This is a genomic window from Neobacillus sp. BF23-41, assembly GCF_041106275.1.
Window position 1 is genome coordinate 213,410 of sequence record NZ_JBGBPR010000005.1, and the last position, 57,671, is coordinate 271,080.

Consider the following 57,671-nt stretch of genomic DNA (forward strand, 5'->3'; position numbering starts at 1 on the left):
TCTGGTCATCACTTTTAAACCCTATTTCTTCAAATCCAGTTCGCTTTTTAACAAGGCTTTTTTGAATCTTATCTTTCCTCACTCCTACCCAAGCAAGACAAATAAAATCGGGCTTGCGACTTATTACATCTTCCCACTCCGTTTGAACACTGGCCAATTCAATATCCTGAAAGATGTTTATTGCCCCAGCAGCTTCGGATATCTCCGTGAGCCAATTTATTTTTCCTGGTGTAAAAATCGGCTTTGGCCACCATTCCCAGTACAAACGTGGTCGGTAACTTTGATTTACGCTCTGCTGTTTTACTTTTTCAAGTCGGGAACGAAATTGCCGAGCCGTCTCCACTCCCCGTTCTTGTTCGCCAAGAACTCCAGCGGTTGTGATTAAATCGTTTTCAATATCTGTTAATGATTGTGGATTTAAAACAAGATGGGGGATATCTCGTTTCTTTAGAGCCTCAATATTTTTTTCCATCCCTGGAACACTTAAAGAAGCAAGGACCATATCAGGCTGCAATTGTTCAACTAGATCCATGTTAATCGATAAATCAGGACCTAACTTTGGTAGATTTTTGATTGAGGCTGGCCAATCGGAAAAGTCATCAACTCCTACTAATAAGTGTGTTAAACCCAGATATTCCATAACTTCGGTATTACTAGGGCACAATGAAATGACTCGCATGTTCTACCATCTCTCCTCTCGATATAGTTAAAGCAAAGGAATCATAAAACGCATGGATGGAAAATCATCCATGCGTTTTTGGGTATTTTTATTTCCTTTCCCCTTCTACGGCCGCAACCAACTGAAATAAAAAGCGATAAATAAGCTGGAACGCCTCACCTATGGATATCTCTTCGGTAAAACCTTCCACATAGTTTAGGGCAAAATTTAAATTCCATAATCCATCTTCCAAGCTGAACATTAAGTCAAATTTTGCTTCATCCCCGTGTAATTGGGTATTTAAATTTTCCTTTAACGCTTTTTCAAATTTCTTTTGCAGTTTTAATCCCAACATTACATCGTATGTCCCAAATACATCATCCGCTTCTATTGAAACAGCCTCGACACCAATTAAATCAAACCAAATAGACTCCAAATAAATAAATTCATTTTTATGCATTTTTAAGTAATCGAGAGGCTGAGCCAAGAATGAAGTCGATTCATTCTTTAGCATATTTTCTGTTTCTTTATCACAACGTTCAATGTAGGCGTCTGCAAAGCGGACACTAACATCCTTCTCCGAAAATTGGATATTATCACCCAGCTGATTTTTTTCGAGATACTCTTTTTCTTCTTTAAAAATGGTAATACTATTGCCGTTTGAGTTATTTTGCTGTTCAGATATGTACTGTTTGATTTGGTCTTTTAACATAAGGAATGTCCTCCTATGATTCACTTTTCATCTTTAATTTTGAGTGTTTATGTGTAAAAAAGCAAATATGATAATGTATTTTTGCAAAAAAAAGAGGTGACTATATATAAGCCCCCCTCTAATTGCTATTTAATTTTCCGCTAATTTCGTTTTTACCTTATGAGCGGACGGTTTTATCTCACCTGGATCTTCTGCTTGTTTTGCCCGTTTAATAAATAAGGCAAGAACTAAAGCTAGGCCAGCGATAAATACACTTACAAAGAAAGCATCATTAATTCCTTCCAAAAGAGCTTGCATCTCAATTTGATGTTGCATTTTTAGTTTCATGGCTTCTGTAATCTTTATTGAAGGGTTAGGTACAACCTTCTTTGCAGCCTCAACGATTTCAGTTGCATGTGTTTTGGCACGAGTTGTCATAACCGTAACCAACAACGCTGTCCCAATGGCACCAGATACCTGCGACATCGTATTATTCATCGCCGTGCCATGAGGATAAAACCGTGCCGGTAACTGGTTTAAGCCATTGGTCGTAATTGGCATATTTACCATCGAAAAACCAAACATACGGATCGTGTATAAAATAATTAAATGAGTATAGGTGGTTTCCAGTGTTAATTTACTAAATAAATAACTTGTTATCACTGTTATAGCTAAACCAATAATAGCTAAAGCACGACCACCGAATTTATCAAAAAGTTTACCTGTAATCGGCATCATAATGGCCATTAGAATTGCCCCTGGCAACAACATTAAACCCGCATCTATCGGGGAAATCCCGCGAATATTTTGGACATAAATTGGTAGAAGAAGCATACCGGAAAACATCGCCATTGTAACTACCATGGATATAGCAGAAGATAATGCAAACATTGGATATTTATAAATCCGGAAGTTAAGAAGTGGCCGTTCTTGTCTTAATTGACGCAAAATAAATGTTACCAATGAAATGAGCCCAACTGCAAGCGTCCCATAAACTTGCGGACTATCCCATCCTTCTTTACCAGCGGAACTGAATCCATAAAGTATTCCGCCGAAACCTACGCTTGATAACACCACAGATAAGAAATCAAGACGAATATCAACCTTACCTTTTTTATCTTTAAGTAAGAAAAAGCCAAGCAATACGACGAGAATCGCGATTGGTGTGACAAAATGGAAGAGCATTCTCCAGTCATAGTGTTCAATAATCCAACCCGATAAAGTCGGTCCAATTGCCGGAGCAAACATTAATACTAACCCGAAAACACCCATTGCTAATCCACGTTTTTCAACAGGAAAACTTGTTAACATTACATTCATTAACAAAGGCATCATAATCGCTGACCCAGAAGCCTGAATCATCCGACCAGATAATAAAAGTGGAAAGGCATGAGCAAAGCCAGCTAAAACAGTTCCAAAAGTAAATAAAAGCATGGCTGCTAGGAATAATTGCCGGACCGAAAATTTTTGAATTAAAAATGCTGATAATGGAATCAGAATTCCATTTACTAACATAAAACCGGTTATCAACCACTGACCAGTTGATGGGTCTATTTTTAAGTCAGCCATGATTGAAGGCAGTGCGATATTTAATAATGTGTTATTTAAGAATGCAATAAAAGCTCCGACAATCAGTACGGCAAGAACGCCATACGGTGGGCCAGCAGTCTTTTTTATGGTTTGATTCATTCAATTTCCCCCTATAATATATGTTCATTTTTTTATACACCTGTTTCACACTTACATAATAATATACGCAGAGTTCAATTTTTGCAATTAAAAAAACCTGCAAAATTATGGATTTGTAATAATGCTTTAAATAATGTACTATATTTTTATACTAATAGTACAAATGGAAATAAAGGTGATTTTATGAATGACCGAAAGCAGCATGTAGTAAATATGGCTCATCAATTATTCATCGAAAAAGGATTCCAAGCAACATCTATTCAAGATATTTTAGACTATAGCGGGATTTCTAAAGGAACGTTTTATAATTATTTTTCATCGAAAAGCGAATTATTAATCGCGATTTATAAAACAATTTTTAAGAGGCTCGAAAAGGATCGAAACGATTTATTAATTGGTCAAAACCCTTCCAGTATAGAAATTTTCATTAAGCAAGTGGAACTGCAAATGATTTCTAATAGGAAAAATAAATTAATTGCCCTTTACGAGGAAGTATTGTCCTCTAATGATGCCGACCTCAAACAATTTATCCAACGACTTCGTTTAAATTCACTTCGGTGGTATTACAATCGGTTTATTGACATCTTCGGCGAAGAGAAAAAACCATTTCTATTAGATTGTGCGATTATGTTTCAAGGGATATTACAATATAATGTTCAATACAATAGAATGGCCCATGAATCTGGAGAAAAAGTAAGCAGTGTTGTCCGCTACAGCGTGGCGCGATTGGTTAAAATAGTTGATGAGGTTTCTGAATCAGGGGATCAATTAATAGAACCAAATACTTTAGAAAAATGGGTCCCTGGCTGCCAAAAAAACAATCTCGAGATTATCACCCAGTTGATGAAAATAGCGGTAACGTTAAGGGCATCGATAACGAAAAGCATTCAAGATGTAGAAGAACAAAGCAAATACAATGAACTTCTGGATTTTATTCAAGAAGAAATCATCCATACAAAATCACCAAGAAAGTTTCTTATTCAAAGTGCCCTATTATCATTAAAGCAAAACCCCGAATCACTTTGGAAAAAAGAACTAGGGCAGCTTAATGAATTGATCGAGTCTTTTTATAGTGTGACAGAGTCGGAAGAAACAAACCCCTAATCCAAGGATTAGGGGTTTGTTTTGTGTAGGTAAGGCTTTTATTATTTGAAAAGCGTTGCTGAATTTCCCAAATAAAGTAATTCCTTGAATATTGTTTTACCACCACGATTGCATCTTCACCATTTTTTGTAAATATTAACCCTAAACCCATTTGTTCTTGAAACCTCCATCCTTTTGATTTCATATATTTTTTTACTACATTATAGCTGCTATCTTGACTACTTTCGGATAAGTATCTGCTTCGTTTATCTGTTTTTGAGAACAGCTCAAATTCTGAATCGCATAAGTGAAGCTTCATTGCAGAAACAATTAATGGTATTGGATTTCCCTCCTGAAAAAGCGCAGAACCAAATCTGCTGACAACTAGACCAAATCCTATGACCAAAACAATCACTAGGGTAACGGCCATTTTTCTAATACCCTCCACCCGTTCGCCTCCTTATTTATCTGCTTCTATTAAATTTGACGACGGATGGGTATTTTTGGTTTCAGATAGAATTATTTCATTTTCATTAAAATTGTTTTAAGATGTCGGTAATGAATTTATAAATTAGTATTAAGAGTAGTTTATTAAAGGGAAAGCAGCAATAATAGGGGTATCAAAATAGACATGATCAATGCGGAGGTAATCATCGCTATGCTCCCCATGACCCCTTCAATTTCTCCCCATTCAAATGCACGGTTGGCACCAATTGCCTGGGCTGAGGTTCCTAACGCTAATCCCTTAGCAATTCTGCTTCTAATCCGAGTAATATTTAAAAGAAATGGCCCAACCATTAAAGAAAAAACCGCAGAAATACAAACAAACAAAATCGTTAGTGACGGTATCCCCCCTAATGACTGGGATACTGATAAGGCAATGGGAGCAGTGACCGATTTTGGAATTAGCGACAACATAATTTCCTTATTCATGTGCAAATACTTCGTCAACAAGACAATTGAAATTACCCCAGTTAATGTGCCTGGCATAACCGCCCAGAAAATAATTACGAAATTTTTTCTAATAATTCTTACATGTCTATATAAGGGAACAGCAAGGGACACAGTAGCAGTTCCTAATAAAAGTGAAAATATACCTGTTCCAGAAGAATATTGGGCAACATGTATATGAGAAAGCGTCAATAAACCAATGATGAACACTGTTACAGTATATAACGGATTTAACCATGACTTGTTATAAGTTTTAAACACCTTATTTCCTACTGCATAACTCATAACAGTAATGCTGGTACATAACAATATATTAGAAATCATTGTTCCCATTTTGTTTACTCCTTTTTCTTTTAGTTTCTAAATACTCAGCAATAAAAGCTGTAACAAGTAGGACAACCAGGCTGCTTGCTGCTAGGATGATTGCTAATTTTATTCCTTCTACTCTAAAAATCCCTGCAAAATGCCAAACACCTACGATAAATGGAATAAATAGAAGAGTTATATGTTTGATATGCAGCTGGGCGGCTGCTTCGACCCATTTGAGCTTACAAGCACCTGACATTAATGCAATGAATAAGAGCGCCATACCAATAATACTTCCAGGGACAGGAAGATCAAGCCAAGTAACGAGTCTTGTTCCAATCAAATATATAACTAAGATTGTGAGAAACTGAGCAATAGTACGAACCATTCGGCTCCAACCCCCTGCATTAAGATTAATGCCCCATTATTCTTTAACAAATGGGGTCACAATTTATTTCTCTAAAGTCAGTATCGCATACCTTTTTGAGTTTTTCTGTAAATGTGGAATGGTATCTAACATAGATTTATTAAATTTGATTTAATACATGGTAGAATAACTTACTTTTATTTCGAGTTACCTTCATAAAGCAAAAAAAGCCGATTCCCAATAGTAGGACCGGCTAAAACTGAATAATTAATGCCTATTTAAGAAAGGATTTAGGCATGACAACAGCGACGACCTCTCCACGAGCACAGAGAATATCATTCGCATAAACTTCTGTCTCAACCTTAAACTTTTTAGGGTGTATTTCATTGACAGTTCCGATTGCTGTTAATGGTATACCATGTGGAGTGGGCTTGAGAAAGTTCACATTTAAGGAAGCCGTTACGAATCTTGGGGGCTCCTCTCCATCACCAGCTTCATGTCCATTTTTTCGATGAAGCGCCAATGCAGCAGACCCTGTTCCATGACAATCTATTAAAGAGGCAACAATTCCACCATAAACAAAACCTGGAAGTGCTAGATGCTCTGCTTCTGGTGTGAATATAGTTACTGTTTGTTCACCATGCCAGCCAGTTCGAAAATGATGTCCCCCTTCGTTCAATCGACCACAGCCATAACACCAGGCGAAATCATCCGGATAATCATCCTGAATTGCTTTTAAAACTTTATCTTCCATTAATTTCTCCCCCTTCACCGAAAACGCTTTCATAGACATGATAACATTGTTAAAATTCCCTGGTCAATCAATAGACAAAATATTAGAAAATCCAAACATTTCACATAATTCAGAAAAGGAAAACCCTTGTGATGCAAGGGTTTTCTTCTGAATATTTCGGTAGTAATAACAAATAGACTCAATATGGAGCAAAAAAAAACAATTAGACTACTAATTCCAAACCTCCTCTGCAATTACCCTATACCCTGCTTCCGACTTAATTGATCCAAAAAGATAGTCACGAATCTACTACACCGATCAATATCCTTCATTTGGAGGCTAACCTCGATTTTTAGGGTGGCAATTAAATTTGTGTGTACGTAAAGCATATCCTTAAATTCATCAACAGCTCCACAAAACTTCGGGTAACCACTATCCCCTGTGCCGATTACACCTGTCAGTACCTTTTTTACGTCCTGAGTTTCGAATGCACGATATAGCTCCATCATTTCTTGAGGAATTTCGCCATTTCCCCAAGTATAGGTTCCGATTACAACAGCCTCAAATTGGGATAAATCCCTAACTCGAAATTGCTCGATCCGAAAGAGAGAAACCATTACATTCTTCTTTAAAAATAAATGGAAAATTAGTTGAGCTAATTCTTCAGTATTTCCTGTTTTGGAAGAATATACGATGGCAATTTTCATAATTCATCGAAACCGTTTGATTGTGTTACCTTTGCATAGCTTCTTGACTTCTGTTCAAAAAAATCGGATTTTGTTCCATTCATCATTTCATCACTGAAAACATGGATCCAAGGCATAGGGTTTACCCTTTCTTTATATAAGTTCTGTAAACCTAGCTGTCGAAGCCGCTTATTAGCAAGATATTCGGTGTATCTTTCGTACTCGCTCAATTCAATACCATCTATATCTTTCAAAATCATATGTGCCCACTCTTTTTCAAGTCGGACAGCTTGTCCAACCACTTTATACACATAATCAATGTTAGCCTCTGTATGTAAATCCGGATTTTCTGTTAAAAGTATTCGTAGAAACTGTGCCATGAAATACGCATGCTGCATTTCATCCCGTTGTATATAGCTAATCATTGTACTAGTCTTAAGCATTTTTTGCTGGCGGGCAAGATGATAGAAAAAAGCAAACCCAGCATAAAAATAAATACCCTCTAGATTAATAGAATTCACACCTAGTTGAAATAAATTTTGTGGTGTAGGATTCTCACGGAAACATTCATATGCATCTAATATCAGTTGGTTTCTTTTTTGAACGATTGGATCATTTTTGGCTTGATTGAACCAAACCTTTTGTTCATTTAAGGGGACAAGAGAACTTAATATATAGGAATAGGATTCATTATGAACTGCTTCCTGCTGAGCGATGACGGCAAATATTGCTTTAAAGCTAGAATCCGACACATAATCCATCACTTGACACATGGTAGGGGTCTGCAGGCTATCTAAACAAGCAAGTTGTGTATTTATTCGTAAAAAGACATCTTTCTCCGTTGAACTTAGAAAGTCCCATTGCTTTATATCATCTTGCATATTTATCTCTTGAGCTTTCCAAAAGTTTGACAATAAAGTTTGATATAAATCGTATATCTGAGGATAGGCAATATCATTCCAGTTGAGCAAGCCTGATGATTTTCCGTTGATAATTCCGGTTGATTTATTGGGAAACTCAGGGTTCAACAGTTTTATTCTTGATAGCGGTAAATGAATATCCATAAAATAATCTTCTCCAATCTATTCTAAAAAGGTGTTAGCTATGGCAAGCCTCACATTCGTCAATTTCCGTTTGAGATGTGCTTCTTACATAGTACGTTGTCTTTAATCCTTGCTTCCAAGCTTCCATATGCAGGTTGAGCAAGTCCTTTGCTTTTATATCGTGCCTAACATATAAATTAAAGCTAATGCCTTGATCAATGTGACGCCCTCGTGCCGCATTCTGTTTAATACTCCACACTTGATCTAATTCATGTCTGGACCTGCGATAAAATTCGTACGTAATATGATCTAAATCAGGTGCCGTTACTTTAAATTTAAAATTCTTCTTTTCCTCTGCATATTCAACAGAATAGATAGGATCTATTCCATCAGTGGAACCTCCTATTTTGGCTGTTGATGAGTTGGGAGCGATAGCCATTAACCAACCATTTCGAATACCATGATTGACGACATCCCTTTTTAGTTCAATCCATCTTTTCGTTTGGTAATTTTTCCGCTCAAAATAACTCCCTGTATGCCATTCTGAATCTTTAAATAGACTATAATACCCTTTCTCCTTTGCTAGTTCCATTGATGATCGGATAGTATAAAATGCAATGTCCTCATACAGATGATCTGCATAATTTACCGCTGTTTCAGACTCCCAGTAAATCCCTTTAAGAGCTAGTAGATGGTGCCACCCAAACGTACCCAGACCCACGGCTCTGTACTTTTTATTTGTATGTTGAGCCTGTCCAACCGAGATTGTATTTAAATCTATCACGTTATCGAGCATTCTTACTTGGATCCTAATTAAACGCTCTAAAACATCTGCAGGGACTGCTTTTGCCAGATTAATAGACGATAAATTACAAACAACGAAATCACCAGGCTTCCGAATTATCACGATATTGCCCTCTTCATTCTGGTATTCGTTTACAATCGTCGTTGCGGACATATTTTGAGCAATTTCTGTACATAAATTACTGCAGTAAATAGAAGTTCGGCCCTTACCCAATACATGCTTATTCGGATTTTGCCTGTTTACTTCATCACGATAGAACATGTATGGTGTTCCTGTTTCTAATTGAGCAACCATGATTCGTGTCATAATATCCATGGCACGGTATGTTTTACGAGGAAGAAGCGGGTTACCTGCGGCCTCTTCATATTTCTCGGTAAAGAATTTAACATCCGTTTCATCATAAAAATCCTCAAGTCCGAGAAGGTTCCCTTTTTCATCCTTCCAGCCCATAAATTGTTTTACTTGATGGGGACAAAATGTATGCCACTGCCCAATACTTCTTCCATCCTCATCTTTCTCTTCTAATTTTTTCATAAATAGGTCTGGTATGGTGACACCCGTGAAAATGTCATGGGCCTTTCGGCGTTCATCCCCATTATTGGTTTTTAAATCGAGAAAACCGTTCATGATATCTTTATGAAATAAATCTAGGTAAACCGCAATGGCACCTTGACGTTGACCTAACTGATCAACACTGACAGCTGTATTATTTAACAATTTAACCCATGGCACTATTCCGGAAGAGTTTCCTTTGAATTTCTTAATATCGGAACCAAGGGCACGAACTTTACCATAATAAATCCCTATACCTCCGCCATCCTTGCTTAGCCGAGCAATATCCCAATTATTTAAATAGATGCTATCAAGGGAATCATCTACTGTATCAATAAAGCAGGAGGAAAGCTGACCAAAGCTTTTCCCTGCATTCGCTAAAGTGGGGGTAGCAACGGTCATATATAAATTACTTAGTGCCCAATACGCTTCCTTTACAAGCTGTAAGCGGATGGACTCCTTTTCATGCTTCATAATCGTCATGGCAATAACCATGAACCGCTCCTGCGGGAGTTCATATACGTTTCTATTATGATCTTGAGCAAGATAACGATCCGCTAGTAAAAATAACCCTATGTAATTAAATAATAAATCTTTATCTGGATTTATCTCTTTTGCTAGTTGATCGATTTCATCTTTACTATATAAGCTTAGGAGATCATTAGAATATATACCTATATCAGTCAATTCTTTTATTAATCTATAAAAGTCTCCATATTTTAAAGAACGATTATAGCCTCGACTTTTTGCAGATTTTCCATATAATTCATTCAGATATAAACGGGCAGCGACAAATGTCCAATTCGGTTGGTCCATTGCAATTTGATTTATTGCATAGACTAAAGCTTGTTGGTTTGCTTCCACCTCTGTTACTTCCAGTTCGCTTATACGGTTTTTAAGCTCAGTTGTATCCATCTGATATTTTTCTGTAACTTGATTAATAGATTCTAAAACATAATTGAATTCAGCTTGAAGCTCCTTTGTTACCATTTCATTTCCCCCTAAAATAATAAAATCCGCTCAAGGGGAATTGAGCGGATGAAACGATAACACTACAAAAGGACTAAAATAAAAGTATCCAATGCCTCCTGTCGCCACCGTTCATCTTCTCAATCCCCGAAGAAGTTGAAACAACTTAAGAAAGACAGGTCTCCTGACTCATGCTTCATCCTACTTTGAACCCTTCCCATATAATTGCCTAATATATTAGACATTTCTTATACAGTGGTTTACTCATTTCGTCAGCATTTACAGTTGCGGGGGCAGTTCTGGATTTACACCAGATTCCCTATTAAGCCACAATGGCATCGTCTCTTAAGGCTAACACAATATATAGTTTAATAATTATTCATCGAAACAATATATAGTGAATCAATTAAATTAAATAATAGTATAGTCACCAATATAATTCAAGTCTATTATTAAATAAAAATGAAACCTATTTGGTTTAGTTTCCGTATATTAAGAAAGTCCAAGGTGAAAAGGGGCAATTTTATGGGGAACATTTTTCTATTTACGATGATCATTGGAATAGCTTCAGCACTTGTTTTAATACCCATTTTTAAACATGAAGAGGCAAATAAAAAAGTTGATAAAAAACAAAAAATCGGCGTCTTCATTGCTGTTATGGTTTTTCTTATGCTTGCAGTGTTTTCATTCTTTTATTTTAGTAATTTTGATAGAAACTTCACTTCTTTATGGCCGTTAGCAATCTTCCTCACTGTAGGCGGAGCAGTTCTTGCCAAAGGCACAGAAAGAAAGATTAAAGGACTTCTCTTTCTAGCAAGTCTAGGTCTAGGAATTTATTTCTTAACCGCCTTCATTTTTAATGCCGATGAAAAATATCAAGTAGCAAAGATGGATGAAAAGGTAGAGATTCAGACCTTTGATGAGAAGGAAACACCAGCTAGCGTTCCACCGCAGTTTGCACGTAACAAAATGAAAAAGGCTTTTGGGCAAGTACCGAACACAAGCTACTTTGAGCTTGGAAATCTTCAGATTCAAAAACTGAACGGTGATTATGTATATATTGCTCCCGTTGAATTTTCTGGATTTTTTAAATGGTGGAAAGGCGAAAGAACTCCTGGTTACTTTTCATTAAGTGCAACGGATTCTAGCGCTAATCCAAAATTTATTAAAGCCGAAATGGTTTATACCCCTTCCTCTTATTTTAATAGACAAATCGAGCGGCATATTCGCATGCAATATCCCAAGAAGATTTTCTACGGAGATGTTCAATTAGAAATTGACGAAGAAGGAAAACCTTTTTACATCCGTACTTATGGTGAATTTATTTCAGCCCGAAATGGATTTACGGCCAAAGGGCTAGTTGTAGTTGATTCTAAGAGTGGCGCAATGAAAGATTATCATATTTCAAATGTCCCCGAATTTATTGATGGCGCGGTCTCACCTGAAGCAGTTAGTCTGCAAAACAGCTATTATGGGAACCTCGTCCATGGATTTTGGAATAGTAAATTCGGAAAATCTGACGTGAAACTCCCATCTGATGAAGGAACTGAGTCAAATGTAAGTCCGATCTTTGATGAAAATGGAAAGATGTATTATTTTACTGATTTCACAAGTCCTAAAGAAGGCGTAGATTCTATGCTTGGTTACTCGTTGACTAACTCAAGGACGGGAAAAGCAACTTTCTATACCGGAAATCCAGAGCAATCTTATATGGATTCACAGGGTGCCTTGCAGATCATTGAGAAGAAATTTATTGAAAAGAAATGGCATGGGCAAATGCCGATTCTCTACAATTTTTACGGAGAAGCAAGCTGGTTAACGTCTGTATTGGATTCGAACGGTTTTCTGCAAAATTACTTTATCGTCTCTGCAGCTAATCCAGAAATTTCTGTGTACGCCAATACTCCAAATGAGGCCCTAAAACAATATAAAACAGCCCTACAAAGGGGCAAGGGCACTGTAGACGGAAGTTCTAAAGCGGATGAAAAGCAAATCAGCGGAACAGTGGTGAGAGTCTATAAAGAACAAAACGAAGATTTCACCATTGTTTCTTTTTTATTAGACAATCGCCAAAACTTTATCATCTCTTCGGAAAGAGTCCCGCTAGCTATCTACTTAAAAGAAGGAGATAAAGTAACCGTTCGCTACTTGGACACTGGCGGAGACTTCCTGCCGGCAAAAGAGTTAGTAATAGATGCATTACAATAGGGAAACAAAAATGGGTGTCAGGCACTAATTAGTGCCTGACACCCATTTTTTAAAACACCAAGGATGTCACTGAACCCTTTGTATTCTATTTTGAATGCCATAAGTGAACGGTTTTGGCTGGGCTTTACTGAAGTTAACTAATGCATCAAGGTCAACGGGGCCGACTTCTTTGTTTTTAGCTTGAGTAAATACAGTAAATCCATCTCCTCCTCCAGAAAGAAAAATATTCGCTGTCACAGAATAGGATTTATTAGGATCCATTTCCGTGCCATCTGGAAGCTTGGTGCTCACTACCCTTTGCCCTGCTGGTTTATTTGGATCCCAAGTATAGCTTAAGCCAGAAATCTGCAGCATGTTCGTTTTTGTTGCCCCCCACTGCTGGTTGAGCAATTCACGGATTTGCTGTCCCGTCATCGACATTTTGACAAGGTCATTATTAAAGGGCTGTACCGTGTAAATTTCTCCCCAGGTGATATCGCCAGGATCAATATCTGCTCGAATGCCGCCAGGATTCATAAAGGCTAATTCGGTATTCAACGCTTTCCTTTGTGCATCCGCAATGAAATCGCCAAGCACTGACTCACCATTTTCATTTTGCTTTGCCGTCAGACTTTCAGATGAAGATCCAACAACTTGATTAACTATCGGTTCTATTTTAGCTTCATATCCTTCTATCATTTTCTTTATTTCGGGATCGGGCTCGATTCCTTCTTGAAAGGTAGTTACAATCTCAGCTCTTTTTGAGACAATATCCTTTGTTTTAGGATCTATCTCAAGATCAACATCAGAGAAAGCAGTTCCATAGGAATAGGATTGAACAACTAGTTTATTGTCAATCGTTGCGTTCATATAGGCATGATTATGGCCGCCGAAGATGATATCCACTTCATCGTCGACCCGGTTTGCGATATCGACAAGCTGCCCTACTGGATTTTCTCCGTTTGGACCTGATGTACCAGGGTTATGTGCTAAAACGACAATCGATTTTACCCCTTGTTTTTTCAACTCCGCTACATTCCGATTAATTGCTTCTACTTCATCCGTGAAATGTAATCCTGCCACACCGCTAGGGACAACAAGCTTTGGAGTCTCAGTAGTTACCACACCGATAAAACCAATGGGCATCCCATTTACTTTGATCACTTGATAAGGAGGGAGAATCGTTTTTCCTGTTTTCTCATTGACCACATTGGCAACAATCCATGGGAAATTTGATCCAGCGAAATTTCCTGTTTTCGGATGTGTTCCCCCTTTAATAAGGCGCATCAGTTCCGTTAAGCCTTCATCAAATTCATGATTACCAACAGTACCGATGTCAAAACCCAGTTTGTTCAAGATCTCGATTGTCGGTTCATCCTGTAAAAGGGCCGACACAGGGGGGCTGGCTCCCACCATGTCTCCATCTTGCACCAATAGAGTATTTTTATTTTCAGCCTCACGCTGTTTTAAATAGGCTGCTAAATAATCCACTCGACCAACCGGTTTCCCATTTACTTTCCGAGTCACATTTAATTGGCCATGCAAGTCATTAATCCCTAATAGTTGGACCTGAATGAAACGAATATTTGCGGCCGGTGGCTTTCCCTTTTTGGGATTGACCGTTTCTGGACGGTTGGATTTATGTCCATGATATGCTTCAGATAACCCTTGATTCTTTCCATTCGAAGGTTTCTGTCTGCTAACCTCTACAACTTGAGGCCTATTAACAGTTTGAAATTGATGATCCATATCCCTTAGGGCATGAGCAGTAGCACTTTGATTTCCCGTTATCTCCACCAGTGCTAGGATCGATAAGGAAAGAAGCGCTTTTTGAAACAATTTCATACTATTCCTCCTACAATTTTCTAAAAGAACCAAGGGTATTTTTCGCATTCCAGTTAAGGAATATACAAAATTTTCTATTCAGTCAAAGATAATAACCCGCTATTAATCTTCAACTTAAACGTTGAAGATTAATAGCGGGTTATTATGTTAAAAATATTAAAAGTAGTAGTTTGGTGCCTGACACTCACGAATGTTTGGCGATCAGACTTTGGTAGGCTACTGATGTTCTTACTTCAATGGTCAGGGTTCCCTTTTTATAAATGGATTTGATAATAAATGGAGCACCAGTGTTGTTCTGAAATTGAAAGTCCGGTCCACCATAAGATACGGTTGCATCTCTGCCAGCAGGTACATACCCAACCGACAAGGAATGGTGATGTTTTTCAATATAACTAACACCTACCTGATCCACTGCATTGAACAGGGTTGATGACGTCTGGCAAATTCCTCCGCCGATACCGTCGACTAGTTGCTTATTTACAATTTCCTTCGCCTTTTGATATCCATGGGCGGCATCACTTGGACCAACAGTGGTATTAAATGAGAAAATATCTCCCGCTCCGACAATGATATTATTAATGGCCTCGGCCGACAGCTGAATATTCTTTGAACGCCCTACAACTACGCTATTAAATCTCGTTGTAAAGCTTGCTACGACAACTTCCCCTAACTGGTCAACATCCACAGGCTTATAACCGCTCTCGGTCACATATAAAGGTAGTTCAATATCTCCACCCGTTGCCGATGCTGTTATGACCTTTTCAACTAACTCTGATTCCTCTAAGATAATTCTAGGTTTGCCTTTAATGATTTGACCATTGGGGCCAATCTTATCAAGAACCATTCGTTGGTCATATCCTTTGGTACTTTCCGTCCCTCTTGCTAAATCCTTTGCCCATTTTTCAAGTTCCTTTTTGTAGGTTTCATTATCGGTTCCAAAACCCATTTCCACCGGTAAAAAGGTTTCCAAAATAGCATTTGTATTCGGATCAATGACATTTACTTTAATTGGTTTTGGTTCTTCTTTTTGTGGTGGTTCTGGTGGTGTTTTATTGAGCTTTTGTTGTCCTGGTTCAGTTACTTTTTCTTCAACTGTCTTTTCTGTATTCATTTTTTCTGTACATCCGGCAATAATTAATAAGCTACAAATTAATAAAATTGATACTAGCCACGAGCTCTTTGTCATTTCCCCCAACCTCTTATCCTTTATTTTCATGCAGTAAATGCTGACCTCCAAACGAAGTCCATTCATTCTTGGATTTTATTCCCGTTTGCATGTCAATATGACTTATAAGTATTGATTAATATGCAAAAAAGCCCCTTAGATGTAAGGAGCTTTATCAGTGAAGATATATAATTTTTTTAAGCTGTAAATTATCTTACGCTGCTTTTCATCATTGGTTGAACCACTAATGGTTCCGAATATGTGGGTTCATTTTTCTTATAGGCGTGCCAATATGCGAGTGCGATAAAGACAGATCCGCCAACCGCATTGCCTAGAAAGACAGGGATAAAATTTTCAATATATCCTAGCCAAGTAAAATGGCCGGCAAATATCGCTGCAGGAATCACAAACATATTCGCTACAACGTGTTGGAATCCGATTGCGACAAATGCCATCGTTGGAAACCAAATACCTGCAATTTTTCCGACCATATCGTTTGCTCCATAACAAAGCCACACTGCCGCTGCCACCAGCCAATTACAGCCAATCCCCGAAACGAAGGCTTGGAGAAAGGTTGCTTCTAATTTATGGTCAGCAATACTAATCGTTCTTTCCAAGAAGGGGCCTGATTCGGTAAGTCCAACCATATGTCCAAAAAAGTATGCTACAAAAATGGCCCCGATAAAGTTACTGACCGTAACAAGAAACCAGTTATAGACAACCTGTCTAGTGCTAATCTTGTTCGCCATTCGAGCTAGAGGCACAGCCATCATATTTCCTGTTAATAGCTCACCACCTGCAAGCAAGGTGAGGATAAGGCCGATTGGGAAGACAGACGCACCAATCAAACTGCTTAACCCCTCTAAATTTCCTGTTAAAGTTGCTGTGACACGGATGAAAAGTAAATAACCTAAAGCAATGAAGGCACCTGCTTCAAAACCTAATATCAGGGTCTGTAAAGGAGGGTATTTTGATTTTTTCACTCCATTTTCAACGGTAATTTCCATGATTGTTTCGGGTTTACTATATCCCATATGATATACTCCTTTTTAAATGAACCATTTAGTATGTGAAATATTTAACATACTTCTATTTTATAACAAATTCTTTTAAAATCCTGTGAATATTTCTTTAACTATTTTAGAGCGCTTACATTTACCTTTGTAATCTTGCTTTTATATTCAAAATATCTTACTTCCCTTTCTTAATAAAGGTATACTGATTCTGAGGTGATATGGTGAAGAGTGTAAAAACACCACAGGAGTTACGGACGGAGACGAATGGTCTAACAGAAGAAAGATGACAGGCAATTATCAATAATGTTCCTTCATATGATGATAAACCAGTATGTTAGTCGGTATCCCTAACCCAGCCCATTTTGCTACACTTTTATAAAAAATAACCAGCCATACTTCATCAGCGTATCGTCAAATGATCCGAAAGGAATAAAGAATGGAGGTTTATACAATGGAAAAGAAAATTTATTGGAGTTTGTTTATATATGGTCCATGGAAAATGTATCTCGCAGCAACGGTAGATGGACTTTGTTATGTAGGTTCCGATCATAAGGACTTAGAAGAACTGGTGACTTGGGTTCAAAAAAAACTCCCGCATCACCTTTTGGAGCGTGATGATAGTAAATTACAACCTTTTGTAGACGAATTCACCGAATATTTTCAAGGAAAGCGCACGTCTTTTACCTTTCCAATTGATTTTCACGGGACTCCCTTTCAACAATCTGTTTGGAACGTATTAAATGAAATTCCCTATGGATGCACACATACTTACTCAGAAATCGCGGAACTCCTGCAGAAACCTAAATCGGTACGTGCCGTTGCCGCCGCAATTGGGGCAAACCCGATATTAATTACTGTTCCTTGTCATCGTGTGATTGGTAAGAATGGGAAATTAACTGGTTTTCGCGGCGGTTTAGATATGAAGGAAAAACTGTTAGATTTGGAAAAAGAACCCTCCAGTTTGAAAGGTGTAATCACACATGCTAAATAAACCAAAAAGGCAGAGAGAAAGTCTCTGCCTTTTTTATTTTATATATTTACTTGAAACATAACCTGTTGCTTTACCAAATTTGATTTTTTTCCATGAACCTGTTGTTGAGACAATGGTTACTGATTGATTTTTCTTTAAAGTACTTATTACCTTGCTTTTGGTTGATGTTGTTGCACGTACATTAAGACGTGATACAGTTACTTTTCCCTTTTTTGGTTTGACCACTATTTTTACAACGAAAGTAGTTGTCACGCTCGAACGGTTTTTAGTTGTGTCTGTCGCTGCCATCACTACAGAGTATTTCCCATTTCCAAGGGAGGCAGTGCTGTATCCTAGGTTGATTGTACCTGCTTTTGTTATAATGTCCTTTTTCAGGTAGCTAAGGGTTTTACCAGTACTATTTTTTAGCGTGTGAAATTAATAATTAATCCATTTAGCTCCCATTTTAGTGGAAATTTGATACCATCCATCTCCACGGTCAGCCAAGACCTTTACTTTTTGTGGAGTAATCTGCCCGTATGTCTTAGACGATATGGATGGTTTGCTATACAATTTTTCTTGTTTTTTTACTTGTAGATATTTCAATGGTTTTGGATTAATATACACCCATTTAGCTCCTAAGGAGGTATGAATCATGTACCATCCCTTCCCGCTATTCTTCATAACCTTTGCAGTTTGCGGTGTAAGCACACCGCTATTTTTCAATAAAAGACTTGGCTGTTCATATAAATTAACATCGTATGTAATCTTTATATTTGATAAGATCGGCATAAATGGAAGTATAAAGAGATTTTTATTTCCACTTTTTATCCATCCAAAACCTTTTCCATATTTAATTTTGTACCAATCACCAGACTTTGCAGAAATTTCAACTCTATCCTTTAAAATGACCTTACCTATTTTTGGTGAATCATTATATGGGAAGTTTTTCACATCGAGACTAGGATTGATAGTTATCATACCTTTTACTAAATATGTAGTTTGTACAGCTGGAGGTACCACGTCATTGACTTTCGGCGGACTGATATTAATCAATTCATGATGAACGCCATCCCTGCTAGTACTAATAAATTTAAGGCCCACTTGCTTCGCTAGCTTTAAAAGTGATGAATTTACATAGTGTAATCCATTTAAAGGCTTTCCTTTATTGTCAAAAACAATGGCATCAAATGCTATCCCCTTCGTATGAGGCGCTTTGGCACTGGGCTTAGCAACTAAAGGCCCCAACCCATGTTTGGTCTTTTCAGACCTTTTACATGTTGACGAAACGCCAGTAACAATTTCATAAAAGTGATTTTGATATTGATATGGTCGATAGGCGGAATTGTATTGAATCTTCCAGCCTTTTGCTTTCAGCAGTTTTTCATAATTAATTTTCGCCCTGAGTAGATTTGGGTGAATATTTTCCCATATGACCATTTCACCCTTCTCCATTCTTAATGCGACTGGATCAGTTAATGGTGTTACCCCCTTACATGTACTTGCTTGCGCCTTTTCTCCTGGAAAAATCAATGGGAAAAATAATCCTAACACAATGATATAAAAAGTAATTTTAGCAATAAACTTCATTTTTCCTCCTCGCATGTGATTTTCTGATTAAATATGACTCTATTATTATATCAAAATTTACAAAATAATCTATAATTTTACAAGGGAAAGATATCCATTCGTGATTTTTCGTATTTTATGAAAAAATTTAGTTTTATCAGTAACATAATCTATTAAAAAACGACAAACGCTAATTGAACACTGAGTTCGTGAGAAATAAGTTTTCCGACAAATATCTACATATCTCGAGTTGAATCAGCAAACACATTCAAAATATGTTATAATAGAAATAACCTACTGATTTTTCAGTGAGTAACACTAAGGGGAGTAGCTCCTAATCGACTCAAATAGCCATAAGTTTCTTAAAAACTGACTCATTGGAAAATCAACTTAATGACTCGGCAACAGAATTTAAAATATAGAAAGGGTGTTTATATGGAAAATTTTATTGAAACGGTTTATTTCTTAGAAAATCCTGAAAAGAATATTATTAAATTTGCAACTGGCACCCAGCTGCGCTATGAGGATGTAATAAAAGAGGTTTTTGGCGTAGCCTGTATCAATGATTTGCATATGATGATCCAATATAACAAGAGTTTTCAGACAAGCATTTGTAACAGTCATGGCATTAGTGAAAAGAAGATAACTCTTGATAAAATCCTTCGTGTCGCTTCAAAACTGGACATGCTTCGTCTTAAAAAAGAATTGATGGACCAAAAGAATAACATCCTATATGAAACACCTGCAGATAGTGATTTAGCCATTACTTGCCCTTTTGATGCCACCATTAAGCTTCAAGAAGGTATTTTCCAATGGGATGACAGCAATTTTTCATATAATGCAGTGAAAACTGGTGCCTAATACCTTTGTGGGTCAAATTACTCACAAAGGCTAGGTGCCTTTTTTTTCGGGAGATGTGGTCCTATCAAGCAAATTAAAAAGCACCATCCAAAGAGTTTGGACAGTGCTTTTATATCACATAGTTAGAAATCGGTTTAATTCGGTGCGATACATTCTAAGTAGTTGTTACTCTATTCAAAAACGTTAGCGTCCTTGCAAAGGCATCCCTTGCATATAAAGAATTATAGGTGGGGTTTGTATCATTATAATAAGCGTGCTGGGCATTAGGATAGATAATTGCTTCAAATGATTTACCATGTTTCTTCATTTCTGCCTCGAAAACAGGAATTAAGTTAGTGATATTCTTATCTTCCCCGCCATAGAATCCGAGCACTGGACATTCGATATTGGCAATATTTTGTTGTGGCGGACGTCCGTAAAATACAATTGAGCCCGCATGTTTAGGATCCTGAGTTGCAAGTGCTGCCGATAGTGCCCCACCTAAACAGAAGCCAACAGAAGTAACCGGCATTCCTTTTGTCTTTTCGAATGAATTCCGTGCATATTCAGCTGAATCTTTTAAGATGCGGATGAATCTCTCAGATTTTCTTGGATCTAACATCCCAAACAGTGTAGTTAACGTGGTGCGCAGTGTCTCTTGTTTTTCAGATGGCTGCTGTAAGATTGCACTTTCACGGTCAGAGGAATTGAACCATGATGTATGTGGAATGGAATGTAAAAAACTTTTTGCTTCAACCATCCTCTCCTCACTAAGTTCCTCTGATCGCACACCATTATCAGCAAATAAATCTGGTGCGATGGCAACGTAACCAGCCACTGCAAACCGCTGGGCTACATCTTGAATATGAGCATCTACTCCCCATATTTCTTGGATAACAAGGACAGTTGGTCGTGGTTCATTTACCGGTTCAATTGAAGAAATATATGCACGTATCTTTTCATTTGTTCCCTTTAACGATTGCCATTCCGATTGTATCGACATAGTACACCCCACTGTTTTATTATTTTTCTAGACCTATAAAACAATTCCTTCATAATTTACCATACTCAGTATGCAAATATAAATAAAAAAGTACTAAACAATAAAAAGCATATGATACAGAGAAACAAACAGTCTTATGTTTTAATTGTGGGCCATTCAATACAACAACATGCCCGAAATGTCATAAGGAACAATTTAACGTTTTGAACAAAAAGGTATAATAGAAATAATTTAATTCTAATTTACAATCTGACCCTTTTAACAAGTCTTTTTTTGTAATGGGCAAGTTTCTGGAACAACACATATAAGGTATAGGATTATGATAAAGTGTAGAAGAAATTGTGAAGTTTACTACTTAAACTATAGGGTGCGTTCGTATTATAAGGATTTAAAAAAGCAAAAATGGAAGTATGATAATAATAAAAATAAGTAAACAAGTGCTTATAAATTTTATTTATAAGCACTCAATTGATACAGATATAATTTGCTTTTTTAATCGCTTAAATGTTGCAGCAAATGAATAAGAGAATCTTCTCATCAGATTTTTTATACAAACCTGAATGAATTGCACAGCGTATATTTAAATAATGTAATGTTTTTATTCATTAATATTAATTAAATAAAGAACTGACTATTAATGAGAAGTCCTGTATCAAAATTAAATAGAAAGTCTTCAAAACCTAATCATTCCTAAATTCATTTTGATTTTCCTGTATCAATCAGATCTACATTTACTTTAACTTTAAAATTCAAGTTTGAGTAAATCTTATCCCATTTCATCTTATTCCATCTATCATATGATAAATGATTACGTACCAACGTTCCTACTCCAATAGGATCTGTCTGATATTTTTGTAATTTGATTAACAGCTTTTTTGAATTGGTTATTAAATAATTTTCAACCTGTTTTTCCATTTGTCTTTGATACTTTTCTTCACTTAATTCCATTTTACCTGTGTATGCAAGGACGCTTCCTTTTAAATTTAATATTACTTCGACCGTCATATTCTTTCTATTACATATCTTACTAAATTTCTACATTTATTTGCAAAACACTTTTTCTATGTACTTAACATTGCATTTAAATATATCAATCCTTATTCAACTAATGCATGCGTTAGTTGAATAATTATACGATAATTTTGTTGTGGTAAAACTAAAATGTTGAAGTAGTAATTGAGGCCATATGTAGTACAAAAAAGGATAGATAAAGCAAATATTATCTGCTTTATCTATCCTTTTCTTTTGCCCTATATAATGTGCAACATTTTATAATTCTTCTCTTTTATCAAGTGATTTATGAAACATATTGACTTTTAATAAAATGTTTCGTGGGGAGGTGAAGAAATCCTATTTGAATTTTGTATGCGCTTTATATCATTAGCGACGTTTTTTGTTGCCTGCCTTAGTCAGTCTTCCTAATAAAAACGCCCCTGCAGCGACACCTATCACCGTGTTCGTTTTTTTGTTAAAAACTTGTTTAGCGACAAGATTTAAGTTTTGTGGTCTTTCAGCTAGCCTTCTCATAAAATAACCATACCAGTCATTGCCGAAAGGAACATAGGTACAAAAATTGTAGCCTTCACTGGCAAGTTGCAGCTGCATATCTTTCCTAAACCCATAAAGCATTTGAAATTCGAATTTCTCATTCGGAATATCGTGCTTCTTAACAAATTCTTTCACATGGTTAATGATGCGATGATCATGTGTGGCAATCGAAGTGAATTTGCCATTTAATAGATGCCATTCGGTAATCTTGATAAAGTTTGCATCAATATCCTTCTTATCTTGATAGGCAATTTCTGCTGACTCTTTATAGGCACCTTTAACAAGACGAATCCGGAAATTTTTATATCTTTCAAGGTATTCTTGTGCGTTGTGGAAATAGGACTGAATGACTGTACCTACATTAGTATACTCCAACGACAGTTCGTCCAATAAATCAAATGTTGGTTGTAAGTGTTTGAAGTCCTCCATATCAACATTTACAAAAATATCATATCGATGTGCTTTATCAACGATTTCTCTTAAATTATTTAAACAAAATTCATAATCTATATCTAAACCTATTTGAGTCGGTTTTAAGGAGATATGTGCATTCACTTTATTCTCATGGATCGCGTCGATTACGTTAAGAATTTGTTCTTTTGCCTCAGTGGCCTCTTCTTCTTTAAAAACAAATTCACCTAAGTTATCGACAGTACATGAAATTCCATTTGCATTCAGATCTTTAATACTTTGGATCACTTCAGGTATATTTGTACCAGCTACGACAGTTTGTGCACCTAATTTTAAGCCGTATTTTTTAGCTGTACTATTCAGAAATTGATTTTGTGATAAGCCCATAAAAATGTCTTTCAACATAGCGATTACCCCTTGCTGTTGTTTTTACCATCATTATAGCATACGCTTTCAATAAAATTTATTTTGCGAATTTTCCAACATAAATTGCCTGAAACCGCTTAAAAATTGGTTTTATTTCAATAGTTTCTTTCGAACAGAATCAAGGTGTAGGAACATGTGATGAAATGCTTCAAACGGTTCCCTTTTTACCAATGCCTCGTAAATAGCAATGTGTTCTTTGAGTGTTCGCTCACGCTCACGATATATAATTTCGCTATCGATTTTTTTTAAAGTGATAATTAATGAATCGATCATTCCTTCGACAATTGGATTATCTGCACTTAAGGCAATGATTTGATGAAATTCCTTATCCGCCTCGACATAATTATTGTCTTTGCTGTTGGCGATAATATCAATCGTCTCTTTTAATTTCGTAAGCTGTTCCTCATTGATTTTCTCTGCCGCAATCGTAACTAATCCTAGTTCTAAGGCCATCCGTGCCTCGATGATGGCTGGCAAATTATCATGGGCCAAAGCTAACATGATTGAAAACGGATGACTGCCAATTTTATTGTTAAAAAAAGTTCCTTCACGGGTTTTACGTGTAATTACACCAAGTGTATCAAGTGAACTTAAAGCCTCACGTAACACTGGCCGGCTGACACCAAGAACTTCCATTAGTTCCATTTCAGTCGGCAATTTATCACCTGGTTTCAATTGTCCACTAATTAATAAGTTGATGATACTTTCAACAACCTGCTTCGATAAGGTATTTCGATTTACGGATTCTACAATTATTTTTTTCGGAGAACCAACCATCATTTCGCTCCTTGAATTTTTTGTCTTTATTTGTAAGACTAATAATATTATACCTATATTTGGCAACAATTTATATGAAAAATAGCTGTCGAAAACTCGACAGCTACTTTTTTTGGATAAATATTATATTTTTAATACCCGGCAAATATTTTCTGCTGCGAAAGCAAGATTAGCTTCACCTGATTCTAGTGCTTCATTTAAAGAAGTAACACCCGTTAAAATTCCAATAATTGCGGTGAATCCATGATCATATAATGGCTCTACACCAGTTCCAATTCTACCTGCAAATGCAATGACTGGAATAGAATATTTCTGTGCGATGGTAGCAACCCCAAACGGTGTCTTCCCAAATAAGGTTTGGCCATCAATACTGCCCTCTCCAGTAAAAACATAGTCTGCACCCTTAACTCTTTCCTCAAGTCCAGTATACTCGATTACAAGTTCGACGCCCTTTTTTAAATGAGCATTTAGAATTGCCATTAACCCTGCACCTAGACCACCAGCGGCTCCTGCACCTTCCGTATACGCGATATCCTTTCCGAGGTCTTGCTTAATTAAGTCAGCGTATAGAGCTAAATTTTGATCAAGAAGTTGGGCTATTTCAGGTGTTGCACCCTTTTGCGGGCCAAAGATTGCGGATGCACCGTTTTCTCCAATTAGTGGATTCGTGGCATCACAGGCAACATCAATTTTGACTTGGCTAATTCGGTCAACTAATCCACTTAAATCAATGGAATGTAATTGACCCAACGCACCGCCGCCAAAGACAAGTTCTTCTCCGTTCTTATCCTTAAATGAAACTCCAAGAGCTTGAAGCATTCCAACGCCGCCGTCATTGGTTGCACTTCCGCCAATTCCTATAAGGATACGGGTTACACCCTTGTCTAGGGCAGATTTAATTAACTGACCGGTACCGTAGGTTGTTGTGATTAATGGATTGCGATCCTCTGGTTGGATTAATTCTAATCCACTGGCTGTAGCCATTTCAATAACAGCAGTTTGCCCTTCCCCTAAAAGACCAAATTCCGCAAATCTTTTCTCTCCTAAAGGTCCTAGAACTTCAGTTTTGATAATTTCTCCATTAGTCATACTAACAAGAGACTCAACTGTTCCTTCCCCACCGTCCGCCATTGGCACGATTACGCATTCCGCATCAGGGAAAACCTTTAGGATTCCTTTCTCCATAGCAAGGGCAGCATTTTTCGCTGTCATACTTTCCTTAAATGAATCAGGCGCTAACACAAACTTCATAGTAATCTGTCCTTTACATTTAAAGTAGAAAAAATTAATAAATAATTACTCAACCGTTCTATGACAAAGTATGAGTTTATTGGATTTTTAGTTATGTCCCAACCTTGTATTAAGAGTAAAAAATTTAGGGTGACCTTTCAGCCACCCTAATTTTTTTATTGGACTAAACAAGGACGTTTATTATCGAATTTCCAGTCTGGAATTAAGAATTGCATTCCAACTGCATCATCGCGAGAGCCTAGTCCCATGTTGTTATACATTTCATGTGCTTTCATAATTTGATCTATATCCACTTCAACGCCTAGACCTGGTTTGTTAGGAACTGTAATGTCACCGTCAACAATTTGGAATGGCTCCTTTGTTAACCGTTCTGTCCCTTCCTGCCAAATCCAGTGAGTATCTATTGCAGTAATCTCGCCAGGAGCTGCAGCGGCAATATGTGTAAACATAGCAAGTGCGATATCGAAATGATTGTTTGAGTGGGAGCCGCTCGAATTTACTACTCAATTCTTATCAATTCTACCAAAATAGATAAAATTTAAGAATTGTCACACCTGAGTAAAAAACTTTTCTCCAAATCAAGACTGTGAATCAATGTGAAAGCCTTGTTGGCAGAACAACACTTTTTCAAGTGCAAATTGCACTATCTGCTCTCGAATGTGAAAGCAATGTCATCATAAGTATAGTTAGTTCCATCGTGCCGTGAGCACTCCTAACTAGCCTGAGCGTGGCCATTATATCTTGTTTTCTATCCAATAAATAGACTGTCCGTATACTACTTTGCCCTTATGGGTAAAGTTTTTTAGTTTGTGTTTGTATTTTTGAACATCTAACGAGAAACCCACTTTCTTTCCAATATTCACACTGGCATTACTGTCTCTCATCACTTCTGTTCCACAAATCATACAATCGAAACGACGAATAGACGGGTCTTTTTTCTCTTGGTGGCCACAAACGCAACAGTCTTTTGTGGTATTTTTTTCGTTAGCTAGAAGATAGTACTTTTCTAGTTTTTCCGCTACCCATTCTAATATTGTACGGAACTCACCCATTTTTTCTTGGTTTAACATGCTTCTTTTCATTTGATCAAAAGGAGCCGTTCCATTTGTAGGTGTATAATCACCCACAATCAACTGAGTGCTACAATTAACCAAGCAAGAATAATTAGCGAAATATCCCAGGCGGCTGTTAAATCTTTTATAAAATCAGCAATACCACAATCAACTAAAAAATTTATTGATTCCTCACTTCACTGGATATGTCTTTTACAAAATAAAGTATTCTACCACTGAATAAGCAATAAAGGGATAGTAAAACAGCCTTCACATTAATGATGTGAAGGCCGCTTCTTGATAATTACTTATCCTATAACGGAAAGAAAGGCGATTCCAATAAAGGTAATTATTCTGTAGGTTCCTTATGGTGTCAGGCACTAATTCAGCTCTTATCATACCCATCACGTGAACGGTATTGCTGTGGTGCCCTTGTTGGATAACCTGCTGGAAAACTAAACATATGAACTAGCTGGGTAAACGGTATGGATGCAAATAAAAAGAATGACAAAATGACATGGACCTTAAAGAGGGTTGGTATCCCTAACATGAGCTCAGAAAGCGGATGGAAAGTGAATAAACTCCGAAACCACGGACCAATCGTTAATCGATACTCATAGGCTACCACTGTATAACTATAAATGAGTGTCATATAGGTGCCAAGGGCTGCAATAATGAGTAACAGAACAATCGTGAAATAATCTCCAAAGGTCGTATGTACGCGTACCTTTGGAAACGACAACTTTCGAATGATCATCACCACCAAGCCAATGACAACCATTAGTCCTGCGACCCCACCGCCTGCAATTGCACCAATATGATACAGATGTTCACCAACGCCAAGAGCTTCATAGACCCCAATTGGAATCAAGACGCCCATTACATGTCCAATAAAGGCAAAAATAATCCCATAATGAAAAAGGACGGAACCGTATCGCAACCACTTTTTTTCAAAAATTTCTGTTGACGGTGCATACCAGCTTTTCCCTCGAAAAATAAAGCGATAAAATGTCCCAACGATGAGAATGGCACCGCAAATATAAGGAAAAATGGTCCACCAAAAAATTAATTCCATCTCGAACCTCCTTAGTAAACAAGCTTAAAAGGTAACAGCGTTAGCAAGAAAAAGATGCGGATATCAATTTGTCAGTCACCCAAAACAAACAAATTCTTACCCCATCCCTTCTTCTACCGATACATTACAGGGTAGGGAAGTTCATCCAAATCAGCTTCCTCACGTTCATTTTCCAATAAAGCAATTTCCTCTTTTTCTGGTGCTGTAAAGACAAACATCATCAAAAGGTCAATGGCTTTGTGATAGGGATTGCTGCTAGGAAGATTATTTATAAGCCTATGGATTGCATAGGACAAACGACGCCTAAGTCTAATAAAATTCTCTTCCTCTGGTGCCACTGCCAAGAGCTCTAATAGCATCGGGATATAATCAGCCAATTCCTTCCCTTCGTATTCAAAGCCACCTTCACAGATGAGCTTCTGTAATTTAATCAAGGCGGCGCCACGCTTTCGACTGTCACCCAGCTCATGTGCGGTTAAATAAAGACTCGTTTTTTCCTTATAATCAAATGTTTCCACATAAAGTTCTTGGAGTTTCTTTTGCCCCATTTCAAATAATGGGTCAATCCCATCCAAAATTTCCTTCCGATGCGTTTCTATATGAATCTGTTCATTGACGAATTTTTCAATTATCGGGCGCTCTTCAAAAAAATCATCATTTGGATATTCCAAAATCCGGGACAGGATGACTAACAGGGCGGAGGATTCATTCGTCATTGACTTTCACTTCTTTCATATGGATATGTCGTCATTCCTTCAGCTGGTGCTATATCTTCAATGCTGCAGGACCCTTGCTTATAATGTAAATCATCATCCATTTCACGACGTCCCGTTGGAATAACAAATCGCTCATTATATTTCGCAACCGCAAGTAACCGAGCCATCTCTTCCAGTTCCTCTGGTGATGTTTTCGCTTCTTCCAAAAGCTTGCTGACCTTCAGCTTATCGGCCCCACCCACCGTTTTTTCACGCATATGAACGCGCATCGCTGCCATTTTTAATAGGACCCTGCGGATTACATCTGTATCGTCTGCAGCTAACAATGACGCTAAGTACTCCATTGGAATTCTCATTTGATCAACCGCTGGTATATAACCATCCGCACTTAACTCATTTTCATTGGTAATATGATTCATGATAGGGCTAAGCGGCGGTACATACCAAACCATTGGTAATGTCCGATACTCTGGATGTAACGGCAAGGCGATTTTCCACTTCATCGCCATTTTATAGATTGGCGATTGCTGTGCACTTTCAATCCAGCTATGATTGATCCCTTGTTTTTCTGCTTCCTCAATCACATCGGGGTCAAACGGATCTAAAAAGACAGAAAGCTGTGCTTCATACAATTCCTTTGGATCCTCAACAGAGGCTGCCTCCTTTACCCTATCTGCATCGTATAACACAACGCCAATGTAGCGAATACGTCCAACACAGGTTTCTGAACAAATCGTTGGAAGTCCTGCCTCCGTCCTTGGATAACAGAAATTACATTTTTCCGCTTTATGGGTATTCCAATTGTAATACACCTTATGATAAGGACAGCCATTCTGGCAGAAACGCCAACCCCGGCAGGCATCCTGGTCCACAAGCACAATTCCATCCTCATCCCTTTTATATAAAGCACCGGTAGGACACGAGGCCACACAAGATGGATTAAGACAATGCTCACAAATTCTTGGCAAGTACATCATGAATGTCTTTTCATATTCCATCGCAATATGTTCCTGAATCTTTTGTACATTCGGATCCATGGGAACCACTGCACTGCCGCCTGCCAGATCATCATCCCAGTTGGGACCCCATTCAGGCTTATCAATATACTTACCCGTGATCATTGACTTCGGACGGGCCACCGGTAAATGTTCCTTCTTTGGACTATTGTGTAAATGTTGAAAGTCATAGGTCCATGGCTCGTAAAAATCGTCTATTTCGGCCATATTGGGATTATAAAAAATATTAGCCAGCTTCGAGACAGGTCCCCCTGCTCTTAAATGTAATTTTCCATTTCGCATGACCCAGCCGCCCTTGTAACGGTCGGTATTTTCCCATTCTTTGGGGTAACCGGGTCCCGGACGTGTCTCTACATTGTTATACCAGACATATTCCATCCCTGGGCGGTTTGTCCAGACATTTTTACATGTAACAGAACAAGTATGACAGCCAATACATTTATCAAGGTGCATGACCATTGCCACTTGTGCTTTAATTTTCAAGCCAATCGACCTCCTTTAATGGTCGGACAATCGTTAAAGTATCCCGCTGGCTTCCTGTTGGTCCATAATAATTAAATCCGTAGCTCAGTTGTGAATACCCGCCAATCATATGGGTGGCTTTCGGATAAATTCTCGTGACACTGTTATGTGTTCCGCCGCGGGTTTTATTAATCGTATTACCCGGCACTCCCATCGTTCGGTCCTGGGCATGGTGCATATAAACAGCCCCGCGCGGCATCCGGTACGTTAGAACGGCCCTTGCCACAACGACACCATTACGGTTATAGAGCTCAATCCAATCATTATCCTTTATGCCAATTTCGGCCCCATCCTGTTCATTCATCCAGACGACCTGCCAGCCACGGAACAACTGAATCATATTGGTTGTATCCGTAAACATGGTATGAATGCCCCACTTTTGATGAGGGGTCATATAACGAAGCGTAATCGATTTTCCACTATTTTCAAATTCCTTTTCACCCTTAATAAACGGTCCTTTCGAAATTGGTGGGATGTATAGGGGAAGACCCTCACCATAATCTAGCATTACCTCATGATCCAGATAGAAGCTTTGACGTCCTGTCAGTGTATGCCATGGAATATGGTATTCCTTATTCACCGTAAAGGGCGAATAGCGGCGGTTATCATTCTCAAGGCCGCTCCAAACAGGTGTCGATATCGCCTGACGCGGTTGGATCGTTAATGCATCGAGCGTATAATCCTCTTCTTCGCGCCCTTCCGAAATATGAGCAAGTTTCTTACCCGTTTTTTCCTCCATCGATTTCCAGCCTTCTACCGCACGTTTCCCGTTTGTAGCACCAGACATAAGGAGGATAGCATTAATCGCCTTTTTATCAGAATATAAATCAGGATAACCCTTTCCTATCCCTTCATGCTTGGACGGTCCGAGCCGACTGAGTAATTCCTTATAAACCTTATCGCCTGGAATCCGAACACCCTTTGTCCCGTAGCCGTTCTTAATATTTGGCCCGACCGTGATCCACATATCATAGACATGAGGATAATCCCGTTTCAAAATCGTGAAGTTAGGCATGGTTTTACCTGGAATTGCCTCCACTTCACCCTTCCGCCAGTCTTTGACTTTTCCAAATGGCTGAGCAATTTCATTAATCGTGTCGTGGGCAAGCGGTGACATGATCAGGTCTTCTTGGGCCGGAAGATGCTCCTTAGCAAGCTCTGAAAAAACCTTTGCTATTTCTCTGAAGGCATCCCAATCGCTCCGTGTATCCCATGGCGGGTTAATCGCTGCATTAAATGGATGCACGAATGGATGCAGATCCGTGCTGCTGATATCATGTTTTTCATACCAAGTCGCAGCAGGCAAAATAATATCAGAGAAAAGTCCTGAGCTTGTCATCCGGAAATCCATACTCACGAAAAGGTCAGTTTTCCCTTCCGGCGGCTTTTCAGAAATATTCACATCTTTTGGCTGCCAGGAGTTTTCAACATCCGATAGGACCGAATCCGTGGAACCTATTAAATGCTTGACAAAGTATTCATGACCCTTCCCACTGTCGCCGAGTAGATTCGATCGCCAGTTAAAAAACACACGCGGAAAATTACGCGGGTCATTAGGATTTTCTATCGCAAAATCAAGCTTACCTTCTTTTAGCTGCTTGGCTACATCTTCAATGAGAGCATGATCGTTAAGCGTCCGTGACCGTGCCTCTTTCATGACCTCTAATGAATTTTGCGAAAGCTGTGGAAAGCTTGGCAGCCAGCCAAGACGTGCTGACATGGCATTAAAATCAGCAGGATGCATTTTGGCATATTGACTTCCCCAGTCAGTTTGTGAATCATCAATATCATATTCATAGCGGAATTGTTCCGTTGCAAAGTAAAAGAAGGAAGTGCCGTTCATGAAGCGTGGTGATTTGACCCAATCATTCGCAAACGCAATCTGTGAAAATCCTTCTAAGGGACGGACCTTTTCCTGGCCAACATAATGGGCCCAGCCGCCGCCATTTACCCCTTGCGAACCCGTTAATAAAACCAGATTCAAAATCGACCGGTAAATTTGATCACTATGGAACCAATGATTTGTGCCGCCGCCCATCGCAATCATAGATTTCCCTTGTGTCCGGGCAGCATTGTCAGCAAATTCTCTTGCCACCTGGATTACATGTGCCTTATTCACACCCGTAATACTTTCCTGCCACGCAGGTGTATAAGGCCTATTTGCGTCATTATAATCCGCTGGATAATCACCTGGAAGACCCCTGTTGATTCCGGTATGGGCAAGCATCAAATCATAGACGGTCGTAACAATTAGTTCGTTTCCAGATTGGTCCTTAATAAGCTTAACCGGCACACCACGTTCGCTTTTCCCGCCTTCTTTTTCAGCAAAATAAGGGAATTCAACCATTGCTACATCATCTTTTTCATTTAAAAAGCTAAGCAGAGGATTAATCTTTGAACCATCTTCCTCCGTCAAATCTAAATTCCACTTATTCCCTTCATCCCATCTAAACCCTTGACTGCCGTTAGGTATCGCAAAATTCTTAAGATTTTCATCCCAAACAACAGTTTTCCAATCCCCTAATTTATCTTCCTGGTCTGAAATATCGGATGCTCGTAAAAAACGATCGGAACGAAAGATGCCATTCTTTTTAGTTAACGTGACAAGGTAAGGTAAGTCAGTATATTGTTTTGCATATCCGCTAAAATAGGGTGTTTCTTTATCCACATAAAATTCCTTTAAAATAACATGCGTCATTGCCATCGCAAGGGCCCCATCAGTACCAGCTTTTGCCGGCAGCCACATATCTGCGAACTTATCATATTCCGCATAATCAGGACTTACACCGACTACTTTCGTACCGTTATAACGAGATTCAACCATAAAGTGGGCATCTGGCGTTCTTGTTTGTGGGATATTCGTTCCCCAAATGATGAAATACTTTGAATTATACCAATCTCCACTTTCAGGAACGTCCGTTTGATCCCCCCATACCTGAGGGGAAGCAGGAGGAAGATCGGCATACCAATCGTAAAAGCTTAGAATAGTCCCACCAATTAACGATAAGAATCTAGTTCCACCAGAATAACTAACCATTGACATCGCAGGAATGGGACTAAATCCAACAATTCGATCTGGTCCATATTTTTTGATCGTATAAATGCTCGATGCGGCAATCATTAGACAAACGTCTTTCCACGTTCCCCTGACAAAACCGCCTTTTCCACGAGCCTGCACATATTGTTCTCGTTTTTTTGGGTCGGTCACAATATTTTCCCAGGCTTCAACAGGGTTACTTGCCCGAGTAAGTTCGTCTTGCCATAATGCATACAAATCCCCGCGTACGTATGGGTACTTCACTCGAGTAGGACTATATGTATACCAGGAAAAGCTGGCTCCACGCGGACAGCCTCTCGGTTCATATTCTGGAAAATCATCACCTGTTGACGGATAATCCGTTTGCTGGGTTTCCCATGCGATAATGCCATCCTTCACATGAATTTTCCAGCTGCAGGAACCAGTACAGTTCACCCCATGTGTTGAACGCACAATTTTATCATGCTGCCAGCGACGTCGGTAGACCTCTTCCCAATCCCGAGGACGGGGATTCTCTTCTGTCCACCCGTCATTTATTCGTTCCCCGCGCACTAAATGTTTAAGAGAATGGAACAGGTTATTTTTTTTAGACTGCATCTACGTCACCCCTTCCTTTCAGGATCTCTCCTAATGGGTTAAATTCTTCGCCCAAAATTTTAAATGAGTTTTCCCCACTCTGAAACTCCTCCAAAAAGACATTCCAACTTGCCGCATTTGCTGCTGCAATAATAAGCCTTTGTAAGGTATTCATGTCGTCTATTTCATAGATTTTTTGAATAATTTCTCCAGATATTTCTCCAAAGCGCATCCTGAGTACTGCAATTAAATCCTCCCGATCATTGACAAGCAATGGATCCGTTTCAAATGAAAACAATGGTCTATTCAGCTCCTTCTATAATTTAATCATTTTATAGTAATCTGAAATTAACAGTGATTTACATTTCTCTGCCGTTTCTTCAAAAAAAAGAACCACATCTTTATCAGGGTTCTTCGCCTGGTCAAAGCTTACCTGTGTTGTAACAGACTGTGAAAAAGATTGAGAAAACCGTAAGGTGACATCAAATCCATTTTCGTTTTTTATCACAGTCCCATGGATATCGTAAGGGTGGATATGATAACTTGAAAATATGTCGGCCATTTGTTGATATAATGCTGGTGCGGCAAAACGTAATAACTTTTCATCTAGCGCCGGATTATTACTCATTTTCACCCTCATTTCCTTTATTGCCCAAATTTTCCTGCTTATTTTTCTTCGTGATTTAAAAGTTTATTCATTTCATCGTCATTATGGATTTGGTCTATGATGACAAGACTATCTAATAAGGTAATCATCAGTTGGTCTGGCTGATGTGACTGAAGCCTCTCTTTCATGTTTTCTACAATTCTACGCATAAGATCATGATCACGGGTTAATTGAATTACAGTGGATATCATATCTGGATTCTCATCGACAATATCCTTATAAAGTCCTTCCTCCTCCGCCTCAGCATGTTTCAAAGTTCGTGATTCCCAATGTTCAATTGCTACTTCTATCACCTGAAATGCTTTTTCCTTTTCACCATCTTCCAGACATTTCTGAAATAAATCTCTTAACTCTACTGCCTCATTAAGTGCTGCTTCGTGGATCGACGAATGTGCATCTGGTTTTCTTAAACTTGGTCCTGACAAAGTCACTTCACCCCTTTATTGTCGAATGATATTATTTAACTAAAAATGGAAATCATTATAATCTTTTCCATAAAACACATCAATAAACTTTAGTAATTGAGGGTTATATAAAAAAAGATGTCAGGCACTTGATGAAAGAATTGATATTATACCCATCTATTTGTTATAATGAGGTGGTTGTAACATTATTGAGGAGGAACATTTTTTTATGTCAATCGAGGTAGGTACTAAGGTACAAGGTAAAGTAACAGGCATCACTAGTTTTGGGGCATTCGTAGAATTGCCTGGTGGCACAACAGGGTTAGTCCATATCAGTGAGGTAGCGGACAGCTATGTTAAAGACGTTAATGACCATCTTAAAGTTGGCGACCTAATTGAAGTAAAAGTAATTAGTGAGAAGGACGGAAAGACTGCCTTGTCCATCAAAAAAGCTATAGATAAGCCCGAAGGACAAACCTCGTCTTATTCCCAACGTCCACCACGTCAGGGAAGAGTAGATAGCCGTTCTAAAGATTTCCGTTCAAAAGGCGGCAGCACTTTTAAACCTAAAGAAAATTTTGAAGACAAAATGGCTAAATTTTTAAAGGCTAGTGAAGAGAACTTATCCACCTTAAAACGCAGCACTGAAACAAAACGGGGCGGCAGAGGCGGAAGACGCGGATAACTGTATCGTTTTTAATACAACATTATATAGCGAAAGGCAAACGTGTTTTAGGCATGTTTGCCTTTTTTATATGCAGATTAAAAATTCCATCTGAGTTAAAAGACAAAAGAGACAGGGATTTTCATTCCCTGTCTCTTTTGGTTAATTGATTAATTGTGAAAATTGGTACCGTCAGTTGTAGCTTCGATCACACCGGCTCGAATCACAAAATCACCAAAATGTTCGCCATTTTCCCGTTCTTTTGCATAGCGAGGAAGCAGCTCTTGCAGTTCGTTTAATATATCTTCTTCTCCTATGTTCTCACGGTACATTTTACTTAGACGGCTGCCGTCATGGGCGGCACCAAGATACATATTGTATTTGCCAGGTGCTTTCCCAATAAAGCCAATTTCCCCAAGAGCATGACGGGCACAGCCATTCGGACAACCGGTCATTCGGATAGTAATCTCTTTTTCGCTCAGACCATTTTCTTCAACAATGGTTTCGATTTTACTGATTAAAGATGGTAAATACCGCTCTGCTTCCGCCATCGCCAAACCACAGGTTGGAAGTGCAACGCAAACCATTGAACTGCGGCGCAGGGCTGAAGCATGTTTGCCATCAGTTAAACCATATTGTTCAATCAAATCATTAATTTTTTTCTTATTCTGCGTGGACACATTGGCTATAATTACGTTTTGATTTCCTGTTAAGTGGAAATCACCGGTATGAATTTTGGCGATTTCACGCAAGCCAGTCTTCAACTTGTAATCATCAAAGTCTGCGACACGGCCGCCTTCAATAAATAGTGTTAAATGCCATTGACCTTTTACGCCCTTTACCCAGCCATAACGGTCACCGTTATGGTCAAAATGGTAAGGCTTTGCTTCATCTAATGTCCAGCCAAGACGATGTTCCAATTCAGCCTTAACGGTTTCAAGGCCAAGTCTGTCTACAGTGTACTTGAAACGAGCGTTTTTGCGGACAGAACGGTTACCGTAGTCTCGTTGAATCGTAATCGTTTTTTCAGCTATTTCATACAATTGATCTGGTTTACAGAAGCCAATGACTTTAGCAAGCTGCGGATAGGTTGCTTTGTCTCCGTGCGACATCCCCATCCCGCCGCCAATCGCTACGTTGAAACCGATAAGCTTTTCATCTTCTACAATCGCAATAAAGCCTAGATCCTGTGAAAAGATGTCAATATCATTTCCAGGCGGCACGGCAATTCCGATTTTGAACTTCCTCGGTAAGTAAAGCGGACCGTACATTGGTTCGACTTCGTCGATTTCCGGAGTCCCGGCTACTTTTTCTTCATCCAGCCAAATTTCATGATACGCTCTTGTCCGGGGTAATAAATCATTGCTTAATTTTTTTGACCATTCATAAACTTCGGCATGAAGTTCAGATTGGTATGGATTTGATGAACACATGACGTTACGGTTTACGTCGCCGCAAGCAGCAATCGTATCCATTAGCGCGTTATGGATTCCCTGAATGGTGCTTTTCATGTTCCATTTTAAAATCCCATGCATTTGGAATGTTTCACGAGTAGTCAGCTTTAATGTGCCATTACCATATTTATCTGCAAGCTCATCCAAAACAAGCCATTGATCCGGTGAGGCAACCCCGCCTGGGAGGCGAACACGCAGCATAAATTGGTATGCTGGTTCAAGTTTCTGCTTTTGACGCTCATTCCTGAGGTCCCGGTCATCCTGCAAGTAACTACCGTGATGTTTCATCAGACGGTTATCATCATCCGGTATACCTGCGCTAATCCGATCGAGCATTACTTCTTTAAGAGTTCCGCGCAAATAATTACTTCTTTCTTTAATACCTTCTACATCACTTGGCGGGCCATCCGGCGCTTTTAAAATTTGATTTACCATGTTGAAACTCCTTTCCAATCCAAATCAGTATACATCACGCTGATAACGTTTTTGCTGCTGCATCTCGGCTAAATATTCTTCAGCTTTTTCACGGTTCAAGCCGCCTTCTTTTTCAATAATCTCAATTAACGTGTTATGAACATCATGTGCCATGTGTTTTTCGTCACCGCAGATATAGAGGTGAGCACCTTCTTGAAGCCACTTAAATACCTCTTGACTTTGTTCCAACATGCGGTGCTGCACATATACTTTTTGATCCGTGTCTCGTGAAAATGCGACATCCATTTTTGTAAGTATGCCGTTTTCCAGCCACTTTTGCCATTCTGTTTGATAAAGAAAATCCGTTACGAAATGTTGGTCTCCAAAGAACATCCATGATTTACCTGTTGCTCCGGTTTCTTCACGTTCTTGCATAAAGGAACGAAACGGTGCTGCACCTGTCCCCGGACCTACCATGATGATTGGGGCATCCGCGTTCTTTGGCAGCTTAAAGTTTTCGTTTTGTTGAATATATACTGGCACTGTTTCACCTGGCTGCAGACGTTCCGCTGCTAGAATGGAACAAACGCCTTTTCGTTCACGTCCATGTGCCTCATAGCGGACCGCACCGATCGTCAAATGGACTTCATCAGGATTTGCCGATAAACTGCTCGCGATAGAATAAAGACGGGACGGCATCTTTCGAAGAATTGAGACAAACTCTTGCGTTGAGCCAATCCATGGTGTAAAATCACGGACCAAATCAAGCAAATCACGTCCATCAATGTACGTTTTTAATTTATCTTCATTCCCCGCTGATAGAAGTTCCTTTATTTTCTCATTGGCAGAAAGCGATGCTGCCTTCTCAAAAAGCGGTTTGGTTAAGGTCGTTATTTCAAAGTGTGAGAGGAGCGCGTCGTTAAGTGAAAGCACCTCACCCTTTTTATTGACTGTCACCTTCTGTTCCGGATCCCAGTTCATTTCGTCTAGCAGTAATTTAACAAGGGCGGGATCATTTTCCGGATAAATACCAAGACTATCCCCTGGTTCAAAGGTAAGTCCAGAACCTTCGAGTGATAACTCGAGGTGACGTGTTTCTTTATTCGAGCCGCGGCCGTTCAAATTTATATTTTCAAGGACTTCTGCTTTAAACGGATTGGTTCTTGAATACGTTGATTCAACTAGTTGTGATGCTAATTCTTTTTCAGGTATTGGACTGACTCCAACGGCTTCATTTAGGCTGATAAGGACACCTGCCAGCCATTCAGCTGCAGGCTCATCATAATCAAGGTCACAGTCAAAGCGAGGATATAGCCTTGTTCCTCCAAGTTCCCCCAGCCGGGCATCAAAGTCTTTTCCCGTTTGACAGAAAAACTCATACGAGCTGTCTCCAAGCGCCAATACGGCGAAGCGGAGATTATCAAGCTTCGGAGCCCGCTTTCCTATTAGAAATTCGTGAAATGACAGCGCGTTGTCAGGGGGCGTACCTTCTCCATGAGTACTTGTGACAATCAGCAGGTTTTGGATCTTCTTTAAATTGTTTGGTTTAAAATCGCTCATTGACTGAATCGTTACTTGAAAGCCTTCTCCCTCAAGCTTTTTGCCCGCCTTCTTAGCAAGGCCCTGAGCGTTACCTGTTTGTGAACCAAAAAGGATGGTCACATCTTTTGAAATAGTTGGGGCGGTGTTCCCTGCAGGACCATCTGCCACCTGAATATTTCCTGAACCCGGAATCGAAGCAAATTGGGCTGCTGCCAAAAAACCGCTCAGCCAGACTTTTTGTGATTCTGTCAAGGTAGGCAGAATGCGGTTGAGGAGCTCTGCCTGCTCCTGATTAAAAGGACTGTTCAATACTTGAAGTTGCACCAAAATCCACCTCACAAAGGATTATTAACTTACAGTGATCATTTATTTATCATGACTAGTTTCAACAATCTTACAATACATACTTTTCAGTCAAAAAATGATTAATATAATAATAGTTTTACTATTCCTATAAGTCAAGTCGGTTTTAACGATTTAAACGATTAAAATCAGATTATTTCATTTTTTTATTAAAATATTTTATTGAATATTGCCATATTTATAACAATGGCGCAAGGTAGGAGTCCACCGGGACATTTTCCAATTTAGGGTGTTGTCCTGTGCACACTACTCATTGCGCCGGATGCAGGAAATGCTATCGATTCCTTTTGTTTCGGTTACGCAAAAACGTCGGAATGTCGAGCGATTCCTCTGATTCCTGCCCATATTGATCGTTAACATGAATAGGTTCTTCATGTCTCACTTGCTCACGTCGGGTTGGGGCTTGTATTTGTGATTTTGATTGTGGTTCCTTATTTGAAAGGGTAGACGGTTTGCTTCGTACCGGTTTATCATCGAAACCAGTAGCAATGACCGTGATCATAATTTCATTTTTAAAATTTTCATTGATAATTGAACCAAAAATCATATTTAGTTCCTTATCTGCTGCAGAAGCAACAAGGTCGGCTGCTTCTTGCACCTCATAAAGACTTAAATCTTTACCACCTGTGATGTTCATGAGTATCCCTTGGGCACCGTCAATCGACGTTTCTAATAATGGACTAGAAATAGCTTTTTTTGCTGCTTCAACCGCGCGGTCATCCCCTTTTGCAACCCCTATGCCCATTAAGGCTGTCCCTTGATTACTCATGATCGTTTTAACGTCTGCAAAATCCAGATTAATTAATCCTGGGACAGCAATTAAATCGGAAATACCTTGAACCCCCTGGCGAAGTACATTATCTGCCTCCCGGAACGCTTCAATCATCGGTGTTCTTTTGTCAACAATTTGCAATAATCGATCGTTAGGAACAATAATTAAGGTGTCAACCGCTTCCCTCATTAATTCAATACCGTTTGATGCATTTTGGGCACGTTTACGTCCCTCAAATCCAAACGGACGAGTAACGACACCGATAGTCAATGCACCAATTTCGCGTGAAATTTCAGCAATCGCAGGAGCAGCACCGGTTCCCGTACCACCACCCATTCCGGCGGTAACGAACACCATGTCTGCTCCTTTTAATACATCTTCCAACTGCCTTCTGCTTTCTTCAACTGCTTTCCTGCCTACTTCTGGATTAGCACCTGCCCCTAAACCTCTTGTCAATTGTGCACCAATTTGCATTTTTATCTCAGCTTTTGATAGGTTAAGAGCTTGTGCATCAGTATTCACTGCAATAAATTCGACCCCTTGAACTCCACCTTCAATCATACGATTGACAGCATTATTCCCTCCGCCGCCAACACCAATTACTTTAATTCTTGCAACTTGATCTATATTCATGTCAAAATCCCACATATTCTTCCTCCTCATCATGCCTTTATTTAATTGCCTCACTATTCAAAAAAATAATCGTAGACTTATGATCTAATTGAAGATTTTAATGATCTAGTAGTAGAGATTGTTGAATGGTTAACTTTACAACTAATCTTTTTGAGTATGTATAATTTTTGCTTATTGATATTTTACCAAAATAATGGAGGATTTAATATAGAAAGGTGACACTTGAATTAGATTATTTTGTAGAAAAATGTAGAAATATTTAACATAAATGCAAAATTTATAAAACGTGCAGATAAAGTAGTTCTTTTGATATACAACCAACGATATATAAAGAGAAACCCGGTAATAGGATAGCAATATCAAATATATATTAGTTTGCTAGCACTATGATACAACGCGCTATCATGTTAGACATAAAAACAGCACACCTTTGTTAGGTGTGCTTGAGAGTCTAGTATGTACATTTATAGTGCTGGAGCTTCCATCCCCATTTGACTCCATTCGTTTCTTGATGGGCCATACACTCCAGGGACATTTAATCCAGCTTGGCGCATTAAGACTGTCATTTGACCGCGGTGATGAATGATGTGTTTGATTAAAAGAGAAAGTGTTACTGCTTTTTGCATATCCATCCCGAACACATTTTTCATTTCTTTTAAGGATTCATCTGTCCACTGCTGCTTCACAGCGTCCATTGTGTCTGCACTAACCTTTCGAAAGGTCTCAGCGATTTCCTTGGCAGTGGATGGGACTGTATTGGAGTTTTCTACATTTTCAACCTTTACACCGAACTCGTTTAGCATTTCAGGTGTACTTGTTACAACATGCCAGGCAATTCTTCCTAATGTACGGTCCTCAGGTGATACCGCTTGTTGAAGAGATTCATCTGTCAACACATCCAAAACCTTTTGAGTAGAGGCTGCTTCTTGATTCCAATCCTCAATAAATTCAGTTATAGAAGTATACATTAATCATTCCTCCATCTTTAAATAGTTTACAGTAAAAGTATATCATCGTTGGTATATCTAGCAAAATTTCCCACGATAAAATTTTTTTCTAATAGAATTCCTTAATACTCCTCTACAGTAGATATATTTGGTAAATTTCTATATTTTTGGGCATAGTCAATCCCATAACCAACAATGAATTCATCTGGGATCACAAAGCCAACATAATCCACGGGCAAATCAACTTTCCTTCTTTCAGGCTTATCTAAAAGAGTACAAATTCTAATTTGTTTCGGCTTATGTGTGTTTAAATGACCGCGCAAGAAATGCAATGTCAGGCCACTGTCAATAATATCCTCAACTACAACCACATTCTGATTGGTAATATTCGCATCAAGGTCCTTTAATAACCTTACTTTCCCCGTTGACTCGGTCTCGTCACCATAGCTAGAAACAGAGATGAAATCAATTTTTATTTCCCCCTTCATCTCACGAATCAAATCTGCTGCAAAAACAAACGACCCTTTCAGGACAACAATAAGGACAATTGCTTCATTATTAAAATCACTTTCAATTTGCTCTGCTAATTGTTTCACTCTGTCTTTAATCTCTGTCTCGGAAATCATCACATCTTTAATTCTGTACCCCACCAAATACACCCTCTCTTAAAAAATAAATGCCAATACGAAAAACCAATTAGTATGATTTTTCGTATTGGCAATGATTATTATACCCCTTTATAGGCTTGGCGGTAAATTTCAGCCAATTCTGTTACTAATGGAAGCTTAGGGTTTGCAGTGGTACATTGGTCTTCGAAGGCCCGGTCTGCTAAATAGTCAACCTTGCTTTCAAAATCGATTTTATTTATATTATTTGCTTCAAGGCTCATTGGAACTTCAAGTTCCTTCGCCAATTTAATAATGGCTTGAACGAGGCTCTCCACACCTTCCTCAGTAGTACTAGCAGGTAAACCTAGTATTCTAGCAATTTCAGCATATCGTTTGTCAGCTTTGAAATGATCATACTTTGGAAAGGCTGTGAATTTATTCGGTTTAGTTGCATTATAGCGAATGACATGCGGCATAAGCACAGCATTTGCCCGTCCGTGTGCGATATGGAATTCCGCTCCCAGCTTATGTGCAAGACTATGATTAATGCCTAAAAATGCATTTGCAAAGGCCATGCCGGCAATGGTTGAAGCATTATGGACCTTTTCGCGCGCTTCTTCATCCATACCGTTTTTGTAAGCTCTTGGCAGGTATTCAAATACGAGCTGGATTGCTTTTATTGCAAGGCCATCCGTGAAATCATTGGCCATACAGGATACAAATGCTTCAATCGCATGTGTCAACACGTCCAATCCTGTATCAGCAGTAATATGTTTAGGCACCGTCATCACAAACTGCGGATCGATAATGGCTACGTCTGGAGTCAATTCATAATCTGCGAGCGGATATTTAATATTTGCCTCTTTATCAGTAATCACCGAGAATGATGTTACTTCCGAGCCTGTTCCAGAAGTGGTAGGAATGGCTACAAATTGTGCCCTTTGGCCAAGATTCGGATATTTAACAATTCGTTTTCGAATATCTAAGAACTTTTGTTTCAAGCCAAAGAATTCTGTATCTGGATGTTCATAGAACAGCCACATTCCTTTGGCCGCATCCATTGCAGAGCCACCGCCAAGCGCAATGATAACATCTGGCTGGAAGTTAGCCATCATTTCTGCACCTTTCATCACTGTTTCAATCGATGGGTCTGGTTCAACCTCTGAAAAAATTTCGCAGTGAACATAATCCTGGCGCTTTCTTAAATAGTAAAGGACTTTATCCACATATCCTAATTTCACCATTCCAGGGTCGGTGACAATAAATGCTTTCGAAATTTTCGGCATTTTGGAAAGATATTGAGTTGAATTTTTCTCGAAATAAATTTTAGATGGAACTTTAAACCATTGCATATTAATATTCCTTTTCGCCACTTTTTTAATATTAATTAAGTGAGTAGTACCCACATTTGTAGAGACAGAATTCCCACCATACGTTCCACATCCGAGGGTTAAGGACGGCATGTAGGCATTGTAGATATCACCGATCGCACCTTGTGAAGATGGGGCGTTGACAATAATACGTCCCGCTCTCATCCGCAGTCCAAACTTCTTAATCACTGTTTGATCAGTGGTATGAATAACAGCTGAATGACCTAGGCCGCCGAACTCCAGCATTTCTTCGGCCCGTTTTAATCCTTCCTCAAGACCACTTACCTTGTAACAAGCAAGCACTGGGCTCAATTTTTCCCTTGAAAGTGGGTATCCTGGTCCGACACCTTTTAATTCTGCGATAAGGATCTTTGTATCATCAGGAACCTTTACTCCTGCTAACTGTGCAATCTTTGAAGCAGCCATCCCAACAATTACTGGATTAACAGCACAGGATTGCTCATTAATAACTAATTTTTCAACCTTCGCTTTTTCTTCTTCATTTAAAAAATAACAATTATTTGCTACCAATTCTTGTTTTACAGCGTCGTATATTTCTTTATCAATAATGACTGCTTGTTCGGAAGCGCAAATCATTCCATTATCAAACGTTTTTGATAAAATTAAGTCATTAACTGCCTGATGAAGATTGGCTGTTTTTTCAATATAACAAGGGACATTTCCTGGCCCAACTCCGAGTGCTGGCTTACCTGAACTGTAAGCAGATTTAACCATCCCCGCACCGCCAGTGGCAAGAATTAATGATATTTTTGAGTGGTTCATTAAGGCTTGTGTTGCTTCAAGCGACGGTGTTTCAATCCATTGAATGCAATTTTCTGGCGCACCCGCCTTGATTGCTGCATCTCTAAGCACCCTTGCCGCTTCACTGCTGCATTTCTGGGCCGATGGATGAAAGGCAAAAATAATTGGATTTCTGGTTTTAATTGAAATGAGTGCTTTAAACATGGTGGTCGACGTTGGATTGGTTACAGGTGTAACTCCAGCAATCACCCCGACCGGCTCCGCAATTTCAATCATTCCTTCATGTTCATTTTCGTTAATAATACCAACAGTTTTATCATATTTGATATTATGATAAACATATTCAGTAGCAAACATGTTTTTGATGATTTTATCTTCGTACACGCCTCTTCCTGTTTCTTCAACGGCTAGCTTTGCAAGTGGCATATGCTGATCAAGACCGGCCAAAGCCATTTCTTTGACAATATTATTAATCATGTCTTGGTCGAAGCTGCGGAATTCATTCAATGCTTCTAGTCCGTTCTCCACCAAAACGTTAACCATTTGTGTTACGGTTTGCTTTTCTTTAATTACCTTTTCTACTACTGCCATCTTAATACCTCCATTTGATTAAGTGTTTGTGAATTTTTTCACAAGTATTTTTAAAAAATAATACACAATCAAGCTGGTATTTTCTCTGGATGTCATGTATCATAATCTTTGTGAAAAACTTCACATATTTGATTAAAAATAATAATACTCTACTTGATTTTTACTCACAAACTGGATTGCGTGGAATCTTTTCAAATAAAATGTCAGTTAGAACTTTCGAATACTTTTTAACAATAACCACGTAATTTACGGTCCAGATATAGGCGGGGATTTCTTCATTTTCTTTAAAATACATTGCCTCAAATTCATCCCCAACTGCTTCTTCAAATACTTCTAGGGTATAAGTTTCAGAATCTGTAGAGAAGGTTTTCCATTCACATACTATCATGTCTTATCACTCCTTGTTTGTTTATGGATTTATCATAACATGTATTTTGAATAACGGTTTGTGAAGTGTTGAACAAAGTGTGAATTGTGATTAATTTTACTAAAAATAGTACTATATCCTTAGTTATCAATGGTTATGAATGATAATATTGGCATGTATATGGTGAAATACTATATTATCTGAAAACGGTTACATTTATTTTATTATATCAGAATAACATTTAATAAATGAAGTTATCGATTGTATATGTACGGTTATTGAAAACGAACAGTTAGTGACTGTAACATTATTTGAAAGAGGGTTACGGTCTGATCAGTGAGCCCTCTTTCTTATCGCAACCCCATGTGAAATCAGCTTTCGGTCATTAATGAGCCTACTACAACAATACAATCCCTCTTCGCTCTAATCATATTGCAACCTTTGAATTTAGCTCAGGTCTGCAATTGACAGGAACGTTAACCACTGTTATGAAAGATGTACTTGGTGAAGCCATTTATATTAAAACAGAGGGACCGTCTGCATTAGCATATGAAAGTAGTGAAATAAAAGGACACAGTAAAGAAACACATCATGATGGCTTTGGTTCTCCAATTGGAAAGCTTAAAAATACAGCTGCACCTCTTGAAGATTTGACAGATGAAGAGCTGAGCACGATTGATGTAGAGATTGGTCAAGAGAGTATATTGAATTTTGAGAGTGGAGTTCAAGTCAGTGGAATTCCAACTCAGTTCCTTCGGAAAGACGGCAAGGTAATCGTCATTTCGTTTACTAATTGTACGGTTACTTTAAATGGAGAAACGATGTTCCATCCTACTTGGGGTTCATATGATATGGCTGTAGGAGAAAAAATAACTTCTGTATTTGCAGGTGCAGCCGATTCTGAACAGTTCTTTTCCGATTTGGAAGAAGCAGAACAACCACCACTTGTTAAAGAAGAATTAACACCACTTGAACAACTGTATAGGAAAGTAAGAAGTTTACGTGAGAATGGTCATAATCCAAAAAAACTTGAGGAAGAACTATTAGATGTAATCAATATAAACAATACTTTAACAAGTGAATTTCATGAGGATTGGTTATTAAGAATTGAAATCCTAGAGCTATTAATAAAACATAATCTTTTACTAGAAAAACAAGAGTTTCTTTTAAATCAACTCGAAGAAATTAAGAAATTGAATGAGGAATACCCAGTTTTGATTCAAAGAGGACTAATGTTGGCATCAAAATAAGCAATGTGGTTTCAATGTATAAAGATCGTGCAATTTGTACCTTGTTTTAGGGTTAAACTAACATATACTGACTTGGAGGAGTGAGATTATGTTCTTGCAAGGGACCATTATTTCAGGTGAATTTGATTCAAGTATGAATGAATTTTCCTTACAGAAAGTTAAAAATTTCAACACAGAATCGGTCCTTAAAGAAAACCAAATAAATAATATCTATCATTATTTAAAAAAACATCAGCATGAAGAGGATGGGCAAATTATTACTTTATACGATCAAATGCTTGTACGCTTAGCACAGAATGAAGTTAACCAGTTAATTGTTGATTTAGAGAAAGTAATGTCCTTGTATCACTGATGCATATAAGAGTATTTTGTACGAACTAAAGAAGCAGACCCCACTGGATCTGCTTCGGTTTTATGATGGATTTGTTGACCATAATCCAGCTGTTTTAACGAATACTCTTGGATTAAATTTTAAACTAGCGACGACTAATTCTGCAAGGTCTTCTGGGTGCATCACGTTTTCTTCATTGCCTTTAACAAGATTTGTATCAATGGCTAAATCTGTAACGACCGTACTTGGTGTTAAAGCAGTAACACGGACATTATGTTTTCTTACTTCTAGCATAAGTGATTCTGTTAGCCCTAAAACAGCGAATTTAGAAGCACTGTAAGCACTTGTAACAGGAGCACCTTTTTGGCCGGCAGATGAAGAGATATTGATGATATCTCCTGATTTTCTTTCGATCATTCCTGGTAATACTGCTCTTGTTACATTATACACACCCATTAAATTGACTTGGATGATTTTTTCCCATTCTTCTGGTGTTAGATCAAGGAACCCACCAAATTTAGCAACACCAGCATTGTTGATTAGGATATCAATTGGGCCTAAGTCTGATTTGATATGTTCAACAGCATGGGTAACGGATTCAAGATCAGTCACATCTGCTGTTGCTGCAGAAACCTTTACATCAAATTGTGCTAGTTCAGCAGCTACCTTTTCTAGATTAGACATATTTAAGCCGATTAGGCCTAAATGAACGCCTTCTTTTGCTAAGGCGATAGCAGTAGCACGTCCAATGCCTCTTCCTGCGCCAGTAACTATTGCAGTTTTTCCATTTAAAGAAATCATTTTATCACTCCTAAAATTATTACAAATTGAAGTAGTTCATTCTAACAGAAAGACCGCAATCTTGCATGGAAACAGCTTGCGGTCTTTCCTATTTAGAACTCGAAGAATAATATATTTATTCTAAGTTGGCGTGTCTACCGTACATTTTATTGGTATCCAAACCTTTTTTCTCCATGAACCGAAGAATCACAGCGTCGTAAAATAGTAAAAGTGTTTGCTCAAATAATGAGCCCATTGGTTGAATCGTCTTAAAATCACTCTCCGACTGATCTTTAGGTGAGCCAGGCAACTTAATTGTGATATCCGCTAATTGTCCAATAGTGGACTCAGGGAAAATGGTTACAGCTGCAATCGTCCCACCGATGCTTTTTGCCTTCTCAGCCATGGAAACTAAACCTTTCGTTTCTCCTGAACCTGATCCAATGATTAAGATGTCATCTTTTTCAAAGTTAGGGGTTACTGTTTCGCCAATCACATAGGCATCTATCCCCATGTGCATCATTCGCATGGCGAATGATTTGGCCATAAATCCAGATCTACCTGCGCCTGCAACAAAGATTTTTTTTGATTCAAGAATCCCATTAACTAATTTTTCAGCTTCATCATTCGAAATTAAATCTACGGAGCTATTTAACTCTTTTATGATTTCAGCTAGGTATTGAGTTGTATTCATGATCTGAATTACCCTTGATTAATCATTTGTTGCATTTTGGCAGCAGCAGCTTTTTTATCAGCTTGTCCAGTAATCCCGCCACCTACAATGACAAGGTCTGGTTGTACTTTGATGACTTCTGGAAGTGTGTCTAACTTAATACCACCAGCGATTGCAGTTTTAGCATTTTTTACAACACCTTTGATGGTTTGTAAATCTTCAAAAGAGTTCTTTCCAACTGCTTGAAGATCGTAGCCAGTATGAACACAAATATAATCAACGCCCATAGCGTCCACTTCTTTTGCACGTCCAGCAAGGTCTTTTACAGCAATCATATCAACAAGGATTTTTTTACCTTGTTTTTTCGCTTCTTCAACAGCACCTTTGATTGACATATCTTCAGCAGTTCCAAGAATTGTGACGATATCTGCACCTGCTTCAGAAGCTTTCATCACTTCGTAACCAGCAGCATCCATAATTTTAAGGTCTGCTAAAACTTTTAAATTAGGGAATGCTTCTTTTACTGCCTTTACTGCATGGAGACCTTCATTGATAACAACAGGTGTTCCGATTTCAACGATATCAATATGTTCCTCCACTTCTTTTACCAACTGAATTGCTTCTGGGATATTGACTAAATCTAATGCTAATTGTAATTCCATCTATATTCACTCCTATAATTTTTTTATTGTTGTACAGTGATAATGTTCCCAAAGGGTAATAATACTTTTACAGTAATATTATCCTTATAGTGCATTATCTGTACCTGCCGCAATAAGGGATATCATGTTCTCTCGCTGAACAATTGCAAGTATACTACGTATATAACAACAATAAAAGTACGCACTTTTATTTTACATAGTGCTAAAAAGTATACTATAAGACAAACGGCTTATATAGTCTTACTATTAACTTTAAAAGAAACAATGCACCATTCCGCATGGCCTATTTTCTGTATAAGTTGCTTGATAATTGCCCAAATTGTCATTGTTGATGTTGTTTATAAAAATCTCTTATTAATAAAGACATTTCTAGCTGGGGGATTGAATGAATAAATTTTTTGATTATATTCTTTTAACAGTAGGAGCGGCTATTGTAGCAATGGGATTAGAAATGATATGAGCGCCAAATGGGCTGGTAGATGATGGGGTAACTGCCTTATCAATTATGGCAAATGCCATGTGGGGCTTCCAATATTTGCACCTTTTTTAGGTTTAAATATCCCTATCTTACTCTTTACAGCTAAAGAAGTCGGAAAAACATTTGTGATTAGGAAAAACATATTAGAGCCATTGGTTTAGTCCCAGAAATTCGATTAAACAGAGAAAATCCGTTTATTACCGAAAATGGGAACTATATTTTTGACTGCGAAATTTCTGAGCACGTTCAACCTGAGAGGTTAGAACGAATGCTTAACATGATACCGGGAGTAGTTGAAAATGGGTTATTTGTTGGCATGACTGACTTAGTTATCACTCTGGATCTAGAAAAAAATGTTGTCATGTTAAGAAAGTAATTTCATTTAGAGAGAGACTTTGGGTCCCTCTCTATTGTTTTATTAAATCTTTACTATGATTCTACCTCTTGCTTGTCCTTTTAAAATAGTAGGTAAGGTTTCAGGTAATTCTTCTAGTGTAATTTCTTTATTTACAGTTTCAGAAAGAGTAGAAGGTTTTAAATCGGTAGCCATTCGATTCCAAAGGTCTTGTCTAACATGCATTTGACAATAAACAGAATCGATTCCGAGAAGGTTTATGCCACGTAAAATAAAGGGAAATACAGTGGTTGGAACGCTACCTCCACCAGTTAAGCCACTCACCGCAACAGAACCATTGTTTTGGATTTTACTTAAGATGGATGCAAGTGTCTCTCCCCCTACTGGATCAACCGCCGCAGCCCAAATTTGTTTATCAAGGGGTTTAATTTTACCGTTAAAGACATCTTCACGAGAGATAATCTCTTTTGCACCAAGCTTATGTAAAAAGCTATACTCATAAATTTTACCCGTACTAGCGACAACTTCGTATCCTCTTTTTGAAAGCATCGAAACAGCTAAACTTCCTACCCCGCCAGTAGCTCCAGTGACAAGGACTTTGCCCTTTTCTGGCGATAAACCGTTATCTTCTAACCTTTGAATGGAGAGGGCTGCAGTAATACCTGCTGTCCCCAAAATCATTGATTCCATCAACGTTAAATTTTCAGGTAAAGGGACAATCCAATCACCAGGAATGCGGGCATATTCACTATAACCGCCATAATGGGATACCCCAATTTCATAGCTTGTTGCTATGATCTCATCTCCTTCGCGGAAGCGTGGATCTTGAGACGATACGACTACACCTGCTATATCAATACCTGGAATAAAGGGATAGGTTGTAACGATTTTCCCATTCGGAATACTTGCTAAACCATCTTTATAGTTTATAGCAGAATAAACAACTTTGATTAAAACATCACCTTGAGGTAACTCATTTAAGGTAATATTTTTGACTTGAACAGAAAAATCGTTTTCATTTTTATCAACCATCAATGCTTTAAATTGTTCCATCTTCTTTAACTCCTTTCTTGAACAGCAGAATAGAATTATATTTTCACTGCTAATATATAATGTATGGAAGGATATTACAAGTACAGACTTTTATTTTATATAGTGAAAAAAGTATACTGTGGGTTATAATAAATATGGAGGTGAAGTGAAATGTCGCGAATGCAGGATAAGATGTTTAATTGTGAAAAAGAATTAACTCTTTCCGTTATCGGTGGTAAATGGAAGATGCTTATACTATGGCATCTAGGAAAAGAGGGAACGAAGCGATTTGGTGAACTGAAAGCTCTTATGCCAGGGATCACGCAGAGAATGCTAGTTAATCAATTGCGAGAACTGGAAGAAGACTTGATTGTAAAACGCAAAGTCTATCCCGTGGTTCCTCCAAAAGTAGAATACTCCCTTACTGAACAAGGAAGAAGCTTGATGCCGATTCTCGATGCTATGTATAACTGGGGGAAAGATTATATGGAAACTGCTGGGTTGAATCCTTTAGTAAGACAAGAGTCGATTAGGTAAATTTTAACTGGTAATCTAAGGTTGACTCCGGCCAAGGGGGTCAACCTCTTTTCATGATAATTTAATAATTATTTTTAGTATTTTGTAATGTCTCAAAATAAAGCTGATAATTAACTTTTATTTTCATTTTTCCCCAAGCGGCTAACCATACCTTTTCGCTGATGGGTTTGGAAAAGGGGCTAAGGGTGTGTGTCCCGATTTGAAGAGGATCCACCTTCAGCTCTTGCATTTTTTTTATGAGGCCCGTAGTTTTCATTTCTAATTCAGTTTCAATTTCCTTATGAAGCTGCATCAGTTCATTTCCGTTGAGGATATTTTTATTACCTTGATATTCCTCAATTCTTCCATTTAGTTTCACGTTTATTGTAACTAGGGAAAGATTTTTATCCAAATCCACATTTACTCTTGAGCGTAGATGTCCAATAACCACATCTAATTTGGTTATTGGGAAAAACTTCAAATAGTGATCATTGTCAAGAAGTTGAAATATTTGATCTTCGGTATTTGTGACCATTTCTATTAATTTATCATTGCTAAAAAAAGCAGTCCCCTCGTAAGTAAAGTTATCTTTCGCTACTTTGAAAACAGGAAGAACGGGATCTGAAAATGGTGAAAACAGCTTATTTTTATATTCATGCAAATTGACAATGGTCATTTCACCTTGTTTTTTCCTCTCATAGTGTCTTAGCATCCGATACAGGATTGGTCAACCCATCTATGTACATTAGGACAACCGTTGTTTCACTTAATGAACCTACTTTATATTTCTCTGTTTTTAATTCAGTAATAGGAAGTCTTCTGCGTATGTGGGTGATATTTGGTTCTAATTGTTCAGTGAAACTATCTTTTGAACCGTATAAAATTGTTTCTGTTTCAGAGGTTTCAATCCCCCTACTTAATTCGTTAGGAAGAGGAATGACCCACCATTGTTCTTGGATACAATCATTCAGAAGTACAGCACCGGTGAGGAGCAATTTCTGTGCCTCTTCAAGTAATTGGATCTTCATTACTTTAGGTGTGGCTATGCTTTCGTAAATCATGGCATGTGGACATTGGATAACAGGTTCTATTATCGATTCATTCAAACGTGCCTGGTCAATTAAGGTTCTTAAATAGATTAAGACAACTTTTTGATCGTTAAGTGTAGTGCGTTCGATTATCTCTACATCGTCCATATTGTCTAAAACCTGTTTTAGAGAGTCTAGTGATATCTTCCTTTGCACAGGTTGTTGTGTATCACTACTATCTTTAGCAATGCTTTTACCCTTTTTCCAAAACATAAACATCCCTCACTGATATAAGCTGCCATTTGTTCACTTTAGAAAAAGTGTAATGATAAGTCTTCCTTTTAGTATGAAAAAGAAAAGATTATTTTATCCTAATAAAATAAGGTAGGGGAAACTATATAAATTTTACAGTATAGTTTTTTTCACTATGTAATGATAAAGTGCATACTTGTTCAAATTTTTCATTTCGCTAATAATAGTATTAAATGATTATGACAAATAGAAAGAAGTGAAATCTATGATCCATATCGTGTAGAGCATTATGAATTTGGCGGTGTTAAGCCGATGGATCCTTATGTTCGTCGTAAAGTGCTGGCACACCTTGGATACAAACGTCTGGATTTTCCATATGTTCACCCGTCCTGGAACAATGATGGAGAAGCTGTAACTGGTCTAGACCTATGTTTCCTTCCAATGGATGGAGAAAGGAATGAACTGCAAACAGACTTAATAGTGAAATTTTTGAAACGCTATTATACCGTCTTTTCAAATAAACCAGAGACTTGGTATTCAATGATTGAAAACTTAGAAGCAAAAGAAAAAGGCATTATTATATTTTTAATGATTGAAAAAGCTTGCTGATTAAGTCGAAGTTTAGACTAAAGTCGGCAAGCTTTTTTTGTAAAAAGAGAGAAATATGAAAAAAGTTCATTTTTTTACAAAAATGCGAACAAAAAACCAGTTTTGTCACGTCTAATTCCTTTAGAGGGTTCGTTATCTATATGGGACAATTTAAAAGTGAGAGAGGTAAAAAATGAAAAAATATTTGGATCTGCCCCTTAGGATCGTTCTTATGATTTCAGGAATCCTTTTTGTTTTTGCACTACCTACATTAATTGGAATAGGGAAAATGGTCTTCAGTGAGAGGTACTGATCCTCTCTATAAAAAAAGCACGAGGGAAATTTGCCCTCGTGCACTAAATATAATTTTTGAGTTTAGAGGAATGGATACTTTTCAAAAAAAAACAGTGGATTTCACTAAAGAATTCACACTAACTTTTAACATTAACATTAACATTAAAATCTCTTATCCAATTTGGAGAGTAGATTCTTACTAATATTACACTCTATAATAATCTGCTTTCCAATTAGTAATCTGTTTCTTAATTTCATCTGGACTTAAATTTTGTGAAGCTGCCTTTTCACTTAGTTCAGGTAACTCCGCATCACTAGCAAACCGAAGAGCTATAATTTGACCAATTGTAAGTCTGGCATCAAGTAATTTTCCTGTCAAAACATAATATCGAAGATTTTCTTCTGCTCGTATCGCTCGGTCCTGTGCCTTTAAAGGATACTGTCTAATTAATAAAAACATGATAGCCAAGATAATAACCATGGCTAAAAAAAGGATGGCAGATAGACTGATTCCGTTTCTAATAATTAACCAAATAGCTCCTACCAATGTAAGTAACAATAAGAGCGATAAGATATAATGAAACAATGGGTGAAATCTACGATGATTCTGGTAATTTTGATTCATTGTTTTTCCTCCTATAATGTTTTTGTTTTTACTCCCATTTAAATGTATAACTAGCTATCACAAATGCAGCAATTAGCCAACCACCTAAAATAGCTGTTTCCAAACCCAAACTCGTCCAGCTTGCCCCAACATTCATGATTTCTCGTAATGCCGTGCTTAAATGTGAAATCGGCAGGAGCTTTACGATAGGTTGAAGAAAGTCCGGCATATTTTTTATTGGGAAGAAAACTCCCCCTAAAAATAACATTGGAAATGATAGAACTCCTGCGATCGGTGCAGCACTTTCAGGTGTTTTCGCAATTCCCGCAATGATGAAACCAATTGCCATAAAAGCTAGTGTTCCAAGAACAATAAAACATATCAAGGTAAACCAAGAACCGCGAACTTCTACGCCAAATAAGAGATGGGCAACTAGTAATACTATCAGCGCTTGCATTCCATTCATCAGCAACCGTGCTGAAATTTGTGCTGCTATGAAAGTTGAGGCTTTGAGTGTAGTCCCCTGCATCCTACGTAAAATCCCACGCTCTCTCCATGAGGCTATCTGACCAGCTACTCCATTCATGTTGTTACTCATAATCATCATCGCAACTATTCCTGGTACCAAAAAATCAATATATTTTAAATGAAGAGCTTTGATACCGTGAGATTCCATTACAACGACAGGCTCATATGAAACTCTTTGTTTACTGATCTCATCTATTACTCCATTAACTAGAGCTACTCCTACCTGTGAAACAGCAAAATTCGTATCATTAAAATAAACCGGGATGTTGAAGGGCTTTGCTTGTGATCCACTATTTTTCAAACTAGATTCATAGCCCTTTGGAATGACTACAACAAGTTGTAAATCACCATTTTTCAAACTGGTTTGTGCTGACTCTTCATCTTTTCTTATCTCTAAATGAATTGCTTCATTTTTTTTTAGAGCTTTTACAAACTCACTTGAAAACGTTGTGTGATCTTCATCAATCAGTCCGATTGACAGGGAAAGTCCATTTCCTTTACCTAAAAATAAACCTAGCATGGTCATGAGAAGGATTGGGAAGATTAATGTCCACATCAGCATTTGGCGATTCCGAAGAAAAATGCGCAGCTGTGCGAGAGTTAACTGCCAGTAAGCTTTCATGCTTCTCTTAGTCTCCTTCCCGTCATGTGAATAAATACATCTTCTAGTGTCGCTGTCCTTGTTTGCAGATCAACTATTTGCAGGTTTTTTTCAGCTGCAAATTGTATTAAGCTTGTCAAAGTGTTCTGTAAATGATCCGTATAAAGCACATGGACATCTGTTTGATTTCCCACTTTCTTAACACCGTCAACACTAGAGAAATCAATGACGTCTTGTTGTTGTAAGACTCTAAACTCCAGGGCACTATCGGACTGGAGACTTTTAACTAATAGAGAAGGGGTATCCAATGCAATCAGTTCCCCTTGATCCATAATGGCAATCCGATCGCAGAGAATGTGTGCTTCATCCATGTAATGAGTAGTTAACACAATTGTCTTTCCTTTATTTTTCAATTGAAGAACAATATCCCATAATGTTCGTCTAGCTTGAGGATCTAAACCCGTGGTTGGTTCATCTAAGAAAACAACCTGTGGATCGTGAACCAACGCTAGAGCAATCGCTAAACGCTGTTTTTGACCACCTGAAAGACCTTTTATTCGGCTTTTGCTTTTCTCAGTAAGCAACACATCTTTTATAAGTTGAGAAATAGAAATATGTGCTGGATAAAAGCTTGCGTACATTTTCAGAATTTCCTCAACTGTCAGCAGTTCAAAAAGCGAAGTTGATTGTAACTGGACCCCGATGATTTCCTTTACCTTCGAAAGCTCACGTAAGATATCGTGCGAACTAATTATGGCCGTTCCTTCATCTGGTTTACGCAGGCCTACCAGCATTTCAAGCGTTGTCGTTTTCCCTGCGCCATTAGGACCCAAGAGACCAAATATCTCACCCTTTCGTACTTGAAAATGGACACCACTCACTGCTTTAAATGATCCATAGTTCTTTACAAGTCCTTTTACATCAATTATTGTATCTTGAGAAAATTTCATGTAGGTGCTTCCTCCTCTCAATTAGAATTGAATAGGAAGCGTCAGTCCTTCCTGTTTACCCAATTTATTGCTAAAATACTTTCCTCCACAGGAAAACCTTACCATTACAAATGAGTTACGTCTACAAAATAAAAGAATGGCTTAAATAACTAGTAACAAAAATTACAATAATCCCTTTTCTTTCTTATATTTCATTCCCTTAATTTTTTCTAATAGTCTGTTATGGACTTTTGATAAGATGAGTAACGCGAGGATAGAACCAATAAAGTTTAACAACATATCCCACTCTGCGTCCCAAATATCACCTTGTGCTCCTAAAAACTCAGTGGAAGTCTTTCTGCTCTTTGTTAATTTAGTCGATAACCATTCGATAATTTCATACATAGCTCCAATTGCGAGTGAAAAACTTAATATCACAGAAATTAACCAAGGACCTTTTTTAGTCACTCTTTTTCGGATTAATATTTCTCTTATTACAATGGCAAACAATCCTTTTAAGAAATGCCCAAAGCGGTCATAGTGGTTTCGGTTTAATTCAAAATAATCTTTTATCCAAGTAAAAAGTGGAACCTTTGCGTAAGTATAATGACCACCAATGAAGGTAAGAATCGAAAGAATGGCAATTATGATATAGGATAGTGTAGTAAGACGAAACTTATTATAGGTAATAAGTACAATCATACATATCACAATGGCAGGAAGTACTTCCATCGCCCATATTAAATATCCTGCTGGCTTATAAATTGACCAAATAAAAACGGCAATTACTAACAAGATAAGTAGTAAATGAAAGTAAGCACTTTTATCTTTTATCACTTAACTCACTCCTAATGATATTACAGTTGTAAAGTTAAAAACTAACTAACTAACTTGCTCTCCGGTGAAAAGTTATAAAATAACTTTTATAGGTTGTCCATCCTTTCTTTTATTAAACAACAAAGCTTTTTAAATGTCTGATCAAAATGAATATCAAAAGCGGTAGGTTTTAAATCAATGGAGTAATCTAGGAGTAGAACGAAATAGGAATATATAAATCGCAGGTATTTTTCCGACATCACTGGTATCCTCTCCAACAAGGACCACTGATATAGTAAATAAAAATAAGCCATCAAATACTAGATTCGTTCAAACTCTAGTATTTAATGGCTTGTATATGCTACGCCTCAATTTAAAAAAATGTATTAACAGGTAATTTGCAAACATGTTTTCCTAATTCAAGTAGGAAACCATGTTATAGTTTAAAGTACCTTGCTTAAAAACGCCTTGGTTCTTTCATGCTGAGGGTTACTGAATAACTCATTCGGTTCATTTTCTTCAACAATGTAGCCTCCGTCCATGAAGATGACCCGATCGCCTACTTCCCTGGCAAAGCCCATTTCATGAGTAACAACAACCATTGTCATACCTTCTAGTGCCAGCTGTTTCATTACTTCTAAAACATCACCAACCATTTCAGGGTCAAGTGCGGATGTCGGCTCGTCAAATAGCATAATTTTTGGATTCATAGCGAGTGCCCTTGCAATCGCAACCCGTTGTTTTTGCCCCCCAGATAGTTCTCCTGGAAAGCTATTGGCTTTTTCTCTTAGACCCACTTTATCTAATAGATCAAATGCCAATTTTTCAGCAGCTGCTTTATCAATAGAGTGTATTTTAATA

55 protein-coding genes, 3 pseudogenes and 1 riboswitch (2 of these 59 running past the window's edge) are annotated in these 57,671 nt (G+C 38.1%); of the genes and pseudogenes, 11 read left to right on the forward strand and 47 right to left on the reverse strand.

Annotated features, from left to right (window positions below; genetic code table 11):
* The 3 genes from AB7942_RS10985 to AB7942_RS10995 form a co-directional block, all read right to left on the reverse strand.
* Positions 1-679, reverse strand: partial view of a cobalamin-binding protein gene (locus tag AB7942_RS10985; RefSeq protein WP_369446875.1) — the 5' portion only. The gene continues 95 nt to the left of window position 1, outside the view; the window shows 679 of its 774 coding nt (coding positions 1-679); it begins with the start codon at positions 677-679; its stop codon lies off the left edge, out of view.
* Positions 680-767: 88 nt separating this feature from the next.
* Entirely contained in the window at positions 768-1,370 is a 603-nt protein-coding gene (locus AB7942_RS10990; protein WP_369446876.1) for a branched-chain amino acid aminotransferase, read from the reverse strand.
* Between the two features lie 129 nt (positions 1,371-1,499).
* Entirely contained in the window at positions 1,500-3,038 is a 1,539-nt protein-coding gene (locus tag AB7942_RS10995) for a DHA2 family efflux MFS transporter permease subunit (RefSeq protein ID WP_369446877.1), read from the reverse strand.
* An 81-nt stretch (positions 3,039-3,119) separates the two neighbouring features.
* On the opposite strand from AB7942_RS10995, the gene AB7942_RS11000 reads away from it, so the two are divergent.
* Positions 3,120-4,142, forward strand: coding sequence for a TetR/AcrR family transcriptional regulator (locus AB7942_RS11000; protein ID WP_369446878.1), 1,023 nt, complete (start codon positions 3,120-3,122; stop codon positions 4,140-4,142).
* Here the strand turns inward: AB7942_RS11000 and AB7942_RS11005 are convergent.
* The 7 genes from AB7942_RS11005 to AB7942_RS11035 form a co-directional block, all read right to left on the reverse strand.
* Complete coding sequence (locus AB7942_RS11005; RefSeq protein ID WP_369446879.1) at positions 4,084-4,569, reverse strand: hypothetical protein; 486 nt, start codon at positions 4,567-4,569, stop codon at positions 4,084-4,086. The two genes, AB7942_RS11000 and AB7942_RS11005, sit on opposite strands and share 59 nt — an antisense overlap.
* Before the next feature lie 143 nt (positions 4,570-4,712).
* Positions 4,713-5,405, reverse strand: coding sequence for an LrgB family protein (locus AB7942_RS11010; RefSeq protein WP_369446880.1), 693 nt, complete (start codon positions 5,403-5,405; stop codon positions 4,713-4,715).
* A complete protein-coding gene (locus AB7942_RS11015) occupies positions 5,386-5,766 on the reverse strand; it encodes a CidA/LrgA family protein (RefSeq protein WP_088087890.1) in 381 nt (126 codons plus the stop codon). The genes AB7942_RS11010 and AB7942_RS11015 overlap by 20 nt, the downstream gene beginning before the upstream one ends.
* Before the next feature lie 253 nt (positions 5,767-6,019).
* On the reverse strand, positions 6,020-6,499 hold the full coding sequence (locus tag AB7942_RS11020) for a PaaI family thioesterase (protein WP_369446881.1): 480 nt from the start codon (positions 6,497-6,499) through the stop codon (positions 6,020-6,022).
* A 233-nt stretch (positions 6,500-6,732) separates the two neighbouring features.
* The gene (locus AB7942_RS11025) at positions 6,733-7,185 is read right to left on the reverse strand and encodes a flavodoxin domain-containing protein (protein ID WP_335401471.1); all 453 of its coding nucleotides are present in this window, start codon (positions 7,183-7,185) and stop codon (positions 6,733-6,735) included.
* Complete coding sequence (locus AB7942_RS11030) at positions 7,182-8,228, reverse strand: ribonucleotide-diphosphate reductase subunit beta (RefSeq protein ID WP_369446882.1); 1,047 nt, start codon at positions 8,226-8,228, stop codon at positions 7,182-7,184. The genes AB7942_RS11025 and AB7942_RS11030 overlap by 4 nt, the downstream gene beginning before the upstream one ends.
* 34 nt (positions 8,229-8,262) lie before the next feature.
* The gene (locus tag AB7942_RS11035) at positions 8,263-10,554 is read right to left on the reverse strand and encodes a ribonucleoside-diphosphate reductase subunit alpha (RefSeq protein WP_335712863.1); all 2,292 of its coding nucleotides are present in this window, start codon (positions 10,552-10,554) and stop codon (positions 8,263-8,265) included.
* 136 nt (positions 10,555-10,690) lie between these two features.
* Positions 10,691-10,892, reverse strand: a riboswitch (cobalamin riboswitch).
* 166 nt (positions 10,893-11,058) lie between these two features.
* On the opposite strand from AB7942_RS11035, the gene AB7942_RS11040 reads away from it, so the two are divergent.
* Positions 11,059-12,741 (forward strand): hypothetical protein, encoded by a 1,683-nt coding sequence (locus AB7942_RS11040; protein ID WP_369446883.1) that lies wholly within the window; start codon positions 11,059-11,061, stop codon positions 12,739-12,741.
* Positions 12,742-12,807: 66 nt separating this feature from the next.
* On the opposite strand, the gene AB7942_RS11045 is transcribed toward AB7942_RS11040, so the two are convergent.
* From AB7942_RS11045 to AB7942_RS11055, 3 genes are all read right to left on the reverse strand, one after another.
* Positions 12,808-14,565, reverse strand: a complete 1,758-nt coding sequence (locus AB7942_RS11045; protein WP_369446884.1) for a bifunctional metallophosphatase/5'-nucleotidase — start codon at positions 14,563-14,565, stop codon at positions 12,808-12,810.
* A 184-nt stretch (positions 14,566-14,749) separates the two neighbouring features.
* Positions 14,750-15,751: a VanW family protein gene (locus AB7942_RS11050; RefSeq protein WP_369446885.1), complete on the reverse strand. Its 1,002-nt coding sequence runs from the start codon at positions 15,749-15,751 to the stop codon at positions 14,750-14,752.
* A 188-nt stretch (positions 15,752-15,939) separates the two neighbouring features.
* Positions 15,940-16,764, reverse strand: a complete 825-nt coding sequence (locus AB7942_RS11055) for a formate/nitrite transporter family protein (RefSeq protein WP_369446886.1) — start codon at positions 16,762-16,764, stop codon at positions 15,940-15,942.
* 433 nt (positions 16,765-17,197) lie between these two features.
* On the opposite strand from AB7942_RS11055, the gene AB7942_RS11060 reads away from it, so the two are divergent.
* Positions 17,198-17,737: a methylated-DNA--[protein]-cysteine S-methyltransferase gene (locus AB7942_RS11060; RefSeq protein ID WP_256942396.1), complete on the forward strand. Its 540-nt coding sequence runs from the start codon at positions 17,198-17,200 to the stop codon at positions 17,735-17,737.
* A 33-nt stretch (positions 17,738-17,770) separates the two neighbouring features.
* Here AB7942_RS11060 and AB7942_RS11065 read toward each other — a convergent pair whose 3' ends face one another.
* Both AB7942_RS11065 and AB7942_RS11070 read right to left on the reverse strand, forming a co-directional pair.
* Complete coding sequence (locus tag AB7942_RS11065; RefSeq protein ID WP_369446955.1) at positions 17,771-18,025, reverse strand: SH3 domain-containing protein; 255 nt, start codon at positions 18,023-18,025, stop codon at positions 17,771-17,773.
* Between the two features lie 129 nt (positions 18,026-18,154).
* Entirely contained in the window at positions 18,155-19,306 is a 1,152-nt protein-coding gene (locus AB7942_RS11070) for an SH3 domain-containing protein (RefSeq protein WP_369446887.1), read from the reverse strand.
* A gap of 414 nt (positions 19,307-19,720) precedes the next feature.
* Here AB7942_RS11070 and AB7942_RS11075 point away from each other — a divergent pair, with 414 nt between their 5' ends.
* Positions 19,721-20,146 (forward strand): hypothetical protein, encoded by a 426-nt coding sequence (locus tag AB7942_RS11075; protein ID WP_369446888.1) that lies wholly within the window; start codon positions 19,721-19,723, stop codon positions 20,144-20,146.
* Between the two features lie 154 nt (positions 20,147-20,300).
* Here AB7942_RS11075 and AB7942_RS11080 read toward each other — a convergent pair whose 3' ends face one another.
* The 14 genes and pseudogenes from AB7942_RS11080 to AB7942_RS11145 all read right to left on the reverse strand — a co-directional run bounded on the left by AB7942_RS11080 (position 20,301) and on the right by AB7942_RS11145 (position 34,627).
* The gene (locus AB7942_RS11080) at positions 20,301-21,128 is read right to left on the reverse strand and encodes a dienelactone hydrolase family protein (protein ID WP_369446889.1); all 828 of its coding nucleotides are present in this window, start codon (positions 21,126-21,128) and stop codon (positions 20,301-20,303) included.
* Positions 21,129-21,824: 696 nt separating this feature from the next.
* Positions 21,825-22,133 carry a Ger(x)C family spore germination C-terminal domain-containing protein gene (locus tag AB7942_RS11085; protein ID WP_369446890.1) on the reverse strand — a complete coding sequence of 103 codons (309 nt, stop codon included), beginning with the start codon at positions 22,131-22,133 and terminating at the stop codon, positions 21,825-21,827.
* 375 nt (positions 22,134-22,508) lie between these two features.
* Positions 22,509-23,492 carry a proline dehydrogenase family protein gene (locus tag AB7942_RS11090; RefSeq protein ID WP_369446891.1) on the reverse strand — a complete coding sequence of 328 codons (984 nt, stop codon included), beginning with the start codon at positions 23,490-23,492 and terminating at the stop codon, positions 22,509-22,511.
* A 111-nt stretch (positions 23,493-23,603) separates the two neighbouring features.
* Entirely contained in the window at positions 23,604-24,290 is a 687-nt protein-coding gene (locus AB7942_RS11095) for a FadR/GntR family transcriptional regulator (RefSeq protein WP_369446956.1), read from the reverse strand.
* A 123-nt stretch (positions 24,291-24,413) separates the two neighbouring features.
* Positions 24,414-25,541, reverse strand: a complete 1,128-nt coding sequence (locus AB7942_RS11100; RefSeq protein WP_369446892.1) for a glycerate kinase family protein — start codon at positions 25,539-25,541, stop codon at positions 24,414-24,416.
* A gap of 155 nt (positions 25,542-25,696) precedes the next feature.
* A pseudogene (locus AB7942_RS11105) lies at positions 25,697-26,029 on the reverse strand (enolase C-terminal domain-like protein); the annotation flags it as partial.
* A 246-nt stretch (positions 26,030-26,275) separates the two neighbouring features.
* Positions 26,276-26,668: a zinc ribbon domain-containing protein gene (locus AB7942_RS11110; protein ID WP_369446957.1), complete on the reverse strand. Its 393-nt coding sequence runs from the start codon at positions 26,666-26,668 to the stop codon at positions 26,276-26,278.
* A gap of 310 nt (positions 26,669-26,978) precedes the next feature.
* Entirely contained in the window at positions 26,979-27,668 is a 690-nt protein-coding gene (gene narI / locus AB7942_RS11115) for a respiratory nitrate reductase subunit gamma (RefSeq protein ID WP_369446893.1), read from the reverse strand.
* 113 nt (positions 27,669-27,781) lie between these two features.
* Positions 27,782-28,384: a nitrate reductase molybdenum cofactor assembly chaperone gene (gene narJ / locus AB7942_RS11120; protein WP_369446894.1), complete on the reverse strand. Its 603-nt coding sequence runs from the start codon at positions 28,382-28,384 to the stop codon at positions 27,782-27,784.
* Positions 28,381-29,883: a nitrate reductase subunit beta gene (gene narH / locus AB7942_RS11125; RefSeq protein WP_369446895.1), complete on the reverse strand. Its 1,503-nt coding sequence runs from the start codon at positions 29,881-29,883 to the stop codon at positions 28,381-28,383. Before narH ends, narJ begins: the two co-directional genes overlap by 4 nt.
* Positions 29,873-33,556, reverse strand: a complete 3,684-nt coding sequence (locus AB7942_RS11130) for a nitrate reductase subunit alpha (RefSeq protein ID WP_369446896.1) — start codon at positions 33,554-33,556, stop codon at positions 29,873-29,875. Before AB7942_RS11130 ends, narH begins: the two co-directional genes overlap by 11 nt.
* A complete protein-coding gene (locus tag AB7942_RS11135; protein ID WP_369446897.1) occupies positions 33,546-33,833 on the reverse strand; it encodes a hypothetical protein in 288 nt (95 codons plus the stop codon). The genes AB7942_RS11130 and AB7942_RS11135 overlap by 11 nt, the downstream gene beginning before the upstream one ends.
* Before the next feature lie 18 nt (positions 33,834-33,851).
* The gene (locus AB7942_RS11140) at positions 33,852-34,163 is read right to left on the reverse strand and encodes a hypothetical protein (protein WP_088087911.1); all 312 of its coding nucleotides are present in this window, start codon (positions 34,161-34,163) and stop codon (positions 33,852-33,854) included.
* Between the two features lie 38 nt (positions 34,164-34,201).
* Positions 34,202-34,627, reverse strand: coding sequence for a hemerythrin domain-containing protein (locus AB7942_RS11145; protein ID WP_369446898.1), 426 nt, complete (start codon positions 34,625-34,627; stop codon positions 34,202-34,204).
* Positions 34,628-34,835: 208 nt separating this feature from the next.
* Between AB7942_RS11145 and AB7942_RS11150 the strand changes: the two genes are divergently transcribed.
* Positions 34,836-35,291 carry a S1 domain-containing RNA-binding protein gene (locus AB7942_RS11150; protein ID WP_066255074.1) on the forward strand — a complete coding sequence of 152 codons (456 nt, stop codon included), beginning with the start codon at positions 34,836-34,838 and terminating at the stop codon, positions 35,289-35,291.
* Between the two features lie 149 nt (positions 35,292-35,440).
* Here AB7942_RS11150 and cysI read toward each other — a convergent pair whose 3' ends face one another.
* The 7 genes from cysI to AB7942_RS11185 all read right to left on the reverse strand — a co-directional run bounded on the left by cysI (position 35,441) and on the right by AB7942_RS11185 (position 45,114).
* A complete protein-coding gene (gene cysI, locus AB7942_RS11155; RefSeq protein ID WP_369446899.1) occupies positions 35,441-37,159 on the reverse strand; it encodes an assimilatory sulfite reductase (NADPH) hemoprotein subunit in 1,719 nt (572 codons plus the stop codon).
* A gap of 24 nt (positions 37,160-37,183) precedes the next feature.
* The gene (locus AB7942_RS11160; RefSeq protein ID WP_369446900.1) at positions 37,184-39,004 is read right to left on the reverse strand and encodes an assimilatory sulfite reductase (NADPH) flavoprotein subunit; all 1,821 of its coding nucleotides are present in this window, start codon (positions 39,002-39,004) and stop codon (positions 37,184-37,186) included.
* Positions 39,005-39,317: 313 nt separating this feature from the next.
* The gene (gene ftsZ, locus AB7942_RS11165) at positions 39,318-40,463 is read right to left on the reverse strand and encodes a cell division protein FtsZ (protein ID WP_369446901.1); all 1,146 of its coding nucleotides are present in this window, start codon (positions 40,461-40,463) and stop codon (positions 39,318-39,320) included.
* Positions 40,464-40,912: 449 nt separating this feature from the next.
* Positions 40,913-41,416, reverse strand: a complete 504-nt coding sequence (locus tag AB7942_RS11170; RefSeq protein ID WP_088087916.1) for a DinB family protein — start codon at positions 41,414-41,416, stop codon at positions 40,913-40,915.
* Positions 41,417-41,517: 101 nt separating this feature from the next.
* A complete protein-coding gene (gene hpt, locus AB7942_RS11175; protein WP_369446902.1) occupies positions 41,518-42,045 on the reverse strand; it encodes a hypoxanthine phosphoribosyltransferase in 528 nt (175 codons plus the stop codon).
* A gap of 77 nt (positions 42,046-42,122) precedes the next feature.
* Entirely contained in the window at positions 42,123-44,726 is a 2,604-nt protein-coding gene (adhE, locus tag AB7942_RS11180; RefSeq protein ID WP_369446903.1) for a bifunctional acetaldehyde-CoA/alcohol dehydrogenase, read from the reverse strand.
* A gap of 160 nt (positions 44,727-44,886) precedes the next feature.
* On the reverse strand, positions 44,887-45,114 hold the full coding sequence (locus AB7942_RS11185; protein WP_369446904.1) for a hypothetical protein: 228 nt from the start codon (positions 45,112-45,114) through the stop codon (positions 44,887-44,889).
* Between the two features lie 443 nt (positions 45,115-45,557).
* Between AB7942_RS11185 and AB7942_RS11190 the strand changes: the two genes are divergently transcribed.
* A complete protein-coding gene (locus tag AB7942_RS11190) occupies positions 45,558-46,343 on the forward strand; it encodes a hypothetical protein (RefSeq protein ID WP_369446905.1) in 786 nt (261 codons plus the stop codon).
* 88 nt (positions 46,344-46,431) lie between these two features.
* Positions 46,432-46,695 (forward strand): hypothetical protein, encoded by a 264-nt coding sequence (locus AB7942_RS11195; protein ID WP_098933818.1) that lies wholly within the window; start codon positions 46,432-46,434, stop codon positions 46,693-46,695.
* Positions 46,696-46,755: 60 nt separating this feature from the next.
* On the opposite strand, the gene AB7942_RS11200 is transcribed toward AB7942_RS11195, so the two are convergent.
* The 3 genes from AB7942_RS11200 to hxlA all read right to left on the reverse strand — a co-directional run bounded on the left by AB7942_RS11200 (position 46,756) and on the right by hxlA (position 48,789).
* Positions 46,756-47,475 (reverse strand): 3-ketoacyl-ACP reductase, encoded by a 720-nt coding sequence (locus tag AB7942_RS11200; protein WP_026566628.1) that lies wholly within the window; start codon positions 47,473-47,475, stop codon positions 46,756-46,758.
* A 115-nt stretch (positions 47,476-47,590) separates the two neighbouring features.
* Complete coding sequence (gene hxlB, locus AB7942_RS11205) at positions 47,591-48,148, reverse strand: 6-phospho-3-hexuloisomerase (RefSeq protein WP_369446906.1); 558 nt, start codon at positions 48,146-48,148, stop codon at positions 47,591-47,593.
* A gap of 8 nt (positions 48,149-48,156) precedes the next feature.
* Positions 48,157-48,789, reverse strand: coding sequence for a 3-hexulose-6-phosphate synthase (gene hxlA / locus AB7942_RS11210; RefSeq protein ID WP_335530923.1), 633 nt, complete (start codon positions 48,787-48,789; stop codon positions 48,157-48,159).
* Positions 48,790-49,174: 385 nt separating this feature from the next.
* Here hxlA and AB7942_RS11215 point away from each other — a divergent pair.
* Positions 49,175-49,401 (forward strand): annotated as a pseudogene (locus AB7942_RS11215) (YitT family protein); the annotation flags it as partial.
* A gap of 17 nt (positions 49,402-49,418) precedes the next feature.
* Complete coding sequence (locus AB7942_RS11220) at positions 49,419-49,643, forward strand: ribose-5-phosphate isomerase A (protein ID WP_369446958.1); 225 nt, start codon at positions 49,419-49,421, stop codon at positions 49,641-49,643.
* 42 nt (positions 49,644-49,685) lie between these two features.
* Here the strand turns inward: AB7942_RS11220 and AB7942_RS11225 are convergent, their stop codons facing one another.
* The gene (locus tag AB7942_RS11225; RefSeq protein ID WP_369446907.1) at positions 49,686-50,675 is read right to left on the reverse strand and encodes an NADPH:quinone oxidoreductase family protein; all 990 of its coding nucleotides are present in this window, start codon (positions 50,673-50,675) and stop codon (positions 49,686-49,688) included.
* 150 nt (positions 50,676-50,825) lie between these two features.
* Here AB7942_RS11225 and hxlR point away from each other — a divergent pair, with 150 nt between their 5' ends.
* Positions 50,826-51,191 carry a transcriptional activator HxlR gene (hxlR, locus tag AB7942_RS11230; protein ID WP_026566634.1) on the forward strand — a complete coding sequence of 122 codons (366 nt, stop codon included), beginning with the start codon at positions 50,826-50,828 and terminating at the stop codon, positions 51,189-51,191.
* A gap of 61 nt (positions 51,192-51,252) precedes the next feature.
* On the opposite strand, the gene AB7942_RS11235 is transcribed toward hxlR, so the two are convergent.
* The gene (locus AB7942_RS11235; RefSeq protein ID WP_369446908.1) at positions 51,253-51,846 is read right to left on the reverse strand and encodes a Ger(x)C family spore germination C-terminal domain-containing protein; all 594 of its coding nucleotides are present in this window, start codon (positions 51,844-51,846) and stop codon (positions 51,253-51,255) included.
* 19 nt (positions 51,847-51,865) lie between these two features.
* Entirely contained in the window at positions 51,866-52,471 is a 606-nt protein-coding gene (locus tag AB7942_RS11240) for a spore germination protein (RefSeq protein WP_369446909.1), read from the reverse strand.
* Between the two features lie 234 nt (positions 52,472-52,705).
* Here AB7942_RS11240 and AB7942_RS11245 point away from each other — a divergent pair.
* A pseudogene (locus AB7942_RS11245) lies at positions 52,706-53,059 on the forward strand (GNAT family N-acetyltransferase); the annotation flags it as partial.
* 478 nt (positions 53,060-53,537) lie between these two features.
* Here the strand turns inward: AB7942_RS11245 and AB7942_RS11250 are convergent.
* From AB7942_RS11250 to AB7942_RS11270, 5 genes are all read right to left on the reverse strand, one after another.
* The gene (locus tag AB7942_RS11250; protein ID WP_369446910.1) at positions 53,538-53,957 is read right to left on the reverse strand and encodes a DUF6526 family protein; all 420 of its coding nucleotides are present in this window, start codon (positions 53,955-53,957) and stop codon (positions 53,538-53,540) included.
* A gap of 28 nt (positions 53,958-53,985) precedes the next feature.
* Positions 53,986-55,086, reverse strand: coding sequence for an ABC transporter permease (locus AB7942_RS11255; protein ID WP_369446911.1), 1,101 nt, complete (start codon positions 55,084-55,086; stop codon positions 53,986-53,988).
* The gene (locus tag AB7942_RS11260; RefSeq protein ID WP_369446912.1) at positions 55,083-56,015 is read right to left on the reverse strand and encodes an ABC transporter ATP-binding protein; all 933 of its coding nucleotides are present in this window, start codon (positions 56,013-56,015) and stop codon (positions 55,083-55,085) included. The genes AB7942_RS11255 and AB7942_RS11260 overlap by 4 nt, the downstream gene beginning before the upstream one ends.
* Positions 56,016-56,177: 162 nt before the next feature.
* A complete protein-coding gene (locus AB7942_RS11265; RefSeq protein WP_369446913.1) occupies positions 56,178-56,831 on the reverse strand; it encodes a DUF2238 domain-containing protein in 654 nt (217 codons plus the stop codon).
* A gap of 422 nt (positions 56,832-57,253) precedes the next feature.
* On the reverse strand, positions 57,254-57,671 hold the 3' portion of the coding sequence (locus tag AB7942_RS11270) for an amino acid ABC transporter ATP-binding protein (RefSeq protein WP_369446914.1). Its footprint extends 311 nt past the window's final position; 418 of the gene's 729 nt are visible here — the last part of the coding sequence; the start codon falls outside the window, past its right edge; the stop codon is at positions 57,254-57,256.

Bases quoted from the DNA above. Each gene is read 5' to 3' on its own strand.
- hxlR (WP_026566634.1), top strand. From the start codon at position 50,826: ATGTCGCGAATGCAGGATAAGATGTTTAATTGTGAAAAAGAATTAACT.
- AB7942_RS11185 (WP_369446904.1), bottom strand. From the start codon at position 45,114: ATGATAGTATGTGAATGGAAAACCTTCTCTACAGATTCTGAAACTTAT.
- AB7942_RS11140 (WP_088087911.1), bottom strand. From the start codon at position 34,163: ATGAGTAATAATCCGGCGCTAGATGAAAAGTTATTACGTTTTGCCGCA.
- AB7942_RS11225 (WP_369446907.1), bottom strand. From the start codon at position 50,675: ATGGAACAATTTAAAGCATTGATGGTTGATAAAAATGAAAACGATTTT.
- AB7942_RS11235 (WP_369446908.1), bottom strand. From the start codon at position 51,846: ATGACCATTGTCAATTTGCATGAATATAAAAATAAGCTGTTTTCACCA.
- AB7942_RS11150 (WP_066255074.1), top strand. From the start codon at position 34,836: ATGTCAATCGAGGTAGGTACTAAGGTACAAGGTAAAGTAACAGGCATC.
- AB7942_RS11065 (WP_369446955.1), bottom strand. From the start codon at position 18,025: ATGGCAGCGACAGACACAACTAAAAACCGTTCGAGCGTGACAACTACT.
- ftsZ (WP_369446901.1), bottom strand. From the start codon at position 40,463: ATGTGGGATTTTGACATGAATATAGATCAAGTTGCAAGAATTAAAGTA.
- hxlA (WP_335530923.1), bottom strand. From the start codon at position 48,789: ATGGAATTACAATTAGCATTAGATTTAGTCAATATCCCAGAAGCAATT.
- AB7942_RS11025 (WP_335401471.1), bottom strand. From the start codon at position 7,185: ATGAAAATTGCCATCGTATATTCTTCCAAAACAGGAAATACTGAAGAA.
- AB7942_RS11250 (WP_369446910.1), bottom strand. From the start codon at position 53,957: ATGAATCAAAATTACCAGAATCATCGTAGATTTCACCCATTGTTTCAT.
- AB7942_RS11060 (WP_256942396.1), top strand. From the start codon at position 17,198: ATGGAAAAGAAAATTTATTGGAGTTTGTTTATATATGGTCCATGGAAA.
- AB7942_RS10990 (WP_369446876.1), bottom strand. From the start codon at position 1,370: ATGTTAAAAGACCAAATCAAACAGTACATATCTGAACAGCAAAATAAC.
- AB7942_RS11240 (WP_369446909.1), bottom strand. From the start codon at position 52,471: ATGTTTTGGAAAAAGGGTAAAAGCATTGCTAAAGATAGTAGTGATACA.
- AB7942_RS11255 (WP_369446911.1), bottom strand. From the start codon at position 55,086: ATGAAAGCTTACTGGCAGTTAACTCTCGCACAGCTGCGCATTTTTCTT.
- AB7942_RS11085 (WP_369446890.1), bottom strand. From the start codon at position 22,133: ATGACGGTCGAAGTAATATTAAATTTAAAAGGAAGCGTCCTTGCATAC.
- AB7942_RS11045 (WP_369446884.1), bottom strand. From the start codon at position 14,565: ATGAAATTGTTTCAAAAAGCGCTTCTTTCCTTATCGATCCTAGCACTG.
- AB7942_RS11015 (WP_088087890.1), bottom strand. From the start codon at position 5,766: ATGGTTCGTACTATTGCTCAGTTTCTCACAATCTTAGTTATATATTTG.
- hxlB (WP_369446906.1), bottom strand. From the start codon at position 48,148: ATGAATACAACTCAATACCTAGCTGAAATCATAAAAGAGTTAAATAGC.
- AB7942_RS11130 (WP_369446896.1), bottom strand. From the start codon at position 33,556: ATGCAGTCTAAAAAAAATAACCTGTTCCATTCTCTTAAACATTTAGTG.
- AB7942_RS10995 (WP_369446877.1), bottom strand. From the start codon at position 3,038: ATGAATCAAACCATAAAAAAGACTGCTGGCCCACCGTATGGCGTTCTT.
- AB7942_RS11090 (WP_369446891.1), bottom strand. From the start codon at position 23,492: ATGTTGAAAGACATTTTTATGGGCTTATCACAAAATCAATTTCTGAAT.
- AB7942_RS11020 (WP_369446881.1), bottom strand. From the start codon at position 6,499: ATGGAAGATAAAGTTTTAAAAGCAATTCAGGATGATTATCCGGATGAT.
- AB7942_RS11050 (WP_369446885.1), bottom strand. From the start codon at position 15,751: ATGACAAAGAGCTCGTGGCTAGTATCAATTTTATTAATTTGTAGCTTA.
- AB7942_RS11010 (WP_369446880.1), bottom strand. From the start codon at position 5,405: ATGGGAACAATGATTTCTAATATATTGTTATGTACCAGCATTACTGTT.
- AB7942_RS11040 (WP_369446883.1), top strand. From the start codon at position 11,059: ATGGGGAACATTTTTCTATTTACGATGATCATTGGAATAGCTTCAGCA.
- AB7942_RS11095 (WP_369446956.1), bottom strand. From the start codon at position 24,290: ATGGTTGGTTCTCCGAAAAAAATAATTGTAGAATCCGTAAATCGAAAT.
- adhE (WP_369446903.1), bottom strand. From the start codon at position 44,726: ATGGCAGTAGTAGAAAAGGTAATTAAAGAAAAGCAAACCGTAACACAA.
- cysI (WP_369446899.1), bottom strand. From the start codon at position 37,159: ATGGTAAATCAAATTTTAAAAGCGCCGGATGGCCCGCCAAGTGATGTA.
- AB7942_RS11100 (WP_369446892.1), bottom strand. From the start codon at position 25,541: ATGAAGTTTGTGTTAGCGCCTGATTCATTTAAGGAAAGTATGACAGCG.
- AB7942_RS11195 (WP_098933818.1), top strand. From the start codon at position 46,432: ATGTTCTTGCAAGGGACCATTATTTCAGGTGAATTTGATTCAAGTATG.
- AB7942_RS11030 (WP_369446882.1), bottom strand. From the start codon at position 8,228: ATGGATATTCATTTACCGCTATCAAGAATAAAACTGTTGAACCCTGAG.
- AB7942_RS11035 (WP_335712863.1), bottom strand. From the start codon at position 10,554: ATGGTAACAAAGGAGCTTCAAGCTGAATTCAATTATGTTTTAGAATCT.
- AB7942_RS11075 (WP_369446888.1), top strand. From the start codon at position 19,721: ATGGAAAATTTTATTGAAACGGTTTATTTCTTAGAAAATCCTGAAAAG.
- AB7942_RS11055 (WP_369446886.1), bottom strand. From the start codon at position 16,764: ATGGGATATAGTAAACCCGAAACAATCATGGAAATTACCGTTGAAAAT.
- narI (WP_369446893.1), bottom strand. From the start codon at position 27,668: ATGGAATTAATTTTTTGGTGGACCATTTTTCCTTATATTTGCGGTGCC.
- narJ (WP_369446894.1), bottom strand. From the start codon at position 28,384: ATGACGAATGAATCCTCCGCCCTGTTAGTCATCCTGTCCCGGATTTTG.
- AB7942_RS11070 (WP_369446887.1), bottom strand. From the start codon at position 19,306: ATGAAGTTTATTGCTAAAATTACTTTTTATATCATTGTGTTAGGATTA.
- AB7942_RS11260 (WP_369446912.1), bottom strand. From the start codon at position 56,015: ATGAAATTTTCTCAAGATACAATAATTGATGTAAAAGGACTTGTAAAG.
- AB7942_RS11200 (WP_026566628.1), bottom strand. From the start codon at position 47,475: ATGATTTCTTTAAATGGAAAAACTGCAATAGTTACTGGCGCAGGAAGA.
- AB7942_RS11170 (WP_088087916.1), bottom strand. From the start codon at position 41,416: ATGTATACTTCTATAACTGAATTTATTGAGGATTGGAATCAAGAAGCA.
- AB7942_RS11080 (WP_369446889.1), bottom strand. From the start codon at position 21,128: ATGTCGATACAATCGGAATGGCAATCGTTAAAGGGAACAAATGAAAAG.